General features: G+C 60.2%; 55 protein-coding genes (1 of these 55 running past the window's edge). 20 read left to right on the top strand and 35 right to left on the bottom strand.

Going from position 1 to position 56,039, the window contains the following annotated elements; translation table 11 throughout:
• Nucleotides 1-260: 260 nt before the first annotated feature.
• Both AC6CWS_RS03865 and AC6CWS_RS03870 read left to right on the top strand, forming a co-directional pair.
• On the top strand, nt 261-458 hold the full coding sequence (locus tag AC6CWS_RS03865; protein ID WP_074442666.1) for a DUF2574 family protein: 198 nt from the start codon (nt 261-263) through the stop codon (nt 456-458).
• A 322-nt stretch (nt 459-780) separates the two neighbouring features.
• The gene (locus tag AC6CWS_RS03870) at nt 781-1,098 is read left to right on the top strand and encodes a hypothetical protein (protein ID WP_004204117.1); all 318 of its coding nucleotides are present in this window, start codon (nt 781-783) and stop codon (nt 1,096-1,098) included.
• A 41-nt stretch (nt 1,099-1,139) separates the two neighbouring features.
• On the opposite strand, the gene AC6CWS_RS03875 is transcribed toward AC6CWS_RS03870, so the two are convergent.
• The 4 genes from AC6CWS_RS03875 to trpS form a co-directional block, all read right to left on the bottom strand.
• Entirely contained in the window at nt 1,140-2,264 is a 1,125-nt protein-coding gene (locus AC6CWS_RS03875; protein ID WP_065883216.1) for an ABC transporter permease, read from the bottom strand.
• On the bottom strand, nt 2,264-5,008 hold the full coding sequence (gene rbbA / locus AC6CWS_RS03880; RefSeq protein ID WP_065883218.1) for a ribosome-associated ATPase/putative transporter RbbA: 2,745 nt from the start codon (nt 5,006-5,008) through the stop codon (nt 2,264-2,266). Before rbbA ends, AC6CWS_RS03875 begins: the two co-directional genes overlap by 1 nt.
• Entirely contained in the window at nt 5,005-6,072 is a 1,068-nt protein-coding gene (locus AC6CWS_RS03885) for an HlyD family secretion protein (protein WP_065883219.1), read from the bottom strand. Before AC6CWS_RS03885 ends, rbbA begins: the two co-directional genes overlap by 4 nt.
• Before the next feature lie 305 nt (nt 6,073-6,377).
• The gene (gene trpS / locus AC6CWS_RS03890; RefSeq protein WP_065883220.1) at nt 6,378-7,385 is read right to left on the bottom strand and encodes a tryptophan--tRNA ligase; all 1,008 of its coding nucleotides are present in this window, start codon (nt 7,383-7,385) and stop codon (nt 6,378-6,380) included.
• 500 nt (nt 7,386-7,885) lie between these two features.
• On the opposite strand from trpS, the gene AC6CWS_RS03895 reads away from it, so the two are divergent.
• The 4 genes from AC6CWS_RS03895 to AC6CWS_RS03910 are packed head-to-tail and all read left to right on the top strand — an operon-like array spanning nt 7,886 to nt 12,321.
• Entirely contained in the window at nt 7,886-8,869 is a 984-nt protein-coding gene (locus AC6CWS_RS03895; protein WP_023291822.1) for an autoinducer 2 ABC transporter substrate-binding protein, read from the top strand.
• A 50-nt stretch (nt 8,870-8,919) separates the two neighbouring features.
• A complete protein-coding gene (locus AC6CWS_RS03900) occupies nt 8,920-10,404 on the top strand; it encodes a sugar ABC transporter ATP-binding protein (RefSeq protein WP_049014154.1) in 1,485 nt (494 codons plus the stop codon).
• Nucleotides 10,397-11,368, top strand: coding sequence for an ABC transporter permease (locus tag AC6CWS_RS03905; protein WP_065883221.1), 972 nt, complete (start codon nt 10,397-10,399; stop codon nt 11,366-11,368). The genes AC6CWS_RS03900 and AC6CWS_RS03905 overlap by 8 nt, the downstream gene beginning before the upstream one ends.
• Nucleotides 11,365-12,321, top strand: coding sequence for an ABC transporter permease (locus tag AC6CWS_RS03910; RefSeq protein WP_023291825.1), 957 nt, complete (start codon nt 11,365-11,367; stop codon nt 12,319-12,321). Before AC6CWS_RS03905 ends, AC6CWS_RS03910 begins: the two co-directional genes overlap by 4 nt.
• 41 nt (nt 12,322-12,362) lie before the next feature.
• On the opposite strand, the gene AC6CWS_RS03915 is transcribed toward AC6CWS_RS03910, so the two are convergent.
• Nucleotides 12,363-13,145: an NAD(P)H-dependent oxidoreductase gene (locus tag AC6CWS_RS03915; protein WP_065883223.1), complete on the bottom strand. Its 783-nt coding sequence runs from the start codon at nt 13,143-13,145 to the stop codon at nt 12,363-12,365.
• Between the two features lie 86 nt (nt 13,146-13,231).
• Between AC6CWS_RS03915 and AC6CWS_RS03920 the strand changes: the two genes are divergently transcribed.
• Both AC6CWS_RS03920 and fosA read left to right on the top strand, forming a co-directional pair.
• Complete coding sequence (locus tag AC6CWS_RS03920) at nt 13,232-14,140, top strand: LysR family transcriptional regulator (protein WP_065883226.1); 909 nt, start codon at nt 13,232-13,234, stop codon at nt 14,138-14,140.
• Nucleotides 14,134-14,553, top strand: coding sequence for a FosA5 family fosfomycin resistance glutathione transferase (fosA, locus tag AC6CWS_RS03925; RefSeq protein ID WP_065883228.1), 420 nt, complete (start codon nt 14,134-14,136; stop codon nt 14,551-14,553). Before AC6CWS_RS03920 ends, fosA begins: the two co-directional genes overlap by 7 nt.
• A gap of 71 nt (nt 14,554-14,624) precedes the next feature.
• On the opposite strand, the gene AC6CWS_RS03930 is transcribed toward fosA, so the two are convergent.
• The gene (locus AC6CWS_RS03930; RefSeq protein ID WP_023291829.1) at nt 14,625-16,037 is read right to left on the bottom strand and encodes an aminotransferase-like domain-containing protein; all 1,413 of its coding nucleotides are present in this window, start codon (nt 16,035-16,037) and stop codon (nt 14,625-14,627) included.
• Between the two features lie 176 nt (nt 16,038-16,213).
• Here AC6CWS_RS03930 and AC6CWS_RS03935 point away from each other — a divergent pair, with 176 nt between their 5' ends.
• The 4 genes from AC6CWS_RS03935 to AC6CWS_RS03950 all read left to right on the top strand — a co-directional run bounded on the left by AC6CWS_RS03935 (nt 16,214) and on the right by AC6CWS_RS03950 (nt 19,135).
• Entirely contained in the window at nt 16,214-16,378 is a 165-nt protein-coding gene (locus tag AC6CWS_RS03935; protein WP_044525273.1) for a DUF1127 domain-containing protein, read from the top strand.
• Nucleotides 16,379-16,542: 164 nt separating this feature from the next.
• Complete coding sequence (locus tag AC6CWS_RS03940) at nt 16,543-17,007, top strand: MarR family winged helix-turn-helix transcriptional regulator (RefSeq protein ID WP_023291830.1); 465 nt, start codon at nt 16,543-16,545, stop codon at nt 17,005-17,007.
• A gap of 6 nt (nt 17,008-17,013) precedes the next feature.
• Nucleotides 17,014-18,081 (top strand): HlyD family secretion protein, encoded by a 1,068-nt coding sequence (locus tag AC6CWS_RS03945; protein ID WP_004204152.1) that lies wholly within the window; start codon nt 17,014-17,016, stop codon nt 18,079-18,081.
• Complete coding sequence (locus tag AC6CWS_RS03950; protein WP_064158455.1) at nt 18,071-19,135, top strand: DUF2955 domain-containing protein; 1,065 nt, start codon at nt 18,071-18,073, stop codon at nt 19,133-19,135. Before AC6CWS_RS03945 ends, AC6CWS_RS03950 begins: the two co-directional genes overlap by 11 nt.
• Here the strand turns inward: AC6CWS_RS03950 and AC6CWS_RS03955 are convergent.
• The 8 genes from AC6CWS_RS03955 to AC6CWS_RS03990 form a co-directional block, all read right to left on the bottom strand.
• Nucleotides 19,132-19,386 carry a putative Se/S carrier protein gene (locus AC6CWS_RS03955; protein WP_023291833.1) on the bottom strand — a complete coding sequence of 85 codons (255 nt, stop codon included), beginning with the start codon at nt 19,384-19,386 and terminating at the stop codon, nt 19,132-19,134. The two genes, AC6CWS_RS03950 and AC6CWS_RS03955, sit on opposite strands and share 4 nt — an antisense overlap.
• Nucleotides 19,383-20,150 (bottom strand): putative 2-hydroxyacyl-CoA dehydratase activator YjiL, encoded by a 768-nt coding sequence (yjiL, locus tag AC6CWS_RS03960; RefSeq protein ID WP_023291834.1) that lies wholly within the window; start codon nt 20,148-20,150, stop codon nt 19,383-19,385. The genes AC6CWS_RS03955 and yjiL overlap by 4 nt, the downstream gene beginning before the upstream one ends.
• Nucleotides 20,151-20,159: 9 nt before the next feature.
• The gene (locus AC6CWS_RS03965; RefSeq protein ID WP_065883230.1) at nt 20,160-21,311 is read right to left on the bottom strand and encodes a double-cubane-cluster-containing anaerobic reductase; all 1,152 of its coding nucleotides are present in this window, start codon (nt 21,309-21,311) and stop codon (nt 20,160-20,162) included.
• A 97-nt stretch (nt 21,312-21,408) separates the two neighbouring features.
• Entirely contained in the window at nt 21,409-21,648 is a 240-nt protein-coding gene (locus AC6CWS_RS03970; protein WP_004204157.1) for a DUF2164 domain-containing protein, read from the bottom strand.
• 25 nt (nt 21,649-21,673) lie between these two features.
• A complete protein-coding gene (gene mdtM / locus AC6CWS_RS03975; RefSeq protein ID WP_065883232.1) occupies nt 21,674-22,921 on the bottom strand; it encodes a multidrug efflux MFS transporter MdtM in 1,248 nt (415 codons plus the stop codon).
• Between the two features lie 53 nt (nt 22,922-22,974).
• Entirely contained in the window at nt 22,975-24,267 is a 1,293-nt protein-coding gene (locus AC6CWS_RS03980; RefSeq protein WP_023291837.1) for a DUF445 domain-containing protein, read from the bottom strand.
• Complete coding sequence (locus AC6CWS_RS03985) at nt 24,260-24,922, bottom strand: LysE family translocator (RefSeq protein ID WP_023291838.1); 663 nt, start codon at nt 24,920-24,922, stop codon at nt 24,260-24,262. Before AC6CWS_RS03985 ends, AC6CWS_RS03980 begins: the two co-directional genes overlap by 8 nt.
• Before the next feature lie 47 nt (nt 24,923-24,969).
• The gene (locus AC6CWS_RS03990) at nt 24,970-25,785 is read right to left on the bottom strand and encodes an AraC family transcriptional regulator (protein WP_065883234.1); all 816 of its coding nucleotides are present in this window, start codon (nt 25,783-25,785) and stop codon (nt 24,970-24,972) included.
• A 215-nt stretch (nt 25,786-26,000) separates the two neighbouring features.
• Here AC6CWS_RS03990 and AC6CWS_RS03995 point away from each other — a divergent pair, with 215 nt between their 5' ends.
• Nucleotides 26,001-26,903, top strand: coding sequence for an Rpn family recombination-promoting nuclease/putative transposase (locus tag AC6CWS_RS03995; protein WP_044525279.1), 903 nt, complete (start codon nt 26,001-26,003; stop codon nt 26,901-26,903).
• 159 nt (nt 26,904-27,062) lie between these two features.
• Nucleotides 27,063-28,433, top strand: coding sequence for an NAD-dependent succinate-semialdehyde dehydrogenase (locus tag AC6CWS_RS04000; RefSeq protein ID WP_044525280.1), 1,371 nt, complete (start codon nt 27,063-27,065; stop codon nt 28,431-28,433).
• Nucleotides 28,434-28,482: 49 nt separating this feature from the next.
• Here AC6CWS_RS04000 and AC6CWS_RS04005 read toward each other — a convergent pair whose 3' ends face one another.
• From AC6CWS_RS04005 to AC6CWS_RS04080, 16 genes are all read right to left on the bottom strand, one after another.
• On the bottom strand, nt 28,483-28,803 hold the full coding sequence (locus tag AC6CWS_RS04005; RefSeq protein WP_023291842.1) for a hypothetical protein: 321 nt from the start codon (nt 28,801-28,803) through the stop codon (nt 28,483-28,485).
• Nucleotides 28,803-29,348 (bottom strand): YfaZ family outer membrane protein, encoded by a 546-nt coding sequence (locus AC6CWS_RS04010; RefSeq protein WP_023291843.1) that lies wholly within the window; start codon nt 29,346-29,348, stop codon nt 28,803-28,805. The genes AC6CWS_RS04005 and AC6CWS_RS04010 overlap by 1 nt, the downstream gene beginning before the upstream one ends.
• A 392-nt stretch (nt 29,349-29,740) precedes the next feature.
• The gene (gene yjiA / locus AC6CWS_RS04015) at nt 29,741-30,697 is read right to left on the bottom strand and encodes a GTPase (RefSeq protein WP_023291844.1); all 957 of its coding nucleotides are present in this window, start codon (nt 30,695-30,697) and stop codon (nt 29,741-29,743) included.
• An 11-nt stretch (nt 30,698-30,708) separates the two neighbouring features.
• Nucleotides 30,709-30,912 (bottom strand): YbdD/YjiX family protein, encoded by a 204-nt coding sequence (locus tag AC6CWS_RS04020; RefSeq protein WP_002887451.1) that lies wholly within the window; start codon nt 30,910-30,912, stop codon nt 30,709-30,711.
• 110 nt (nt 30,913-31,022) lie between these two features.
• Nucleotides 31,023-33,173 carry a pyruvate/proton symporter BtsT gene (btsT, locus tag AC6CWS_RS04025; RefSeq protein WP_044525281.1) on the bottom strand — a complete coding sequence of 717 codons (2,151 nt, stop codon included), beginning with the start codon at nt 33,171-33,173 and terminating at the stop codon, nt 31,023-31,025.
• A gap of 295 nt (nt 33,174-33,468) precedes the next feature.
• Nucleotides 33,469-33,981 (bottom strand): 4-hydroxyphenylacetate 3-monooxygenase reductase subunit, encoded by a 513-nt coding sequence (locus AC6CWS_RS04030; RefSeq protein ID WP_498256387.1) that lies wholly within the window; start codon nt 33,979-33,981, stop codon nt 33,469-33,471.
• 19 nt (nt 33,982-34,000) lie between these two features.
• Nucleotides 34,001-35,563: a 4-hydroxyphenylacetate 3-monooxygenase, oxygenase component gene (gene hpaB / locus AC6CWS_RS04035; protein ID WP_285197560.1), complete on the bottom strand. Its 1,563-nt coding sequence runs from the start codon at nt 35,561-35,563 to the stop codon at nt 34,001-34,003.
• Nucleotides 35,564-35,786: 223 nt separating this feature from the next.
• Nucleotides 35,787-36,677 carry a 4-hydroxyphenylacetate catabolism regulatory protein HpaA gene (gene hpaA, locus AC6CWS_RS04040; protein WP_023291847.1) on the bottom strand — a complete coding sequence of 297 codons (891 nt, stop codon included), beginning with the start codon at nt 36,675-36,677 and terminating at the stop codon, nt 35,787-35,789.
• Between the two features lie 9 nt (nt 36,678-36,686).
• Entirely contained in the window at nt 36,687-38,045 is a 1,359-nt protein-coding gene (gene hpaX / locus AC6CWS_RS04045) for a 4-hydroxyphenylacetate permease (protein ID WP_023291848.1), read from the bottom strand.
• Between the two features lie 21 nt (nt 38,046-38,066).
• Entirely contained in the window at nt 38,067-38,864 is a 798-nt protein-coding gene (gene hpaI, locus AC6CWS_RS04050; protein WP_044525283.1) for a 4-hydroxy-2-oxoheptanedioate aldolase, read from the bottom strand.
• A gap of 10 nt (nt 38,865-38,874) precedes the next feature.
• Nucleotides 38,875-39,678 (bottom strand): 2-oxo-hept-4-ene-1,7-dioate hydratase, encoded by an 804-nt coding sequence (gene hpaH, locus AC6CWS_RS04055; protein ID WP_065883236.1) that lies wholly within the window; start codon nt 39,676-39,678, stop codon nt 38,875-38,877.
• Between the two features lie 107 nt (nt 39,679-39,785).
• A complete protein-coding gene (locus tag AC6CWS_RS04060) occupies nt 39,786-40,166 on the bottom strand; it encodes a 5-carboxymethyl-2-hydroxymuconate Delta-isomerase (protein WP_064158449.1) in 381 nt (126 codons plus the stop codon).
• Nucleotides 40,167-40,175: 9 nt separating this feature from the next.
• Nucleotides 40,176-41,033, bottom strand: a complete 858-nt coding sequence (gene hpaD / locus AC6CWS_RS04065; RefSeq protein ID WP_065883238.1) for a 3,4-dihydroxyphenylacetate 2,3-dioxygenase — start codon at nt 41,031-41,033, stop codon at nt 40,176-40,178.
• A 1-nt stretch (nt 41,034) separates the two neighbouring features.
• Complete coding sequence (gene hpaE / locus AC6CWS_RS04070) at nt 41,035-42,501, bottom strand: 5-carboxymethyl-2-hydroxymuconate semialdehyde dehydrogenase (RefSeq protein WP_023291851.1); 1,467 nt, start codon at nt 42,499-42,501, stop codon at nt 41,035-41,037.
• Complete coding sequence (locus tag AC6CWS_RS04075; protein ID WP_044525284.1) at nt 42,498-43,262, bottom strand: fumarylacetoacetate hydrolase family protein; 765 nt, start codon at nt 43,260-43,262, stop codon at nt 42,498-42,500. Before AC6CWS_RS04075 ends, hpaE begins: the two co-directional genes overlap by 4 nt.
• Nucleotides 43,259-43,891, bottom strand: a complete 633-nt coding sequence (locus AC6CWS_RS04080; RefSeq protein ID WP_065883240.1) for a fumarylacetoacetate hydrolase family protein — start codon at nt 43,889-43,891, stop codon at nt 43,259-43,261. Before AC6CWS_RS04080 ends, AC6CWS_RS04075 begins: the two co-directional genes overlap by 4 nt.
• A gap of 286 nt (nt 43,892-44,177) precedes the next feature.
• On the opposite strand from AC6CWS_RS04080, the gene hpaR reads away from it, so the two are divergent.
• Entirely contained in the window at nt 44,178-44,618 is a 441-nt protein-coding gene (gene hpaR, locus AC6CWS_RS04085; RefSeq protein WP_002887503.1) for a homoprotocatechuate degradation operon regulator HpaR, read from the top strand.
• A 3-nt stretch (nt 44,619-44,621) separates the two neighbouring features.
• Here the strand turns inward: hpaR and AC6CWS_RS04090 are convergent, their stop codons facing one another.
• The 4 genes from AC6CWS_RS04090 to AC6CWS_RS04105 are packed head-to-tail and all read right to left on the bottom strand — an operon-like array spanning nt 44,622 to nt 48,178.
• The gene (locus tag AC6CWS_RS04090) at nt 44,622-45,884 is read right to left on the bottom strand and encodes an FAD-dependent oxidoreductase (RefSeq protein ID WP_074442667.1); all 1,263 of its coding nucleotides are present in this window, start codon (nt 45,882-45,884) and stop codon (nt 44,622-44,624) included.
• Entirely contained in the window at nt 45,865-46,128 is a 264-nt protein-coding gene (locus AC6CWS_RS04095; RefSeq protein WP_032455020.1) for a (2Fe-2S)-binding protein, read from the bottom strand. The genes AC6CWS_RS04090 and AC6CWS_RS04095 overlap by 20 nt, the downstream gene beginning before the upstream one ends.
• A complete protein-coding gene (locus AC6CWS_RS04100; RefSeq protein WP_065883243.1) occupies nt 46,125-47,234 on the bottom strand; it encodes an NAD(P)/FAD-dependent oxidoreductase in 1,110 nt (369 codons plus the stop codon). Before AC6CWS_RS04100 ends, AC6CWS_RS04095 begins: the two co-directional genes overlap by 4 nt.
• Nucleotides 47,231-48,178, bottom strand: coding sequence for a 4-hydroxyproline epimerase (locus AC6CWS_RS04105; RefSeq protein ID WP_065883245.1), 948 nt, complete (start codon nt 48,176-48,178; stop codon nt 47,231-47,233). Before AC6CWS_RS04105 ends, AC6CWS_RS04100 begins: the two co-directional genes overlap by 4 nt.
• A gap of 310 nt (nt 48,179-48,488) precedes the next feature.
• On the opposite strand from AC6CWS_RS04105, the gene AC6CWS_RS04110 reads away from it, so the two are divergent.
• From AC6CWS_RS04110 to AC6CWS_RS04130, 5 genes are all read left to right on the top strand, one after another.
• On the top strand, nt 48,489-49,313 hold the full coding sequence (locus tag AC6CWS_RS04110) for an AraC family transcriptional regulator (protein WP_065883247.1): 825 nt from the start codon (nt 48,489-48,491) through the stop codon (nt 49,311-49,313).
• 151 nt (nt 49,314-49,464) lie between these two features.
• The gene (locus tag AC6CWS_RS04115; RefSeq protein WP_065883249.1) at nt 49,465-50,385 is read left to right on the top strand and encodes a dihydrodipicolinate synthase family protein; all 921 of its coding nucleotides are present in this window, start codon (nt 49,465-49,467) and stop codon (nt 50,383-50,385) included.
• A gap of 14 nt (nt 50,386-50,399) precedes the next feature.
• Nucleotides 50,400-52,004 (top strand): aldehyde dehydrogenase (NADP(+)), encoded by a 1,605-nt coding sequence (locus tag AC6CWS_RS04120; protein ID WP_065883252.1) that lies wholly within the window; start codon nt 50,400-50,402, stop codon nt 52,002-52,004.
• 15 nt (nt 52,005-52,019) lie between these two features.
• Entirely contained in the window at nt 52,020-53,621 is a 1,602-nt protein-coding gene (locus AC6CWS_RS04125; RefSeq protein WP_080901656.1) for an APC family permease, read from the top strand.
• Nucleotides 53,622-53,632: 11 nt separating this feature from the next.
• The gene (locus AC6CWS_RS04130; RefSeq protein ID WP_032454766.1) at nt 53,633-54,649 is read left to right on the top strand and encodes an Ldh family oxidoreductase; all 1,017 of its coding nucleotides are present in this window, start codon (nt 53,633-53,635) and stop codon (nt 54,647-54,649) included.
• A gap of 207 nt (nt 54,650-54,856) precedes the next feature.
• On the opposite strand, the gene AC6CWS_RS04135 is transcribed toward AC6CWS_RS04130, so the two are convergent.
• Nucleotides 54,857-56,039, bottom strand: partial view of an amino acid deaminase gene (locus AC6CWS_RS04135; protein ID WP_065883256.1) — the 3' portion only. 38 nt of this gene lie beyond the right edge of the window; only the last 1,183 of its 1,221 coding nucleotides appear in the window; the start codon falls outside the window, past its right edge — the gene reads right to left on this strand; the stop codon is at nt 54,857-54,859.

The raw sequence follows: 56,039 nt of genomic DNA on the forward strand, positions 1-56,039 counted from the left end.
GAACTGCCAGGCATCAAATAAAGCAGAAAGCTCAGTCGAAAGACTGAGCTTTTTGTTTTTGCGTTTAAAAAGAACCCCGTCCCGAAAGGTGCGGGGTTTTTTGCTGTGTGGGGTACGCCTCCCCCGGTGGCGCTGCGCTTACCGGGGCTACGGATCCGACATGGGGCTACGCCCCTCCTGTGGCGCGGACAAGATAGGTCGCACCGACTCAGGGAAAAATATCGCCTGAAGTCCTGCTACTGCTTCGCTAACCCGTCAACCTGACGCTCTCCGGGCGGGTGGTGTCAGAAACCTGCAACACGGGTATGGTGAATAAACAACCTCTGCAACGCTGCGGAAAAAATACCTATCTTTTTGCCTCGCAAAATACTGAGAATTACGCGCGTGGTGTGGTCGATCGTATCGTGAATTTATCCAATGATACGAGTCGAAAAATAATTATCTGTAGCAACGATTAAATATCTCTCTCTATTTCCGCGCTATTATCTTGTGCTCTGTGAAATAATAGCGATGCTTCTTCTTTAGGGATATTAACGCGTTAGCGAAATTACGAAATTATTTCCGCCGCTGAGGACTTCACTCCCCATTTATTGCAACAATGGGTATGCATCTTGCCGGTTTTTGGGCTTGATCCGCTATATCATTAACACTTTGTTAACTTGATCTGGTTTATATGACAGCAAATTTGATATACAAAGAGGGATGATTGCCTGTATGGATGCTGTCCGACGTACCTTGCGCTATCTGCACTGGTTATCGGCTGGCAATATGAGAATAGAAATGAAAATCCTGCTTAACTGGTCGCCGTTGCGCCGGCTCTTCACCTACCTTCAGGAGCGCTTTACCTTTCTGGTGCTGCTCTGCTGGCCAGCGATAATCTGGCTGTTCTGCCGGGTCGGCGTGTGGCTGACGGATAACCTGTATGAACTGCTGGGGAAATCACCCGCCCAGTCCTTCACTGTCTATCTGCAGCCGTTTATGACCCCCGGCACGCTGCTGCGCATCTCCATCAGCTGGGTGGTGCTGCTGTTCATTCTCTTCAGCATGGCGATGGCCTTCACCTGGGGTCTTCGCCACTTTATGAATCGCCACAAATAAACCATTCGGGCCGCCGGGAGTCGACGGCCCTTCTTAAGCCCTTACGCCATCTGACCAATCGTTTTGCGAAAACGCAGCAGGGCGATAGTAAAGAACACCGCTCCGATAGCCAGCAAGGTTAAGAACTGCGGCCAGACGATACTGAAGCTGGCGCCGCGGTAGAGAATCGCCTGCGCCAGACTGACGAAGTGGGTGGTCGGCATGGTCAACATGATATCCTGAACCAGCTGCGGCATACTTTCCCGCGGCGTGGAGCCGCCAGAGAGCATCTGCAGCGGCAGCAGCACCAGGATCATCAGCAGCCCCAGCTGCGGCATCGAGCGGGCGAGGGTGCCCATAAAAATGCCGATCGAGGTGGTGGCGAACAGGCTGAGCGCCACCCCCAGCATAAACAGAGGAATCGACCCCTCAATGGGCACCTGCAAAATCCCCTGAACCATCAGCAGCAGCGACAGCCCGGAGACCACCAGCACCACCAGCCCCATCGACCAGATCTTGGCCATCATGATCTCAAACGGCGTAACCGGCATCACCAGCAGGTGCTCGATGGTACCGTGCTCGCGCTCGCGGATCAGCGCCGAGCCGGTGAGGACAATAGCCAGCATGGTGATGTTGTTGATGATCGCCATCACCGCGCCAAAGCGCTCCTGTTCCAGATTAGGGTTAAAGCGCATTCTTACCGCCAGCTCTACCGGCAGCACCGTGTTCTCCCGGTAGCGGGCAATGAAGCTGTTTACTTCGCCGCTGATAATATTCTGGATATAGCCGTTGCCGGTAAAAGCCTGGCTCATGCGTGTGGCGTCGACGTTGACCTGCACTTCCGGCTGGCGGCCGGCCAGTACATCGCGCTGGAAATTTGGCGGAATATTGATGGCGAAAGTGTAGCGCCCGGCATCCAGGCCGGCGTCCATCTCATCGGCGGTGATCAGCTCCGGTTCGAGAAACCAGGGGCGGTAGAAAGCGTTAATGATGCGTGAAGAGAGCTGCGACTTATCCATATCGGCAACCGCAATTGGCGCCAGGTGCAGCGAGCCGGGCATCACCGTAGCTGAGGAGTACACCGACACGGTAAACGCAAACACGATCAGCGCCAGCATCGCTTTATCACCCAGCAGGCTGCGCAGCTCTTTAACGCCGAGGTTATAAATATTGCGTAATCCGCGCATCATCCCTCCTGTTTCTTCAGCAGCAACACGCTCAGCCCGAGCACCAGCGGCACCGCAATCAGTAGGGGAATAAAGGAGCCCCACAAATCGCTGAGATTCAGCGCCTTGGAGAAGGTGCCGCGGGCGATAGTCAGGAAGTGGCTGGTCGGGTAGATTTGTCCAATCCAGCGCCCGGGGCCTTCCAGCGACGCCACCGGATCGATCATCCCGGAGAACTGGGTCGCCGGGATGAGCGTAATGATGGCGGTGCCGAAGATGGCGGCGATTTGGCTCTTCATAAAGGTTGAGATCAGCAGTCCCAGTCCGGTGGCGATGGTGACATAGAGCAGCGCCGCCAGGCTCAGCGTCAGGAAGCTGCCCTTATGTGATACGCCAAAGACGAAGACCGACAGCGCGCACAGCAAAAAGAAGTTAAACATTCCCAGTACGATGTAAGGCACCTGCTTGCCGAGCAGGAATTCGCTGCGGGTGGTCGGCGTCACGTACAGGTTGATGATCGACCCGAGCTCCTTCTCGCGTACCACGCTCAGGGCGCTGAGCATCGCCGGGATCATCATCAGCAGCAGCGGGATCACCGCCGGGACGATGGCCGGCAGGCTCTTCACGTCCGGATTATAGCGATAGCGGGTCTCAATGGAGATGAGAGAGGTAGCGCGCTGCGGACTGCTCTGCCGGGCAGCCATCTCCTGCAGCCAGGCCAGATGCATGGCCTGCACGTAGCCGCGTACCGTTTCCGCGCGGTTTGGCATTGCGCCATCCACCCAGACACCGATTTGCACCGGCGTGCCGCGGGCGATATCGCGGCCAAAGTTCGGCGGGATCTCTATCGCCACCGCCAGCTCGCCGTCGCGCATCCGCCGGTCGAGCTCATCGTAACTGCGCAGCGGCGCCTGTTCGATAAAGTAGCGTGAGCCAGCGATATTCTGCGACCAGCCCTGACTGCTGAGGGTTTGATCGCGGTCGAGTACCGCAAAGCGCAGATCCTCGACGTCCATGCTGATCCCATAGCCCATGATAAACATCAGGATCACCGTTCCCAGCAGCGCCAGCGTCGAGCGCACCGGATCGCGGCGCAGCTCAAGCGCCTCGCGGCGGCTGTAGCTGAACAGCCGTTGCAGACTGAAGGCCTGGCGCGGGGCCGCGCGTTCTGGATGGGATGCTGCAGCAGGCGCAGGTTCCTCAGGAGCTGCGGCGGTTGGCTGCGCCTCCTGGAGCCAGGCGATAAACGCCTCTTCGAGGCTGGCGGCACCGCGCTGCTCGACCAGCGCCTGCGGCGTATCGCTGGCCAGCACCTTGCCGGCGTGCATCAGCGAGATGCGGTCGCAGCGTTCTGCCTCATTCATAAAGTGGGTGGAGATAAAAATGGTCACCCGATCCTGACGCGCGAGGTCGACCATCAGCTGCCAGAACATATCCCGTGCCACCGGATCGACCCCGGAGGTGGGTTCGTCGAGGATCAGCATTTCCGGGCGATGGATGACCGCCACCGCCAGCGACAGACGCTGACGGATGCCCAGCGGCAGGGCGGTGGGCAGGGCGTCTTCCACTTCGCTGAGCATGAAGCGCTCGCTCATTTCCGCCACCCGCCCGGGGATCTCGCCGTCCGGAATATGAAACAGGCGGGCGTGCAGTTCGAGGTTTTGCCGGACGGTCAGTTCGCTATAGAGCGAGAAAGCCTGCGACATATAGCCCACCCGCTGGCGGGTGGCGATATCTTTCGGGTCGACCGGCTGGCCGAACAGCCAGGCTTCGCCTTCGCTGGCGGGCAGCAGGCCGGTGAGCATCTTCATGGTGGTGGATTTGCCGCAGCCGTTGGAGCCGAGGAAGCCGAAGATTTCACCGCGGGCGATGCGGAAGTTAACGTGGTCGACGGCGACGAAGTCGCCAAAGCGCATGGTCAGCCCACGGGCTTCGATGGCGATCTCTTCCTCGCGGTCGTCGCGCGGTGGGATTACCACTGCCTTATGCGCCTGGCGCTGCGCTTCCGGCAGCAGGGCGATAAACGCCTGCTCCAGCGTCTGACTGCCGGTCTGCGCTTTCAGCTCCGCAGCGGTACCGGTCGCCAGCACCTCGCCGGCGTTCATCGCCACCAGCCAGTCAAAGCGCTCAGCCTCTTCCATGTAGGCGGTAGCCACCAGTACGCTCATCTCCGGCTGGCGCTGACGAATGCTGTCGATAAGCTCCCAGAACTGCGCCCGGGAAAGCGGGTCGACGCCGGTGGTGGGTTCATCGAGGATCAGCAGCTGCGGGTCGTGGATAAGGGCGCAACAGAGCCCCAGCTTTTGCTTCATCCCGCCGGAGAGCTTACCCGCCGGGCGATCGCGAAACGGCGCCAGCCCGGTGCTCTGCAGCAGCTCGTTGATACGAGATTCGCGTTCGGCTTTATCGTGGCCAAACAGGCGGGCGAAGAAGTCGACGTTTTCATACACCGAAAGGGTGTGATAGAGGTTTTTCCCCAGTCCCTGCGGCATCCAGGCAATCTTCGGGCACACCTCGCGGCGGTGATGAACGTCGCGCATATCCCCGCCGAGCACCATCACGTTACCCTGCTCAATGGCCCGCGCCCCGGCGATGAGAGAGAGCAGGCTCGATTTGCCGACGCCGTCCGGGCCAATCAGGCCGACCATGCGCCGCGCCGGGATCACCAGACTGATATCCCGCAGCGCCACGGTGGTGCCAAAGCGCTGGCCAACGTTGTCCAGCCGGGCGACGGGGGGCGAGGTATCCTGTGGCGTCAGTATCATTGCGGCAACCTTACCGTCAGGGCTTCAGGCCAGGACAGCTGGTTATCCAGCCGCACGTAAGCCATGCCGGGCAGACCGGTTTTGACATACTCCAGGTGCTGCGCCAGCAGCTCCGGCGGGATACGCGCTTTGACGCGGAACATCAGTTTGAGACGCTCGTCGCGGGTCTCCACCGTTTTCGGCGTGAACTGGGCGACGCTGGCGACAAAGCTGATATTGGCCGGGATCACCAGATCCGGAGCGGCATCGAGGATCAAGCGCGCTTCGCTGCCGAGCGCCAGCAGACCTGCCTGTTCGGTGGGCAGAAAGAAAGTCATATAGACGTCGGCGAGATCGACCATATTCAGCACCCGGCCACCGGCGGCCAGGACTTCGCCTGGCTCAGCGACGCGATACTGAACGCGGCCGTCGCGGGGGGCTTTCAGCTCGCTATCGTCAATATCGGCGAGGATCCGCCGCTCGGTCGCCTGGGCGGCTTCGACGCGGGTTTGCGCCTGAATAATACTGGTGCGGGCAGCTTCGATGGCGGCGCGGGCGGCAGAGACCTGGGCTTTCGCCGACTCCAGCGCCGCGCGGGCGCTCTCTGCTGCCGCGCGATCGTCATCCAGCTGCTGGGCGGAGACGGCGCCGCGCTGGGAGAGAGTGTGCGAGCGGACGTGACGTTTCGCCGTGGAGTCGAGCTCCGCCTGACGCTGCTTCACTACCGCTTCGCTGGCGCGCATTTCACTTTGCCGCTGATCGAGCAAGGCTCTGGCGGCCAGGACCGCGCTTTCCGCTTCCTTGATTTGCGCGGCGGCTTCAAGACGCTGCTCGTTCAGTACACGGGTATCCATTCTCGCCAGCACCTCTCCCTGGTGCACGAACTGACCCTCTTTGACCAGAATGGTGTCGATACGCCCGGCGATTTTGCTGGCAATATCCACCTCGGTGGCTTCGATTCGTCCGTTGCTACTGGCAAAACCCTCCGGGAGGCCCGGCGGGCGCAGCAGCCACCATGCTGCGGCGGCGAGTACCACCAGTAAGCCGACAAAATACCCTGTCCAACGTTTCTTTATTTTGTCCATACGCGACTCGCTTGATTCCCTGTGCGAAGTGATACGCGTGTCTTCTCCGGCGGGCGGAGCGTCCTCCTTGCGAAGGACGAATGAGTGGGGAAGGGCCGCTGACGCAGCGCTCTACCGCGTCGATGCGCAGCCGAACGCTGTACTACTTATGTGGTCATCATCAGCGATCCTGGCCTTAATGAAACACGCATAGTGAGAGCTACCGTTAACGTGATAGTAACATTCGCGGCGGTGTTGTCCACACTAAAGGCAGGGTCTTGTCGACGCGTTAACAAAATATCCACTACCGGAAACCTTTCATCACCTCAGAACAGGACCGGCAGCCCCAGACCTCGTTTCACTTCATGCAGCGTCTGCTGCGTCAACTGGTGGGCGCGCTCGCTGCCCTGACGCAACAATTCCAGCAGCATCCCTTTATCCTGAATAAAGGTGGCCCGCCGTTCGCGGATCGGCGCCAGGAGCGCCTGCAGGCAGGTTTCCAGTTCATTCTTACACTGGCGATCCCCCAGCCCGCCGCGCTGATAGTGGGCTTTCATCTCAGCCACCCGCGCCTTATCGCTATGGAAAGCGTCGAGATAGGTGAACACCACGTTGCCGTCGACATGGCCCGGATCGCTGACTCTCAGGTGCGTTGGGTCGGTATACATCGCGCTGACCGCGCGGTGGATCTCCTCTTCACTGGCCGATAACGTCAGCGTATTGCCCAGCGATTTCGACATTTTGGCGTTGCCGTCGACGCCCGGCAGGCGGCTCACTTCGCTGAGGAGCGCCTTGCAGTGACGCAGCACTGGCGCGCCGGTGAGGCTATTCATCTTATGGACGATCTCGTTGGTCTGCTCAATCATCGGTAGCTGATCGTCGCCCACTGGCACCAGCTCGGCCTTGAAGGCGGTGATATCTGCCGCCTGGCTAATCGGATAGGCAAGAAAGCCCACCGGCAGCGAACGGGCGAATCCTTTCTGGGCAATCTCATTCTTGACCGTCGGATTACGTTCCACGCGGGCGACGGTGACGATATTCATATACAGCGCGCTGAGCTCCGCCAGCGCCGGCAGGGCGGACTGCAGGCAAATAGTGGTGAGCCTGGGGTCAATGCCGACGGCCAGATAATCGGCCATCACTTCGAGGATATGGTGGCTAACTTTTTGCGGATTGCTGCCGTTGTCAGTGAGCCCTTGCAGGTCGGCGATCAGGATAAACTGCTGGTGGTCGTGCTGCAGCGCGACGCGCTGGCGCAGCGAGCCGACGTAATGGCCAAGATGTAGCTGGCCGGTGGGGCGGTCGCCGGTGAGAATGGTTTGCGGGTGGTTCATCAGGAACTCCTTATCAGACTGTTCAGCCGAAAGACGTCCTGAAAACACCAAAGCCGCCTTCCGGCGGCTTTGAAAATGGAAACGTATATCGTGCCGCCTGTTATGCAGGCAGCCACCAACGGCGGGGATAGGTCACGATCGCGTTTCTGTTCATCTTTTTATCCTGCCACGGAATAGGCCAAGAGCGCAATCAAAAACCATATGATTTTTCTGGTATTATTTTTTTGTTGTTTTGCGGTAAATGACCAGACGGGAAAATAGGTTTTCTCATAGACCTGATAATTATTATGGAACAATAAAGTATGTTGCAGGCTTTTTGTGAAAAAGCTCACGTCACAGGATTATAGTATTATTATCCATATTTATAGCTGGATATTACCTGTCTGCTGTTACATCTTGTGTTTATTCTCTTCTAAATTATTAACATTATTACTATTTATATCTTTTTTCCATTTTGCGTCATACCCCTGTCTGACTACAACGTATTGAGGCTAATTATTATGCATAAACGTCTGGTCGTTAATATTTTTTCATCCTTGCTGTTGGGGGCTGCGCTTATTTCCGCGCCGGTATATGCGGCGGAAAAAACGGTAGTCAATATTTCAAAAGTAGATGGCATGCCATGGTTTAACCGGATGGGTGAAGGGGTAGTCCAGGCTGGGAAAGAGTTTAACCTCAACGCCTCTCAGGTTGGGCCGTCCAGCACCGACGCGCCGCAGCAGGTGAAAATTATTGAGGACCTGATTGCACGTAAAGTGGATGCCATCACTATCGTGCCTAACGATGCCAACGTGCTGGAGCCGGTATTCAAAAAAGCCCGTGACGCCGGCATCGTCGTGCTGACCAACGAATCGCCCGGGCAGCCGAGCGCCAACTGGGATGTGGAGATCATCGATAACGAGAAGTTCGCCGCTGAATATGTGGAGCATATGGCCAAGCGGATGGGTGGCAAAGGCGGCTACGTTATCTATGTAGGTAGTCTTACGGTACCGCAGCACAACCTGTGGGCCGATCTGCTGGTGAAATACCAAAAAGAGCATTATCCGGACATGCATGAAGTCACCCGCCGCATGCCGGTAGCGGAAAGTGTTGATGATTCCCGCCGTACCACGCTCGATCTAATGAAAACTTATCCGGATTTGAAAGCGGTGGTCTCTTTTGGTTCGAATGGTCCGATTGGCGCGGGGCGCGCGGTGAAAGAGAAGCGTGCGAAAAACAAAGTTGCGGTCTACGGGATGATGATCCCATCGCAGGCGGCCTCCCTCATTAAGAGTGGTGATATTACAGAAGGCATTACCTACGATCCGGCGACAGCCGGCTATGCCCTCGCGGCCGTCGCCAGCACCCTGCTGAACGGCAAATCCATTGAGCCAGGATTTGAACTGAAAGAGCTCGGTAAAGCGGATGTCGATAGCGACAAGCATATTATCCGCTTCCATAAAGTGCTGCTGGTAAATAAAGACAATATTGATTCGCTCTACTAATCCATCTTCCGGGGCGCCTGGCGCCCCGGCTTAACCTGCCAGGGGATGTTATGGAACCTTTCCTTTCCCTTCGTCACGTCAGCAAAACCTTCCACGCCAACCGCGCGCTCAATGATATCAGCATCGATTTTATGCCCGGGGAAGTACACTGCCTGGCCGGGCAGAACGGTTGCGGGAAGTCGACGTTGATCAAAATTATCTCCGGCGTCTATCGCCCGGATGAGGGCGCGGCGATGGAGCTGGGCGGCAAGACGTGGCCCAGACTGACGCCTGCGGCCTCTGTCGCCCATGGGATCCAGGTGATTTATCAGGATCTGTCGCTGTTTCCCAATCTCAGCGTGTGGGAGAACATTGCCATCAACCACTATCACCGCGGCGTGCTGGTAAAGCGCAGCGAACTGCGGCGCAGTGCGGAGCAGGCGATGCGGAGTATTAACGTCTCGCTGCCGCTTGATGCCACCGTTGAGTCGCTCTCCATCGCCCGCTGCCAGCTGGTGGCGATCTGCCGCGCGCTGGCGCAGGACGCCCGGCTTATCATTATGGATGAACCCACGGCCTCATTGACCCATCAGGAAGTGGAGGGGCTACTGAATGTCGTGCGCCAGCTACGTGAGAGGGGGATCTGCATCGTCTTCGTTAGCCACCGTCTGGAAGAGGTCATGGCCGTATCGGATCGCATCAGCGTGCTGAAGGATGGCAATCTGGTCGGCACCTTACCGGCGGCAGAGGTGACTACTCGGCGACTCGGTTTTCTGATGACGGGCCAGGAGTTTGATTATCAGGTGCGCGACCTGTGGCAAGGGAAGGGCAGCACGCCGGTACTGGAAGTGCGCAATCTCAGCCGCAAGGGGGAATATCACAACGTCTCTCTGAAGGTCGAAGCCGGAGAAGTGGTGTCGATAGTCGGCCTGCTGGGTGCGGGGCGAACAGAGTTGTGCCTGAGCCTTTTCGGCATGACCCGCCCCGACAGCGGCGAGATCCTGATAAATGGCCAACCGGTGCGGTTGCGTAGCAATCAGGACGCTATCCGCCACGGTATCGGCTATGTCTCTGAGGACCGTATGTCACGCGGCCTGGTGATGAGTCAGTCGATTGAAAATAACATCATCAGCACGGTGTTTCATAAAGTGAAAGGCACTTGCGGACTATTGAGTGACAGTAAAGCTCAGCAACTGGTCGCGAGAATGGTCAACGCGTTGACCATTAAAGCGCCGGATACGCATTTGCCGGTGAATACCCTCTCCGGCGGCAATGCCCAACGCGTCTCTATCGCCAAATGGCTGGCGATCGCCCCTAAGCTGCTGATCCTTGATAGCCCGACGGTGGGGGTGGATATCGCAAACAAAGCCGGGATCTATCATATCATCAGCGATTTGGCTGCCCATGGCATCGCCGTGCTGATGATTTGTGACGAGATCGAAGAGGCGTGGTACCAGAGTCATCGCATCCTGGTGATGAAGCAGGGCGAATTGACACATAGCTTCCTGCCGGACAGCAGTAACCAACAGCAGATAGCGGAGGTGGTTAATGGCTAATCTGTTGAAACAACATGAATTCTGGTTAGGTATGTTTATTATCGCGCTGTGCCTGATGCTGGGCTGGCGCAGTGAGGAATTTTTCACTTTCGGTAATATTTACGACCTCGCTAATAACTACGCGATGCTGACTATCCTCGCCTGTGGCCTGTTCGTGGTGCTGATCGCCGGCGGGATTGATATCTCCTTCCCGGCCATGACCATTATCGCCCAGTACGGTATGGTAGTGATGCTGCAAAAAGTGGGCGGCAACTTCGCGGTGGCCTTTGTGCTTGCCGGCGGTATCGGCGTGCTACTGGGGCTGGTTAACGCGCTGTTGGTCAATCGTCTGCGGGTCCCCTCGATCATTATCACCATTTCCACGCTCAATATTTTCTACGGTTTGCTGCTGTGGTTAAGCAAAGGTGTCTGGCTCTATGACTTCCCCCCGTGGTTTGAAAAGGGGATCATGCTGTTCAAATACACCGCTGCCGATGGTTACGATTACGGCCTGGGGCTGCCGCTGCTGACGATGATAGCGGTGGTGTTGTTGACCGCGTTTATCATGAATTTCACCACCGTTGGCCGCAAGATCTATGCCATGGGCGGCAACCGGGAATCCGCCAGCCGCGTCGGCTTCAGTGTGCTCCGCCTGCAGTTGTTCGTTTATGGCTATATGGGGCTGATGTCGGGGGCCGCAGGTGTCGTGCAGGCATGGACAGTGATGACTGTCGCGCCGGATTCATTGCTGGGCTATGAGCTGACGGTGCTGGCCGCGGTGGTGCTGGGCGGTACCAGCCTGATTGGCGGGCGCGGAACCCTCACCGGTACGCTGCTGGGGGTGATTTTACTGGCGGTGATGCAGAACGGCCTGAACCTGCTGGGGGTCTCCTCCTACTGGCAGACCCTGATTACCGGGGCGATCATCGTCGTCAGTATCAGCGTAACGGCCTGGAGCCAGCATCAGAACCGGAGCTTGTTATGAAAAAATCATGGCGCAATAACGTTGAGTTTTACCTGATCGGCCTGCTGCTGCTGACGGTTATCGCCTTTAGCATTGCCATGCCAAACATCTTCTGGTCTGTCACTAATTTCCAGTCGATTGCCTCGCAAATGCCGGTGTTGGGGATCCTGGCGCTGGCGATGGCAATGACCATGCTTTGCGGCGGCATTAATCTGTCAATTATCGCGACCGCCAACGCCTGCTCGCTGGTGATGGCCTGGGTAGCGACAAGCTATCCACCGGGTGCCGCCACTGCGCTGGCGACGCTGCTGGCCGGCGGAGGGGCGGCGATGATCATTGGCCTGTGCAACGGGATACTGATCGCCGGGATCCGTGTTTCGCCGATCCTGGCGACCCTCGGTATGATGACCCTGCTCAAAGGGATAAATATTTTGATCACCGGCGGCAGCGCCATCGCTAACTATCCTCAGTGGGTGCTGTGGCTGAATCATGCCCAGTGGTTTGGTATTCCGCTACCAATGTGGCTTTTTGCGGTGGTGGCGATCGGGCTGTGGGTGCTGCTGGAGAAAAGCCCGCTGGGTCGAGCGATCATGTTGATCGGATCCAACGAGCGGGCGACCCATTATTCCGGGATCAATACCCGACGGGTGTTGATGTGGGTATATGTCATCTCGGCCCTGCTCTGCGCTGTGGCCGCGTTTCTGATGATGTCGAAGCTGAACTCAGCCAAAGCGTCTTATGGAGAATCGTATCTGTTGGTGTCGATCCTCGCGGCGGTGCTTGGCGGCGTGAATCCGGATGGCGGCAGCGGGCGCATCGTCGGGATGGTGCTAGCGCTGTTCCTGCTGCAGATCATTGAGAGTGGGTTCAATATCCTCGGTATCAGCCCCTATCTGACGATGGCGCTGTGGGGTGTATTGCTGCTGTGCTTTATCCAGGCGCGAGGCATGCTGGGGCTGGAGAGAGTCGGATAAACTACCCATCCTCGGTGGCGAAGACGGGCAGCGTTTGTCTGCTACTTGCTACGCAGATGCACCGCCAGGCCGCTTTGCCCCGGCGCCAGCTCCGGGCGCAGCGTCAGCGATGGGATCAGATAGTCGCCATGATTTTGCCGGCGAAATGGAATGGGCTCCGTTTGCCACAGCGTGTCCAGCCGCCCGGCCAGGGTGGCGCACTGGTTGGCGAACTGCGCGGCATCGGTTTTGTCCGTGCGGTAGAACACCAGCGGCGGAAGCACCTCGAAGCCGGGATAGAACAGCATACCGTGCTGAATGGGGAACAGGATGTCGTCGATGGGGCCATTGATCCCGCGCGGTGAATAGTGTTCCGCCCAGCCGCCGGCGGTGACGATCAGCATTGCCCGCTTGCCGACGAAGGTGCCTTCCCCATAGCGATCGCCCCAGTGGCGGTCGCTGTGCTCGCCGACGCCATAGGCAAAGCCCCAGGCGTATACCCGGTCGATCCAGCCTTTCATGATCGCCGGCATCGAGAACCACCACAGCGGGAACTGAAAAATCACCGTATCGGCCCACAGCAGCTTTTCCTGCTCGGCTGCGATATCCGCGCTTTGAGTTCCTTGCGAAAAGGCCTGTTTTGAATCAAGGGTCGGACGCCAGAACTCGCCGACCGGCGGCGCGCCGCTGTCGTCGGCGTCATACCCGGCCTTCCAGCGCATGGCGTAGAGATCGGACACCTGGACTTCATGACCGGCCTGCTGCAGATGACGGATGGCGAAATCTTTGAGTCCGCCATTGAGGGAGCGCGGTTCCGGATGGGCGTAAATCAGCAGTACTTTCATAACATCACCTCTGAAGTGGGAAGATCTGCAGAGTAGGAAAGCTGGCGCTATAGTAGAAATTAATTACTTCAATCCCAGGTATAGCTGTGATTAATTTACATCGTCTGGATCTCAATCTGCTGCGCACGCTCGACGTGCTGCTCAGTGAAAACAACGTCACCCGGGCGGCGCAGCGGCTGAATCTGTCGCAGCCGTCGGTGAGTATTCAGCTCGCCAGGTTACGGGAGATGTTTGCCGACCCGCTGCTGATGCCGGGCCCGCGCGGTATGCAGCCCACCGCCCGCGCCGATGAGCTTCGCCAGCCGCTGCGCGCCGCGTTAGCCGCGCTGGAGCAGGCGGTGGCGCCGGTCAGCCCTTTTGATCCGGCGACGGCGGCGGAGACCTGGCGGGTGGCGGCGACGGACTATATGGCCTCGGCGATCCTCCTGCCGATGCTGGGCAGGCTACGCCTGGCCTCTCCCGGCAGTCGGCTGGCGGTATTTGAGCTCCAGCCGGCGCGTCTGGAGCAGCAGGCGGCCAGCGATGAAGTGGATCTCTGCTTCCATACCCGCGAGGGCGCGCCGCCGGGGCTGCATCAACGCCTGCTGTTTCGCGAGCGCTACGTGCTGGCGGGCCGGGCCGGGCATCCGGCGCTGCGGCAAGGGTTGAGTCTGGAAACGTTCTGTCAGCTGGAGCAAGCGATCGTCTCCCCGGACGGGGGCGGCTTCAGCGCGGCGACCGATACCGCGCTGGCGAACCTTGGCCTGACGCGGCGGGTTGTCCTCTCCGTGCCACATTTCCTGTTTATGCTGGAGACCCTGCGCAACAGCGATTTGGTGGCGATGCTGCCGGAGCGGCTGGTGCGCGGGCAGAGCGGGCTGGCGGTCGTCGAGCCGCCGCTGGTGGTCGCCGGCTTTGAGATGCTGATGCTGTGGCACGAGCGCTGGCACCGCGACCCGGCGCATCAATGGCTGCGCCAGTTCATTGTGAATTCACTGGAGGAACAGACATGCTGAGCGGACTGAATCACCTGACCCTGGCGGTCAGCCAGCTGGCGCCGAGCGTGGCGTTTTATCAGCAGCTGCTGGGTATGACGCTGCACGCCCGCTGGGAGAGCGGCGCCTATCTCTCCTGCGGCGATCTGTGGCTATGCCTGTCGCTGGATCCGCAGCGGCGCATCACCCCGCCGGAGGAGAGCGATTACACCCATTATGCGTTTAGCATCAGCGAAGCCGATTTCGCCTGCTTCGCCGCCCGCCTGGAGGTTGCCGGCGTGGCGGCGTGGAAGCTAAACCGCAGCGAAGGCGCCTCGCACTATTTCCTCGATCCCGATGGCCACAAGCTGGAGCTGCACGTCGGCAGCCTCGCCCAGCGTCTGGCCGCCTGCCGTGAACAGCCGTATAAGGGAATGGTGTTTTTTGACCAGTGAAGCGCTTTGCTGACGCGGGATCATCCGTCCCCCCGGTAAGCGCAGCGCCACCGGGGAGAACAGGTTACACTTCACTCCATCGCCACCTTCACCGCTTCTCCCAGCTTCACCATCACCGCTTTATGTTTCTCGGTCGGCGGCAGGGCGCAGTTGATCCTGACGCAGTTGCGATACTTGCCCGCCGCGGAAAACAGCGACCCCGGCGCGACCTGGATCTTCAGCCGGCACAGCTGTTTGGCGACGCAGACCATATCCACCTGCTCCGGGAGCTCCACCCACAGCATAAAACCGCCCTTCGGCCGGGTGACGCAGATCCCGCACGGGAAAAACTCCCGCAGCCAGCAGGTGTAGATCTCCATATTGCGCTGATAGATCTGCCGCATCCGCCGCACGTGACGGTGGTAGTGGCCTTCGCGAATAAAGTTACAGGCCGCCAGCTGAGTGGAGGGGACGTTGGTGCCGCTGGCGGCATACTTCATCTGTAGCAGCTTGTCGTAGTAGCGACCGGGGGCGATCCAGCCGATGCGCAGGCCGGGGGCGATGGTTTTGGTAAAGGAGCTGCAGAGCATCACCCGGCCGTCGATATCCCAGGAGTGAATGGTGCGCGGGCGCGGGTACTCGGTGGCCAGCTCGCCGTAGATATCATCCTCGAAAATAACGATATCGTGGCGCTGGGCCAGGTTCAGCACTGCGCGCTTGCGAGCGTCCGGCATGATAAAGCCCAGCGGGTTGTTGCAGTTCGGCACCAGGATCACCCCTTTGATCGGCCACTGATCCAGCGCCAGCTCCAGGGCCTCGATGCTGATCCCGGTTTCCGGATCGGTGGGGATCTCAATCGTCTTTAATCCCAGTCCGCGCAGCATCTGCATGGTGCCGTAGTAGCAGGGGGATTCCACGGCGATGATGTCCCCAGGCTGGCACACCGACAGCAGGGCCAGCGACAGCGCGCTGTGGCAGCCGCTGGTGAGCACCAGATCGTCGGCAGTCACCACCGATCCGCCGTCGAGCATCAGGCGGGCGATCTGCTCCCGCAGCTCGCGGCGCCCGGCCAGTTCGTCATAGTTCAACACCTCAGTGAGGTTGTGCTGGATCGCCCGGCTCAGTTCGCGCCAGATGGGCTTCAGGCTTGGCTGCGTCACGTCCGGCGAGCCGCCGCCGAAGGGGATGATCGTTTTATCGTAGCGGGCGTCGAGCATGGTCAGCACCTGATCCCACTGGGTGATCTCCACCGGGCGCTGCACCGGGCGCGACATCGGCGGCACCGGCGGCTGGGCCTTGCGGGGGGCGACGAAATAGCCCGATCGCGGCTGCGGCACAATCATCTGCTGCTGCTCTAGCAGCTGATAGGCCTGCTGGACGGTGCTGATGCTGACGCCGTGCTCCTGGCTCAGGCTGCGCACCGACGGCAGTTTTTCGCCGTGGCGATACAGGCCCTGTTCAATGCGTTCGGCCAGCAGCGTCGCGAGATGTTGATAGCGGGTCATGTGTATCCTTAATTGCCGCCATACAGATGGAATAACCAGTACAGATGGCCGTAAAAAGTGGGGTCTGCTGTACGTTTTAGCTAATCTGTATGTTAAAGAAAAGTGTTTTGTGAATCTGTATTCCTTACCCCCAAATCCGTGAAGATAAAGCCTCTGGCAAGGTGAGGAGGTAGAGGATGGAATTTCACGAGAACAGGGCAAGACAGCCATTTATCGGTTTCGTACTGCTGGCGCGATTTGTCAAAAAATGGTGGCTTCGGGAGCAAACGCGCAGAGCTTTGCAGAAAATGAGCGACGAACAGCTGAAAGATATCGGCCTGCGTCGGGATCAGATCAATTAAAAAGTGCGGTTTTTTTCAGACATCATTTCTTCTTTGCCCCGGTAAGCGCTGGCGACGCCGGGGAAACATTCACGAAATTTATCAATTGATGCGACGCGACCTTCCGTTTCTTGATACTTACCCTGATAAGTATTATTTTCTTCTCAACAATGAGAGGAAAAGCTGTGACTGAAGACGAACTGTTTGCCCGCCGCCCGCTGGGGATGCGGATGGCCATGGTGGTGCGCCAGTGGCGCGCGATTATTGACTCCGCTATCACCGATACGGGACTCACCCAGTCCAGCTGGACGGTGCTGATGCAGCTGCATCAGCTGGGAGACAACGTCTCGGTCAGCGAACTGGCGGAGGTGCAGGGGATTGAACTGCCGCCGCTGACGCGCACCCTCTCATTACTGGAAAAGCAGGGCTATCTGTTGCGTTCCACATCGCCATATGACAAACGCATTCGCCTGCTGACGCTGACCGCCGAGGGGCGGGCTATTCTGGAAAAACTGAGCCGCGTGATCGAGACCTATCAGGAGCGCGTAACCCAGACCATCCCGGAGGCCGACCTCGCCACCTTCAGCGCCACGTTAAATCAAATCGCCTGCCGTTTGCGGACTATCCGCGAAGAAGATAACAAGATCTAACACACTATGATGACGCCTGAACAAAAATTTGCCCGCTGGGTACGGGTGAGTATTGCCGCTTTTCTGGGAATATTCGCCTGGTTTATCGTTGCCGATATCTGGATCCCGCTGACGCCGGACTCCACCGTCATGCGCGTGGTGACCCCGGTTTCGTCGCGGGTCTCCGGCTATGTCTCGCACGTCTACGTGCATAACAATAGCCAGGTGAAAAAGGGCGACCTGCTGTATGAGCTCGACCCAACGCCATTCATTAATAAAGTTGAAGCGGCACAGATCGCCCTTGAACAGGCGAAGCTGAGCAACCAGCAGCTGGACGCGCAAATCGCCGCCGCCCGCGCCAACCTGCGCACCGCGCAGTACACCGCCCGTAACGATAAGGTCACGCTCGATCGCTATCAGCGCCTGAGCACCATGCAGAACGTCTCGCAGTCCGATCTCGACAAGGTGCGGACCACCTGGCAGACCAGCGAGCAGTCGGTCTCGGCGCTGAACGCGCAGATCCAGAACCTGCTGATCCAGCGCGGCGAGCGCGACGATAAGCGCAACGTCACCCTGCAGAAATACCGCAACGCGCTGGAGGAGGCGCAGCTGAACCTGGCCTGGACCAAAGTGCGTGCGGAAACTGACGGCATGGTCAGCAACCTGCAGCTTAACCCGGGGATCTACGCCACCGCGGCGACGGCCGTGCTGGCGCTGGTCAACAACAATACCGATATCGTCGCTGACTTCCGTGAGAAGAGCCTGCGCCACACCGCGGTAAACACCGATGCGGCGGTGGTCTTTGACGCCCTGCCGGGGGAAGTCTTCCCGGCGCATGTCACCAGCAGCGATGCCGGGATTCTGGCGGGGCAGGAGGCGGTTAACGGTCAGCTGTCGCAGCCGGAACAGTCCACCCGCTGGGTGCGCGACGCCCAGCGAATGCGCATTCACGTCGCGCTGGATCAGCCGCTGGCGAAACCGCTGCCGACCGGCGCCCGCGCCACGGTGCAGCTGTACAATAGCGAGGGACCTTTCGCCCGTACCTTCGCCGGCCTGCAGATCCATCTGGTGAGCTGGTTGCACTATGTCTATTAATACCCTGGCGCACGTCTTTACCCCGCACGGCAATATCGTCTACACGGCGAATGATTTTCGCCAGACGGTGCGTATCGCCGTGGCCGGGACCATTGCGCTCAGCATCTCCACCTTCTACGACGTGCAGTACGGCGTATTTTTTGTGGTGTATCCGCTGATGCTGATGTCGCTGGTGCCGGTGTTCAACCGCCACGTCGCCCGCCAGTTTGTGTTCAGCGCGGCGGTGAACTGCGTCGAAATGGTATTGATCGTTGGTTATCTGTCGCAATGGCCGGTGATCATGACGCTGGTGGTGTTCGCCCTGTACGTGATGCGTTTTCGCTTTATGAGCCAGGGGCCGCTGTTTCTGCTGGGGTCGATGGGGGTGGTGTGTCAGAGTACGATGCTCAACTTTATGAGCTACCCGACCAGTAACTGGCACACCCTGATGTTCTCCAACATGGAAGCGTGCGTGCTGGCGGTGGCGCTAAGCGCGCTGCTGCATTACCTGATCCCGGACGTCGAGCCGCGCAAGCCGCCGCCGCGCATTGAAAAAGACGCCGCCCGCATCCGCCACGAGTCGCTGCTCTCCGGCACGGTGGCGACGATCATCTTCGTGGTGTTTCAGATCTGCGATCTCAGCGACTCGCTGTCAGCGCTGATGGCCGGGATCCTGATCCTGTTCCCGATGCACTATCGCGGGGCGGTGATCAGCTCGATCTGGCGCGTGGCGGGGGTGGTGCTGGCCTGTCTCTATATTCTGGTGGTGCAGTTGATTATCTATGACTTCAGCAACCACATGGTCCTGATGATGCCGCTGATTGGCCTCGGGCTGGCCTTCAGCGCCCGTCTGCACGTGATGGAGAAAGTGGGCGCCGGGGTGGGCTTCGCCAGCATCACCACCATCGGTATTATGTTTGGCCAGAATCTGCATCCCTATCAGGATCTGGTATTCAGCGATCTGTACCGCATCACCTCGGTAACGGTCTCACTGGTGGTGACGCTGACCCTGGTCTTTCTGATGCACCGCCTGCTGAACTGCTTCGCGGCGACGCGCTTTGTGGTAAGCGATTAACCTGCCGATGGGAAGGTGGCGAGACAGCGCCACGCTTCCCCGTCCTGCAGATACAACGCCGCCGTCAGCTCCGGCAGGATCCAGCTTCGCGCATCGGCTTCCGTCCCCTCCAGCAGGATGCACAGCCCGCAGCCGCTGCGCAGCTGGCGGGGAATATCTTTGACCTCGAAGGTCATTCCCGCCGCCTGCAGGGCTTTGCGCGTGCGCACCACTCCCACCGTGGAATGAAATAGAAAGAGAAAGGTTGTCATCCGCGCCTCCGCTGACGCTGGCCGATCAGCGCCGCGCCGATCGCCCCGGCATACTGGGCGTCGGGATGGGTTGTCACCGCCATGCCGACATGGCTTTCCAGCATGCGGGCAAAGGCGGCGCAGTGGCTGACGCCGCCGGTAAACAGCAGCGGTCCCTGCGCCGATAAGCGGCCGATAAAGTTCGCGCTGCGCCGGGCCATGGCGTTAATCACCCCCGCCAGAATCGCCTCCGGCGCGACCCCGGCCGACCGCAGGCTGATGACTTCCGATTCGGCGAATACCGTACACATGCTGGTGATGGCGTGCGGTTCCACGCCGTCGGTAATGACGTCCAGCTGTTCGACGCTGGCGCCGAGGGTTCGTGAAATGACCTCCAGAAAACGGCCGGTACCGGCGGCGCATTTGTCATTCATCAGAAAGTCGCTGAGATTGCCCCCGGCATCCAGCTGGATAACCTTGCTGTCCTGGCCGCCGATATCAATCACCGTGCGGGTGTCCGGCGCCAGCAGGCGGGCGCCGAGGCCATGACAGGAAATCTCCGTCACCTGTTTATCGGCAAAATCCACCAGCTGGCGGCCATAGCCGGTGAGGGTTAAAAAGGGCGTTTCCGCGAGGCCAGCGCGCAGCGTCTCCCAGGCCTCATGGATGGCGTCGGCAGGGCGAAAGGGGGTCGGGCAGAGGAAACGGCGCGTAATCACCCCGTCCGCCAGCAGGATGCCTTTCGTGGCGGTGGAGCCGGAATCAATACCAACCGTGTAGATCACGCGTGCTCCTTACAGCATTTCGATAAAGGCGGCGACGCGGGTGCTGAGCTGGCCGAGGTCCGCTGTCGAATAGTCGGTTTCAATCGCCATATAAGGAAGGTCGTGCTGCTGGCGCAGATGGCGTTTAATGGCCAGCGATTCCACGGCATAGGTATGGCAGGCCTGCAGGATGACGTCGATTACCCCGTCGGCCTGGTACTCCTCCACCATCTGGCTCAGCAGCTGCAGGCGCTGATCGTTAGGGGAAATACAGGAGCAGCCGATGGCGAGATATTTATCGGTTAAGGCGTCGTAGACGTCGCCCTCTTCCGCCACGCAGCGCTCGGTAGCCTTCGCGCCGGTGCAGTTTTCATAGCCCACCACCCAGCCGCCGTTTTCTTCGATGGCGCGAACCACTTTCTCCGCCGCCCCGCCGATCGGGCAGCCGGTGATCAGAATGCGCGGGCGTGAGGCCAGTCGTTTACCCTGCCGCCACTCCTGACGGATGCGCTCCGCCATGGTGTTGAGCTCGTCAATCAGCGCGGTTTTGTCGAAGCGGAAGGTGGCGCCATACACCACTTTCAGGATGTCGCCGCCGCTGAGAGCCGGCGGATTGAGCTGCCCGAGACGATAAAAGTGGGCCAGCGCCCGGCGTTCGCGGTTTTTCAGCACGATGGCCTCGCGCAGCGCCGCCTCGCTAATCGGCGCGCCAAACTGCGCCTCAATCACCTGCTGCAGGCGCAGGATCTCCGCTTTCCACAGGGCGCGGGAGGCCGCGTCGCTGGCGCTGTTCGGCAGCTGCATGACGTGGACCGCCTTGAACTCGGCCATGTACTCGTACATTTTCTTTTTGCCGTCGCAGGTGGTTTCCCCAACCACCAGGTCAGAGAAATAGAAGTAGGGGCATTTATCGGTTTTGCCGAAGCCGTAGCTGCTTTTGATTAACGGACAGAGGTTGCGCGGCAGATCTTTTTCCGCTTCCTCGATGGTTTCATCGGAGGTGGAGCACAGCGAGACCACCACGGCCCCCGCCGCCATGGCGATCTCCTGAGGCATAAAGGTGCAGTAGGTGCCCACCAGCGGCACGTTCTGCTCTTTAAGATCCATGACGGTGAGAAAGCCCTTCTGGCGAGCTTCCGAGAACTGGTCAAAAATGGCGGGTAGATCGGTGATAAGCGACATGGTTTTCCTTCCCCGTACACGGGAGATGCTGAAAGAATCGCCATTATAACCCTTTTGTTTGTATGCTTTTATTGATCTCCTGCGTCTGCGCGCGGCGTTAATAGACCTTCTTTAAATCCATCTCTTCCTGGATCCGCTCGCTCCATGCCAGGTGGGTGCGGATGGCCTCTTCGATACCGGCGTTGTAAAACAGCGGCCCCAGCTCCTGGGCGATAAAGTCGACAAAAAATTCAGCGTCAAACTGCTCCAGTTCGAGGTTAAACGTCTCTTCGCAGTACTTGCTGAGCCTGTCGCGCAGCAGGTCGCGCTGCGCCGGGCTGAGTTCAATCTCACTCATGATAGGGCTTTCTCCGTAAAAGGGGTCACGACTGCCGGGCTTCAATGACCGCTTGCGCACACTGATGCTGGTGGCGTAACAGTCCGGCGAGGCAGCAGGCGGCGGCGAGCCCCGCGACCACCGCCAACAGGTGGAAGGGTAGTCTCCCGCCATGGAACCACAGCCAGCGAGCGCCTTCAATCGATAAGGCGCTGACGCTGAGGATCACGATATTCAGCGAGGCGGAGACCGTGCCTTTCGGCAGGTCGTTGGAAAAGAGGGTAAAGCGGAACAGCGTCGGGAAAATCAGCCCGATGCCGAAGGCGTAGAAGCAGGTGCCGAGCACCGACCACAGCCAGACGTGCGGCCAGGCCAGATTCCCGACGATCAGGATGGCCAGGCCGAGCATCTGTACCGGCACCGCGCTCAGCACAAAGCGCGGACGGGTGGGATCTTTTACCCAGCGCGCCACCGACAGGTTGGCAATGATGACCGCGCTGAAGACCGGCACCTGGCTCCAGGCGAACTCGCTGGTGGTCAGCCCGCCGGCGTCCATTAAAATCACCGGCGATACCGCCACCCAGCTCATCAGCGGAATATAGCTCAGCGACAGCGTGGCGGCGCCGAGCAAAAAGATGCGGTTGCGAAAGACGTTGCGAAAATCGCGCAGCACGCCCAGGGGGCTGAACGGCACATCGCCGCGGCGCACCGTCTCCGGCATGGTCAACAGCAGCCCCAGCCAGGCCACCAGCCCCATGGCGGCGATAATGCCGAACAGCGCTTTCCAGTGGATAAAATGCATCAGCGCCGCGCCGGAGAGCGGGCCGACGATCGGCGCCACCAGCACGACGGAGGTGATCACCGCCATCAGCCTGATCGACCTTTTTTCCTCAAAGGCTTCCTGTACGGTGACGTAGCCGACGGTGGCGATAAAGCAGATGCTGGTGCCCTGCACGAAGCGGGCGATCAGGAACTGGGTCATGGAGGTGGTGAACAGCGTCGCCAGGCAGGCGAGGGTGAAAATCAGCGCGCCGGTGAGCAGTACCGGACGCCGTCCGATCCGGTCAGAGAGCGGCCCCAGCAGCCACTGCAGCGCCATGCCGCCGGCCATATACAGGCTCACCGAGGCTGGAGCCAGCGCCACATCGGCGTTGAAATCCCGCACCACGTGCAGGATCCCCGGCTGGATCAGGTCGGTGGTGAGATAGGCGGAAAAATCATACAGAATGAGCGCCGCCGGGAAGAACAGCGCGGCGGCGTGCCGGGTTAGCCAGCGGGTCATCCGGTGCATCATCTCGCCCTCCCTGTGGAATATTTTTCAGCGCTATTGTTCAGATAGTATCATTGCTAACCAATATGCAGATGCAGCAGCGACGGGATCTGCGAGAGCAGCCACAACAACAGGCCGATGGTTCCCCCGACCAGGGTGCCGTTGATGCGGATGAACTGCAGATCTTTACCGATATTAAGCTCGATCTGCCGCGACATATCGCGGGCGTCCCAGCTCTTCACCGTGTCGCTGATATGCCGAGTGAGGAAGGCGGCGAACTCCGGCGCCACCCGGTGCGCCGCCTGCTCCAGGTGTTCGTTAAGCGATTCGCGCAGCGCATCGTCGCGGAGTAAGGTTTCACCGAACCACTGGCCAGCCTCGGCGATGCGCTGCTTGATACGCGAGTCGTCGCTGCTGATATCGTTTTTTACCCAACCGCGCAGGTCGCCCCACACTTCGCCAAGATAGCGGTTGAAGGTCTCATCATTTTTCAGCCAGGCTTTGATGTTATCGGCCTTCTGCGCCAGTTCCGGGTCGGATTTCAGGTTATCGATTAGCTTTTGCGTCGCGCGGTCAAAGGTCTGGCGGATCTGGTGGGTGCGATCGTGAGTGACCTCGTCCAGCAGGGTATTCACGGCGTCGGTGACCATCTCGGCGCTGTGCTCGCCGAGCCACTCGGTGGGTAATAGCCTGGCCTTCAGCGGGTGTTCGGTCTCCAGCCAGCGCACGATGCCGCGGGCGATAAAGGCGCGGGAGCTGTCGCGCTGCAGCAGGGCGATCAGCTGATTTATCAGCGAATCCAGCAGCTTTTGATGGCGGTTGTCGCGGGTCAGCCCCTCCAGCATCATGGCGCTGGTCTGCGTCAGGTCGACCTTATCGATCGCCTTATGCACCGCGCGCCGCAGCAGGCGCTGAATGCGGGCGTCATCGGTCAGTTCGAGAAAACCGCTCATCACCTGCAGCAGGTGCTGGCCGACCCGCCGGGCGTTCTCCGGCTGGCTGAACCAGTTGCCGAGCATCAGAGCTGGTTGATAGCGGCGGATCAGCGCCACCAGCGACGGGGTATCGAGGAACTTCTCTTCCACAAAGCGGCCGAGGTTGTCGGCGATGCGATCTTTGTTGCGCGGGATAATCGCGGTATGGCGGGCGACAAAGGGCAGCGGAATACGACGAAACAGGGCCACCACCGCAAACCAGTCGGCCAGCGCCCCGACCATCGCCGCTTCGGAAATGGCCTTCAGCGCGCTGACCCATGGCGTCGGCGGCAGCAGCAGGGTGGTGATAAATAGCGCGGCGGCGATCAGCAGCAGCGACAGCGCCAGCAGTTTGGCGCGTTTCAGTTCAGCGAGTTTTTCCATAAACTTAAGCATATAACCTGACGGCGAGGTCGTGCAAAAATCGCCAGATAATCCACAGACCGAACATCATCAGAATCGCCCCCGCCGCCCGCTCGACCCGCCAGACGATGGCGCTCAGGCGGTGCTGTACCTGCGGCAGCGCAATCGCGCTCACCAGCAGTAAATCCCAGAAGAACACCACGCTGACCATCCACAGGCCACTTACCGTTTGCTGCAGCAAGGTAACCGCCGGCCCCAGCAGGGAGGTCATCAGCGCCAGATAAAACAGCGCGTTCTTCGGGTTGAGCAGCGATGACCCCAGCCCCAGCAGCAGCTGCTTGCCGAACCCCGGACACGATGCGCGAACGCTCTCCACCGCCAGCGCCGCGGGACGGCTGCGAATCAGCAGGCTGCCAATCCACAGTAAATAGCCTGCGCCCAACAGCTCGATGAGCAAAAACAGCAGCGGCGCCTGGCGCAGAAGCCCCCAGCCAACGATGGCCAGGACAATATACAGCGCATTCCCGGCGGCGATGCCGAGACACAGTCCGAGGCTGCCGCGGATCCGGTAGCGTACAGCGTAACCGACCAGCAGAAAAAAATCGGGGCCCGGGCTGAGCAGAGCGACAAAGTGGGACAGGGCTAACGCCGGAAAGGCGGCGGGGAAGAGAGTCGATAAGGTATTCATAGTGGCCTCGATAATGGTGCTGAGGCCACCCTACGCCAGGTGGAAAATTACTTATTGTCGGAAATTGATCGGCTTTGCGCATACTGCCGCGGCGTGGCGGCGGTATAACTGACGAAGGTTTTATGGAAATGGCTCTGATCGGCAAAGCCGGCCTGATAGCCGACGTCGGCAATAGGGTCCCCGGCACGTAAGCGCGTTTTCGCATATTCAATGCGCGCCATATTGATCAAACTGGCGGGCGTCAGGCCGGTATCCTGTTTCACGGCGCGGATAACGGTCTCTTTACGTAGCGCGCTGTCGTGGGCCAGCTTATCCAGTGATGGCGGCGCCGGCAGATCTGTCGCCAGGCGCTGAAACAGCAGGGCGCTGGCGTGATGTGGCGCCTGCGGCGCGGCGGCGCACAGCGGCAGCGCGTGCAGGAGCTGCGCCAGCCGGGCGGGCAGTTGCTCAATGCGGCCGCGGCTCATCAGGGCGACAATCTGCTGGAAGCAGGCAAAGAGAGGGCTGTCGCGCAGCAGCGGCTGCGGCGAGGTGATACTGGCGCCAGGGGGAATATCTGGACGCTGCGCATGGCACCATGCCGCCTCCAGGTACAGCATATGATAGCTGCGCGGCCGGTCACGCAGCGGATTACAGCTATGCGGCGCGTGCGGCGGGATCACGATCAGATCCCCGGGCTGCAGGAGATATTCCTGACCATTGCACAGGCAGCGCGTTTCACCGTCGATAATCGCCCCCACCGAGAGCTGCGGGTGGCTGTGGCGCTTATAGGCCTGACGGCTGCGCCAGGTGCTGCGCAGCTCCAGCCACGGCAGGCGATCGTCTCGCCAGAAGGTTTGGGGAATATCTCGGGTATGGTTCACCGCATCGACCTTTGCTGAGGGGATAAATCGTTTATAGCATGCTGCGCCGAGGCTGTCGCCCGCCGGGATTTGCGTACCGCGTCGAAAAAGGATGTCACGCTTGCAGTCCGGGGAAATATGTTTTCGTCGCGGAATGTAAAATCCCGGTTTCCGGGGTGTCAGCGACATTCATGGGAGGTAGAGTCCCTGCAGGATAAGCAGGCAGGGATGAGCCGATGGCAAAGGGCACCACCTCGACGCCGCATGATGCGGTGTTTAAACAGTTTCTCACTCAGGCCGACATCGCGCGTGATTTCCTGGCGATCCATCTACCGCCTGCGCTGCGTCAGCGCTGCGACCTCGATACCTTACAGCTGGAGTCGGCAAGCTTTATCGAGGAGAGCCTGCGGGCCTGGTACTCCGATGTGCTGTGGTCACTCAAAACCGCGTCTGGCAAGGGATACATTTATGTGGTTATCGAACATCAGAGCTCACCGGACGTGCAAATGGCTTTTCGCCTGATGCGCTACGCCATCGCCGCGATGCAGCGCCATCTGGATAACGGTCATACCAGACTGCCGCTGGTGGTGCCGATGCTGTTCTATCACGGAGCGACCACGCCATACCCGTGGTCGCTCAGCTGGCTGGACTGCTTTGCCGATCCACAGCTGGCGAGGGAGCTTTATGCCTCGCCCTTTCCGCTGGTGGATATCACGGTGATCCCCGACGATGAGATCGTTCGTCACCGGCGGGTGGCATTACTCGAGCTGATACAGAAGCATATTCGCCAGCGCGATTTAATGGCGATTGTTGAGCAGCTGACGACGATTTTACTTAGCGGTGACGCTAATGACAGGCAGATAAAAACGCTGTTTAATTATCTACTGCAGACTGGCAACGCGCGTCGCTTTGGCCGGTTTATCCAGGAAGTGGCGCAACGGGTTCCTCAGCACAGGGAGAGATTGATGACCATCGCCGAACGATTACAGGAAGTGTGGCGCAGAAAAGGCAAGCGTGAAGGACAGCATGCCGAGGCGCTGCGCATTGCCCAGAGGATGCTGGCCGACGGCATTGCCCGCGAGACGGTGGTGAAAATCACCGGCCTGACCGCCGACGAGATCGCCGCGCTGGCGCATTGATAACGCCGGGACGGCCTGACGGTCGCCCCGGTTAGCCACCGTTATGGAATATTCCGGATATACCTAACTTTACCCGCATCGCCAGCCATCTCGACTACCCTTAATATCCTTAACGGCATTTTTGACTGCCTTAATAGCGATAACAAGGAGACATGCGATATGGCCTATCAGACGGTGAATCCTGCGAACAATCAGCTTATTAAAACGTACCCGGCGCACAGCGATGCGGACGTGGAGGCGGCGCTGCGGCAGGCGGATGCGCTCTATCATTCTGCCTGGGCGAAAGGCGATATTGAACCGCGTCTGGCGGTGCTGCATAAGCTGGCGGATCTGATCGACAGCCGGGCGGAAGATCTGGCGAAAATCGCCAGCGAGGAGATGGGGAAACTCATTAAGCAGAGCCGCGGCGAAGTAAAACTTTGCGCGCAAATCGCCCGCTATTACGCCGATAACGCCAAATCGATGCTGGCGCCGGTGAAATACCCCACCGAACTCGGCGACGCCTGGGTTGAACACCATCCCATCGGCGTATTAGTGGCGGTGGAACCGTGGAACTTCCCCTATTACCAGCTGATGCGCGTCCTGGCGCCAAACCTGGCGGCCGGGAACCCGGTTATCGCCAAACACGCCAGCATTGTGCCGCACTGCGCGGAGACCTTTGCTCATCTGGTGCGCGAGGCCGGCGCACCGGAAGGGGCGTGGACCAATCTGTTTATCTCCCAGGATCAGGTGGCGAAGATTATCGCCGACGATCGTGTGCAGGGCGCGGCGCTGACCGGGTCGGAAAAAGCTGGCAGCGTGGTGGCGGCGCAGGCGGCGAAGCATATTAAAAAATCGACCCTGGAACTCGGCGGCAACGATGTGTTTGTGGTGCTCGACGATGCCGACCTCGATCGCGCGGTGAAAATCGGCGTCCAGGCGCGGCTGAACAACGCCGGCCAGGTGTGTACTGCCGCCAAGCGGTTTATCCTGCATGAGAACATCGCTGAGTCGTTTCTGACGAAATTTAGCGAGGCGTTTCGCCAGGTAAAAATAGGCGATCCGCTGGATGAAAGCACCACGCTGGGGCCGCTCTCCTCTAAAGATGCGCTGGAAACCTTAAGCAAGCAGGTTGACGAGGCGGTCAAAAACGGCGCCACGCTGCATCTGGGCGGCAAGCCCGTGGAGCGAGACGGCAACTTCTTTGAACCCACTATCCTGACCGGTATCACCCGCGACAACCCGGCGTACTTCGAAGAGTTCTTTGGCCCGGTGGCGCAGATCTACGTGGTGAAAAACGATGAGGAGGCGATTGCGCTTGCCAACGATTCTCACTATGGCCTGGGCGGCGCGGTGTTCAGTCAGGATATCGAACGCGCTAAACGGATGGCATCTGCCATTGAAACCGGGATGGTCTATATCAACTGGCTGACCGATACCGCGCCTGAACTGCCGTTTGGCGGCGTGAAGCGTTCCGGTTATGGCCGGGAGCTCTCCGATCTCGGCATCAAAGAGTTTGTGAACCAAAAGCTGGTGGTGGTTCGCCGCTAAGCCCGACCATAAAAAAACCTGCCATCCGGCAGGTTTTTTTATAATAGATTTATTGCACTTCGACTTTATCCCAGCCGCTTTTGAACATACAGCTGTCGACTAAGGTCTCCCGCTGATATTCATTCGCGTCTTCTACCGTATAACTTGTTTCAACATCCTGTTTCTTATGCTTTTTGTCGGTTTTTTCTGAACTGGACCCGGTCACCACGTTATCCGGAGGGAGATCGACCAGGGCCTGCGCTTCACATTCGGTGAGCTTTTTATGCATGTCGGCATCGCTTAAACCCGGCTTCACCCAGGTATACTGAGTGCAGCCGGTGAGCAGCAACGCCAGGCTCAGCGCAGAGAGCGCGGCGAGACGTGATTTCATCAGAAGGTAATCCCGCCGCCCACGTAGGCGCCATCAATCAGGGTGTGGTTTGGGCGGCCCTCTTTGCCGTCAACGCTCACGTGACGGTAACCGACCTTCAGGGTCAGTGGACCAACCGGGGACCAGCTCACGCCGCCGTTCGCCTCAACATAGTTTTTCACGCTGTTGTTCAGGCCGTCGGGCGCGACATACCCTTCGCCAAACACGTGGATGCTGTCGGTCAGGGCCACGTTCACCCCGCCGCCGACCGGAAACGCGACGCCGTTATCGCCTTTTTTCGGCCCGAGGTAGATAGCTTTCGCGCCAGCGTTGAGCATCACCGGGCCAACTTCCAGATTGTAACCCGCGCCAACGCCGCCGGTCTGGCTACCATCATCGGTATTCTTCAGCCAGTGGCTTTCGGCATACAGGCCGGAAGAGGATTTACCCATTTCCATATTCAGGTTGGTAAAATTCTTACCTTGTTCAACGGTAAACCCCATTGCCATGGCGGAACCAGAGACCGCGGTCAGGGCAGCAACAATCAGGATGTTAAGCTTTTTCATGGTTTGCTCCTCGTCATTAAATTTGTCTGAGGGCACCTTAACAATCGATGTTTACCTCTGCAAATGTGACTTACGTCGATTTTTTATGCTGTGTTTGTCAGGGAAGTGTTTTGAAAATGTTGTCATGACGTTGGGTTATGGCGAGGTCAATCATCAAATTTGGTCTGTTTAGCCACAGTTTAATGGGTGGGCTAAACAGAAACTGAACAGGGCGGGCATTAATTATTAAGCATCCTATTCATTGAATTTCTTATTATTTCCAAAAGTGTTTCTGCTGTTACTTATAAAAACGTTGATTTACATTTTTCGACGCGATGACGACGTTTTATCCCTGTCTTTGACGATGTACGGGGAGAGAAGGGGGCCTGCGCCTTAGCGCGCAGGCGGGCAAATTAGCGTCGTAGCCCGGCAAATGCCGCGCGAATCTCCTCTTCCGGCAACTGAATGCCGATAAACACCAGCGTGCTGTGCGGCGTTTCATCGCCCCACGGGCGATCCCAGTCGGCGCTGTAGAGGCGCTGCACGCCCTGGAACAGCAGGCGATTTGGCTCGCCGTCGATCCACAGCATCCCTTTATAGCGCATCAATTGCTCGGCGAAGGAGAGCAGCAGATTTTCCATTACACGCGACACTTCGCTGATATCCACCGGGTAATCCATCTCAACCACGATTGATGACACGTCGTTTTGCTTCTCTGCCATAAAGTGGAAACGCGGTTTGCTGTTTACGACGTTCTCTTCCAGCATAAAGCCGCTGGTGTTAAACAACTGGCTAAGATCGATATCGCCGTGAATGACGGTATAAATCGGCGCCCGGGCATTAATGCGCGCCAGCCGTTCGCGCAATTTTTCGGTGTCGCCGGCAACATCAGTTTTGGTCAGCAAAATGCGGTCTGCGTAGCCTACCTGCGACTGGGCGATGGTGAACTGATCCATCTGCTGGTCGGCATGGACCGCATCCACCAGGGCGATCACGCCATCCAGCAGATAGCGCTCGCAAAGCACCTCGTGGGAGAAAAAGGTCTGGATAATCGGCCCCGGGTCGGCCATGCCGGTGCATTCAATCACCAGCCGGTCGAACTCGATTTCACCGCGGTCGCGGCTGTCGAGCAGATCGAGCAGGGCGTCTTCCAGTTCGTTGGAGCGCGTACAGCAGATGCAGCCGTTGGTCAGGGTTTTAATCTGCGTGGCGCGGTCGCCGATCAGCTGATCGTCAACGGCGACTTCGCCAAATTCATTTTCAATCACGGCGATTTTAAAGCCGTGCTGTTCGTTGAGAATATGGCGCAACAGGGTGGTTTTACCTGCGCCGAGAAAACCGGTGAGTAGGGTGACTGCAATCGGTGCCATTATTGCCTCCATTAACAGCAGCGGACGCCGCCTTTGCCGTCGCCGCCGTAGCGGGCCTGCTGGCGTTCGCGGAAGAATTCTTCATAAGTCATGTACGGCTGATCCGGATGGTTGGTTTGCATATGGGTGACGTAGTTGTCGTAATCCGGAATGCCAATCAGCATTTTCGCCGCCTGACCGAGATATTTTTTTGCCTGACCTAAGTTACCAAACATTGTAAGTTCCAGATAACGAATAAAGCCGGATGGCGGCTAGCGCCTTCTCCGGCCTACGTTGATGCGCTTTTTTGTAGGCCGGATAAGCGTAGCGCCATCCGGCATCGGGGTTAATGATGTGACGAGGTCTTCACGCCGCCTTCCGGTACCGGCACGTACGGGGTCTCTTTGTCGGTACGCACTTTATTGTTGCGGACAGTGAGCCAGGTTTTGATGCCGTAGAAGATGATGCTGTACACCACCACCAGGAACAGGATGCTCAGGCCGGCGTTGGTGTAGTTGTTGACCACGATATGGTTCATGTTGGCAATCTGCTGTGCGGTCAGTTCGCCGCCGGAAGCGATCTTCTCTTTATACTGCTGAGCCATAAAGAAGAAGCCTTCCATCTGCGGGTTGGTGCTGAACAGCTTCAGGCCCAACGCCCAGGTGGTGCACAGCAGCAGCCACGCAGCCGGGATCACGGTGACCCAGATATATTTGGTGCGCTGCATTTTGACCAGCACCACGGTGCCAAGCACCAGCGCCACCGCGGCCAGCATCTGGTTAGAGATACCGAACAGCGGCCACAGGCTCTTCACGCCGCCCAGCGGGTCGACCACGCCCTGATACAGCAGGTAGCCCCACAGCCCGACGCAGCCGGCGGTACCGATAATCCCGGCGACCAGCGAGTCGGTTTTTTTCAGGAACGGCACGAAGTTACCCAGCAGATCCTGCAGCATAAAGCGGCCTGCGCGGGTCCCCGCATCCAGCGCGGTGAGGATAAACAGCGCTTCAAACAGGATACCGAAGTGGTACCAGAAGCCCATATCCGCCATCGGGATGATTTTGTGGAACACATGAGCGATACCCACGGCCAGCGTCGGCGCGCCGCCTGCGCGGTTCAGTACGGAAGGTTCGCCGATATCTTTCGCGGTTTGCAGGATTTGCTCAGGTGAGATCACGAAGCCCCAGGAGCTGACGGTCGCTGCCGCGTGAGCGGTGACATCCCTCAGCTGGGCGGCAATCAGCGCCGCGTTTTCACCGCCCATTTCGTGCAGGTTCGGCATGGTGATGCCCAGACCCGCCGGCGGGGTGTTCATCGCGAAGTAGAGGCCCGGTTCGATAATCGATGCCGCTACCAGCGCCATCACCGCCACGAAGGACTCCATCAGCATTGCGCCGTAGCCGATAAAGCGGGCGTCGGTTTCGTTGGCCAGCAGCTTCGGCGTGGTGCCGGAGGCGATCAGGGCGTGGAAGCCGGAGACCGCGCCGCAGGCAATAGTGATAAACAGGAACGGGAACAGGGCGCCTTTCCACAGCGGACCGGTACCGTCAATGTACTGGGTCACCGCCGGCATTTTCAGGTCCGGGTTAAGGATCACGATACCCAGCGCCAGGCCAACGATGACGCCGATTTTCAGGAAGGTCGCCAGGTAGTCGCGCGGCGCCAGAATCAGCCATACCGGCAGCAGAGCCGAGATAAACGCGTAGCCAATCAGGGTAAAGGTGATGGTGGTGTCTTTAAAGGTCAGCGCCGGGCCCCAGTACGGGTCGTGGGCAATCACGCCGCCGAAGTAAATAGACGCCACCAGCAGGACGATACCGATGACCGATACTTCGCCTACGCGGCCCGGGCGCAGGAAGCGCATGTAGATCCCCATGAACAGGGCAATTGGCACCGTCGAGCAGACGGTGAAGACGCCCCACGGGCTTTCCGCCAGCGCTTTCACCACGATCAGCGCCAGCACCGCGAGGATGATGATCATTATCAGGAAGCAGCCGAACAGCGCGATGGAGCCCGGTACGGGACCCATCTCCTGTTTGATCATCTCGCCCAGCGAGGCGCCGTTACGCCGTGAGGAGATAAACAGCACCATAAAGTCCTGTACCGCGCCTGCCAGCACGACGCCCGCCAGCAGCCACAGGGTGCCCGGCAGGTAGCCCATCTGCGCGGCGAGCACCGGGCCCACCAGTGGACCGGCGCCGGCAATCGCGGCAAAGTGGTGGCCAAACAGCACGTAGCGGTTGGTCGGCACATAGTTCAGGCCATCGTTATTAATGACCGCTGGCGTGGAGCGCGTCGGGTCAAGCTTCATCACCTTCTGCGCGATATACAGGCTGTAATACCGGTAGGCGACGAGATACACGGAAACCGACGCCACCACGATCCACAGGGCACTGACGTGCTCACCGCGGCGCAGGGCGACGACTGAGAGGCAAAATGCCCCGATGATCCCGAGAATCACCCAGGGTATGTGCTTGAATAGTTTTTTGGTATCCATAGTAAAACCTGGCGTTAATGAGATGAATAATTGGCCGAAGCCGTCTGGTTTTAAGTAAGGGTTGATAGAGGTATTGATTAGCTAGGCTGTCTCCGATCTTGCCAGACCGGCGCGCGCGTAAAGATGAGTAAATGGGTGAGTGGTTATATAGGAGGTTAAGCGGTTACTGGAAGGGGTAAGCGGTTGGCTACGAAGTGAACAGGGCGGGATTATGTGATTGTGATCACAGGAGATTGTGGCCTGAGACGCTGTGGGTTAACGCTCCTCCCCAACCGGGGAGGAGCAGACAAGGCGATTACACTGCGACTTCCATTTCCATCATTACCGGGTGGAAGCGGCGCTTAAAGTAGATCAGCCCGTGGCCCTGCTGGCTCAGGGTTATATTCCTGATTTCTACCAGATAGACCAGGTGGGTGCCGATGGTTTGTACCTGGCTAATCTCCCCTTCGAGACTGGCCAGCGACCCCTTCAGCACCGGCTGCCCGAGCGCGCCCTGCTGCCAGCCGCTGAGGGCAAAACGCTCTTCCATCGTCACCCCGGTCATCCCGGCGAAATGACGGGCAATGATTTCCTGTTCATGGTTCAGCACGTTGATGCACAACTTGCCGTTGCCCTGAAACACCGGGTTCATCGCGCTGTTGGCGTTGATACACACCATCACCGAGGGCGGCGTATCCGTCACCGAGCACACCGCCGTGGCAGTAATCCCGCAGCGGCCGGCTTCGCCTGCGGTGGTGACCACGTTAACCGCCGCCGACAGGCTGGCCATGGCATCGCGAAAACGCAGGCGTTGTTCATCTAATTGCATTATGACCTCCCGCTGCGAATTACTTCAGCAGCTTATCCAACATGTTGATATCAGCGTTATTGTGCAGATGCGGCACCGTCCAGCCGTTCTGGTCGTACTCGGACAGGCAGCGGTCGACCATCGCCATCATCTTGTCCATATTGCCGGAGCTCTGCGCCTGGCGCAGACACTGCAGGCGAATCTCATCCTGGCTACCGGAGTAGTTGATTTCATACAGCTCGTGGCGGCCGCCGAATTCGCTGCCGATGGCGTCCCACATCAGTTTGAGGATCTTGATACGTTCAACGTGATCCATACCGTTGGAGCCGCGCACGTACTTCGCCAGATACTGGTCAATCTGCGGATTGTTCAGATCGCGGGCGCTGGACGGCAGATAAATCAGGCCGCTGGTGACGTTGCGCTCGATGATGTTCTTGATCTTGGCGTAGGCCATCGGGGCCATCACGCGATAGGTCTGCAGCGCGGCGTGATCCGGCAGCCATGCGCCGTTGACCCACGGCGTCGCTTCCGAGCACATGGAATCGCTCAGCGCCCAGAACATGTTGCGCCATGCCACCACTTCGCCGAGGTCGGCCTGCACGCCGCGGAACTCGAGGGTGCCGGTACATTCCAGCGAGCGCTTCAGCAGGGCGGTGATAAAGTCCAGTTTTACCGCCAGACGTACGCAGGCCTGCAGCGGGTACATGCGGGCGAACCCCCCTTCCATGGTCCAGCGGCGGCAGCGGTCGAAGTCGCGATAAATCAGCACGTTCTCCCATGGGATCAGCACCTTATCCATTACCAGAATCGCGTCGTTCTCGTCGAAACGGCTGGAGAGCGGATAGTCGTACGGGGAGCCGGTCGCGCCGGCGACCATCTCATAGGAGGCGCGGGAGATCAGCTTGACGCCTTCGGCGTCCATCGGCGCGACGAACATCAGCGCGAAGTCCGGGTTTTCGCCCATCACCTGCGCGGAGCCGAAGCCGATCATGTTGTAGTGGGTCAGCGCCGAGTTGGTGGCCACCACTTTCGCGCCGCTGACGATGATCCCGGCATCGGTCTCTTTTTCCAGCTTGATGTAGACGTCCTTCACTTCATCGGCCGGCTTGTGGCGGTCGATCGGCGGGTTGACGATCGCATGGTTAAAGTACAGGCCGGTTTCCTGAATGCGGGTGTACCAGTTGCGGGCGTTCTGCTCGAACTGGCCGTAAAACGCTGGGTTGGCGCCCAGCGCGCAGCCGAAGGCGGCTTTATAGTCCGGGGTGCGGCCCATCCAGCCGTAGCTTAAGCGCGACCACTCGGCGATGGCGTCGCGCTGCTGGCGCAGATCGTCGGCGCTTTTCGCCACGCGGAAGAATTTGTGGGTGTAGCCGCCGCTGCCGGTATCGGTGCCCCAGCACAGGGAATCCTGCATCTCCGGTTTGTGCAGCGCATCGTACAGTTGAGCGACGGAGGCCGCGGCGTTACGGAAGGCCGGGTGGGTGGTGACATCCTTCACGCGCTCGCCATAGATATAAATTTCGCGGCCATCCTGCAGGTTTTTTAAATACTCTTCGCCAGTTAACGGGCGTTTCGCGTCGGCGCGGAAATCTTCAGGTTTCATAGGGGCCTCTTCAGTATTTATCGGAAAATGATGTTAAATATATGTTTTGTTTTTGTTGTTCAATTGAAGCGGTTATTGCGCTTGTCGTGAAGGGACGTTTGCGACAACGACGGGTACTTTTCAGGCGGGAGTGAATTTTGTGATCTCTGCAGCGTTTGCCGGCTGGCGCGGCGCTGAACCGACCTGTGGACCATCGCCCGGCAGGCGCAGCGCCAGCGGGGAATTACGATACCGGTACTTTTTGCGCCCGGTAGCTGCTGGGCGAGCAGCCGACCTGGCGGCTAAAAAAGCGCGCAAAATAAGCGGGGTCTTTAAACCCCAGCTGCCAGGCTATCTCATTGACGGCGCTATCGGAGAACAGCAGCAGGCGCTTCGCCTCGCGCAGCTGGCGGTCGAATATCAGCCGTTTGGGCGAACGGTTGGCAAAGCGGCGACAGATATCGGTCAGCCGCGATTCGGTCAGGTGCAGCTCCCTGGCGTAATCCGGTACCGTCCAGTGCTGATGGTAGTGGCTGTCGATCATCTGGTTAAAGCGCTGGAAAAGCTTCAGCTCGCCGCGCATGCCGCTGGCGGCGTGATCGTCGAGCTTTGCGTTACGCAATAGCAGGGTAAAGACCGCCTGCGCCAGCAGCGCCAGGGTGTGCTCGCGCCCCGGCAACTGGGCAGTGGATTCCCGGCGGATCAGCTGCCAGTAGTGGGCCAGCGCGGCCAGCTCGTCGGGTTTATCCGCCAGCGACAGGCAGATCCCCGGCAGGCCGAAGGTCTCCCGCGTGCCGGGATAGAGCACCTCCAGCAGCGGCCAGATGAGTTCTTCGTGCACCGTCAGCACATGGCCATCGCTATCGGACTCGGTAATAAAGGCGTGCGGCACCGAGGGCGGCGTTAACACAAACAATGGCGCCTGCACCGAATAGCGATGGTCATCAAGCTGCAGCTCAATCTGCCCGGTATCAAGATAGTGCATTTGGAAATAGCGGTCATGGCGATGCGCCTGCATGTCGCGGCCAAAAAAGGCCGCCATGCGGGAAAACGACTGATAGTGCACCTCCTCGGTGCCCAGGCTCTCGTCGTAATCTTTATTGATATCGATATTGGCGATGGAATGCTGGCACATACCCGCTCCTTAGTGGCCTTTCTGCGCCGCTAAGCCCGGCGCGGCGGCGGCGTCCTCACGCTGGCTCATTGGAATGCGGGTGAGCACCAGCGCGCCGACAATCAGCAGCCCGGCGACAAACCACAGCCCGGAGCTAAAGCTGCCGGTGGTATCGCGCAAAATGCCGATCAACAGCGGGCTGACGGCAGAGCCGACGTTGCCGATGGCGTTGATCACCGCCAGCGCCACCGCGCGCGACTGCAGGCTGATCACCCGATCCGGGGTGGTCCAGAAAATGGCCATCGCGGTAAAGGATCCCACCGAAGCCATAATAATGCCGATCAGCTGGATCAGGCTGTGGTGAGTTGCCGAAGCCAGCAGCCAACCCGCCGCGGCGAACAGGTAGGGCAGGATGGTATGCATCTTGCGCTCTTTGCGCCGGTCGGAGCGGCGGCTCCACCAGATCATGCCGAAAATAGTGCAGAACTGCGGGATCGCCGCCAGCAGGCCAATCATGATGTTGCTACTGCCGGTGTTGAAGCTCTGCAGGATCTGCGGCGTCCAGATATTTATGGCGCTCAGGGTATTGGTCAGGCAGAAGTAGGCCAGGGTATACATCAGCACCGCTGGCGTCAGGACTTCGCGCAGCGTGGAACGCGGCGAAGCCGGAACGACCGCCGCATTTTCCCGTTCACGATCGATCATCGCCTTCAGCGCCTGTTTTTCTTCGCTATCGAGCCAGTTGGCTTTATCCGGCGTGTCGTTGAGGAAGAACCAGGTGACGACGCCGAGCACCACCGACGGCAGGCCTTCCAGCAGAAACAGCCACTGCCAGCCCTTCAGGTTCCACAGGCCGTCGAGCGCCAGAATATAGCCGGAAAGTATCGAGCCGAGCATCATGGTCACCGGCATGGCGATCATAAACAGGGCGTTGGCGCGGGCGCGATGGTAGGCCGGGAACCACCAGGTCAGATAGACGAGGATCCCCGGTAGAAAACCAGCCTCGGCGATGCCGACCAGCATGCGCAGGATGTACAGCGTATGCGGGCTGGTGGCGAACATGGTGCAGGTCGAGGCGATCCCCCAGACCACCATAATTCCGGCGATCCAACGGCGCGCGCCGACTTTCGCCAGCATGATATTGCTGGGGATCCCGCACAGTACGTAGGTGACGTAGAACAGCGTCGCCGCCAGGCCGAACATGGTGGAGGTCAGACCGAGGTCTTTGCCCATCGTCAGGCCGGCGAAGCCGATATTAATGCGGTCCAAAAATGAGAAAACAAAGAGAACAAACAGGAAGGTAATCAGGCGGCGGAACAGCTTTTTGATCACCCGGTTTTCTACTTCAACGGCTTTATTATCATTGTGTTGCAGGGTAGAGGTAGTCATGTTGCGCTCCACATTATCCGTTCAATAGACGGATTTATTGTTATCGGTTGTGGTCGTTGCGGTGTGGGTAAAACGGGCCGCCAGCGCTTCTGCGCCGCGCGCCAGCAGGGTGGTATCGACGCCGACGGCGACGAACAGCGCGCCCAGTTCGAGATAGCGCTTCGCCAGCGCTTCATTGGCCATCAGGATCCCCGGCGCCTTACCGGCCTGACGGATTTGCTGGATGGCCTGTTCAATGGCAGCCTGCACTTCCGGGTGCTGCGGATTGCCGCCATGGCCCATATCGGCGCTGAGGTCCGCCGGGCCGATAAACACGCCGTCCACCCCGTCGACATCGAGGATCTGCGGCAGATTTTTCAGCGCTTCGCGGGTTTCAATCTGTACCAGGACGCACATCGCGTCGTTGGCCTGGTGAAGATAATCCGGCACCCGGTTCCAGCGCGAGGCGCGGGCCAGCGCGCTGCCGACGCCGCGAATGCCGGCGGGCGGGTAGCGGGTGGCTCTGACCGCCAGCCGCGCTTCATCGGCGTTCTGCACCATGGGCACCAGCAGGGTTTGCGCGCCGATATCCAGCAGCTGTTTGATCTGCACCGGGTCGTTCCACGACGGGCGGACCACCGGCTGGCTGGGGTAGGGGGCGATGGCCTGAAGCTGGGTCAGCACCGTTTGCACATTGTTAGGCGCGTGTTCGCCGTCGATCAACAGCCAGTCGAAGCCGGCCCCGGCCAGCAGTTCTGCGCTGTAGCTACTGCACAGCCCCAGCCACAGGCCGATTTGCGGGCGCCCGGCCTTGAGCGCCGCTTTAAAAGCGTTGTTCATGTTGCTCTCCTCAGACAAAGCGGCAGCTGATGGCGCCCATGGTGCCGTAATCAACGTGGAAGGTATCGCCCTTGCGCGCCGGGACCGGACGGGTGAAGGAGCCGCCGAGGATGATTTGCCCGGCTTCGAGCTGGACATCGTACGGCGCCAGTTTGTTGGCCAGCCAGGCCACGCCGTTGGCCGGGTGATTGAGCACCCCCGCGGCGACGCCGGTCTCCTCAATCACGCCGTTGCGATACAGCAGGGCGGAGATCCAGCGCAGATCCAGCTCGTCGGGCTTGATCGGGCGGCCGCCGAGGATCACCCCGGCGTTGGCGGCGTTATCGGAAATGGTGTCGAACACTTTACGCGGGCGCTGGGTTTCCGGGTCGATGTTGTGGCAGCGGGCGTCAATCAGCTCCAGCGCCGGGATCACGTAGTCGGTGGCGTTGTAGACATCAAACAGAGTGCAGTTCGGGCCGCGCAGCGGTTTGGCCAGCACGAACGCCAGCTCGACTTCGATACGCGGAACGATAAAGCGGTCGGTGGGGATATCGCTGCCGTCGTGGAAGAACATATCGTCAAGCAGTGCGCCGTAGTCCGGCTCGCTGATCTGCGAGCTGGCCTGCATGGCTTTCGAGGTCAGGCCGATCTTGTGGCCTTTGAGTACGCGGCCTTCGGCGATCTTCATCTCGACCCACTCGCGCTGTACGGCGTAGGCGTCCTCAATGGTGATCGACGGATAATCCAGCGAGATCGCGCGGATCTGTTCACGCTGTTTTTCGGCCTGATTCAGCCGCTGGGCAATCAGGGTTCGGGTCTGTTTATTGAGCATAGTGATTCCTGTGGCATTGTATTGCCGGATGGCGCTTCGCTTATCCGGCCTACAATTCATGGCCGCTGTAGGCCCGGTAAGCGCAGCGCCACCGGGCAATTTGCACGTTATTTAAATAAGGCGTGCACGTTGTTCTGTTTGTAGTTCAGCGTCGGATCGAGCTCTTCCATGGCGAACGACAGCGCCAGGTAGCGGCTCTCCATCAGCGCCGCGAAGTGGGATTTGATCAGCGCGAACAGCATATCTCCCACGTCCTGACGGCTCTCCAGGCTGCGCCCGGAGCCGATCTTCAGCGTCATATGGACAAAGGCGTAATCCTGCCTGCCGTCGGCCATCTGCCAGGTATCCAGCCAGTGGGCACGGCTGCGGATCCCGCCGATCGGAAAGATGCCGGTAGCGGCCAGCGCCTCGTTGACTTTGGCGAACAGCCCAGGCAGATCGGCCTGCTCGCGGATGTTGTCGGTACATTCGGCGATAAAATGCGGCATGGGGCCTCCTTACGCCTGCGCCGGCAGCGGGAACACGGCGTTAACCTGGCCGGTGCCGGAGCTGGCGAACAGCTCGGTGATAAACTCCACCTTGCCGTCGTATTTATCCCAGCCCAGCAGGCCAAGCAGCATCACCGTGTCGTGCATGTTGCCTTCGCCGTAGCAGTAGTTGGCGTACTCCGGCAGCATGGTGCAGAACTCTTTAAATTTGCCCTCGCGCCACAGCTTCACCACCCGCTCATCCATCTGATGATCGAACTCGCGGGTGTAGCTGTTCATCCCCTCTTCGGCGCGCTGATCGTCGATAAAGCGGTGCGACAGCGAGCCGCTGGCCAGCACCGCTACGGTGCCGTCATATTTCTCAATGGCTTTGAGGATCGCTTCGCCCAGCCTGCGGCTGTCGGCAAAGTCGTGAACGGTACAGAAGGCGGAAATGGACACCACCTTGAAGTGCTTATCGCTGTTCATGTAGCGCATCGGCACCAGGGTGCCGTACTCCAGCTTCAGGCTTGGAATATTGTGCGCTTTGGCGCGCACCCCGAGCTTCACCGCCTCGTCGGCGATGAGCTGACCCAGCTCCGGGTTGCCGTCATAGTCGTAGGTCATGTCGCGAATAAAGTGCGGCAGTTCGTTACTGGTGTAGACGCCCTGGAAATGGTCGGCGCAGTTGATGTGGTAGGCGCTGTTGACCAGCCAGTGGGTATCGAACACGATGATGGTATCGACGCCCATTTCCCGGCAGCGCTTGCCAATTTCTTTATGCCCGTCGATAGCGCCCTGGCGGCAGCCGTGGTTTTTCCCCGGCAGCTCAGACAGGTACATCGACGGCACGTGAGTGATTTTTGCTGCTAACGCTAACTTACCCATATCAGACTCCCCATTTCGGGATCGGATGGTCGCCCATCGAGATGCAGACGTTTTTCATTTCGGCGAACACTTCAAAGCTGTACTCGCCGCCTTCGCGGCCGGTGCCGGAGGCCTTCACGCCGCCGAACGGCTGACGCAGGTCGCGGACGTTCTGGGTGTTGACGAACACCATCCCGGCTTCAATACCGCGCGCCAGACGCAGCACTTTGCTGACGTCCTGGGTCCAGATATACGACGCCAGGCCGTATTCCACATCGTTCGCCAGGCGCAGCCCTTCCGCCTCGTCTTTGAACGGCAGCAGGCAGGCGACCGGGCCAAAAATCTCTTCCTGCGCGACGCGCATGCGGTTGTCGACATCCGCCAGCACCGTCGGGCGCAGGAAATTGCCGGCTTTCAGATGCGCCGGCAGGTCGGACGGTTTATCCGCGCCGCCGGCCAGCAGGGTCGCCCCTTCTTCAATGCCGAGGCGGATATAGCCGGAGACTTTCTCCCAATGTTGCTGGCTAATCAGCGCGCCGACCTGGGTGTTCGGGTCGGTTGGATCGCCGACGCGCAGGCGGTTAGCGCGCTCGGCGAAGCGTTTAACGAACTCGGGGTAGATGCTCTGCTGAATGAAAATGCGCGAGCCGGCGGTGCAGCGTTCGCCGTTGATCGAGAAGATGGTGAACAGCGCGGCGTCGAGGGCGCGCTCAATATCGGCGTCTTCGAAAATCAGCACCGGCGATTTGCCGCCCAGCTCCATTGAGTACTTTTTCAGCCCGGCATTTTTCATGATGTTGCGCCCGGTGGCGGTACCGCCGGTAAACGATACCGCGCGCACGTCATGGTGGCGTACCAGCGCATCGCCCGCCGTCGCGCCGTAGCCCTGCACCACGTTCAGTACCCCCGCCGGAATACCCGCTTCCAGCGCCAGTTCGCCCAGACGGTCGGCGGTCAGCGGCGACAGCTCGGACATCTTCAGCACCGCGGTATTCCCCAAGGCCAGGCACGGCGCCACCTTCCAGGTGGCGGTCATAAACGGCACGTTCCACGGCGACACCAGCGCGCAGACGCCCACCGGCTGCACCAGGGTGTAGTTCAGCATCTTGTCGTCGACCGGATAGGTCTTACCGTTCATCTGCTGGCACACTTCGGCGAAAAACTCGAAATTGTGGGAGGCGCGCGGGATCAGCACGTTTTTGGTCTGGTGGATAGGCAGACCGGTATCGGCGGTTTCCATCGCCGCGATCTCCGGGACGTTCTGATCGATCAGATCCCCGAGGCGGCGCATCAGACGCGCGCGCTCTTTCATCGGCAGGTTAGCCCACTTTGGGAAGGCCTCTTTCGCCGCCGCTACCGCCTGATGGACTTCGGCTTCACCGCCGGCGGCGACTTCCGCCAGCACTTCGCCGGTGGCCGGGTTGGTGGTATGAAAATAGTCTGCGCCGGCAACGTTTTTACCGTTGATCCAATGGTTAATCTTTTTCATGACAGTGTCTCCTCATACGCTTGCTGGCTGATGATATGGTTGACCAGGCGGCCCACGCCCTCGACTTCAACGATCACCTCGTCGCCTGGCACCACGTCGGACAGCCCTTTCGGCGTGCCGGTGGCGATCATGTCGCCCGGTTGCAGGGTCATAAATTCGCTTAAGTAAGCGATGAGAAACGGGATGCTGAAGATCAGATCGGCGGTGGTGCCCTGCTGGCGCAGCTCGCCGTTGACCCAGGTGCGCAGGGCCAGATTATGCGGATCCGGGATCGCCTCTTTGCCGACGATCCACGGGCCGATCGGCGTCAGGGTGTCGCGGCTTTTCACCCGCAGGTTTGGCCGGTAGTAGTTTTCCAGATAGTCGCGGATCGCGTAGTCGTTGCAGACGGTATAGCCGGCGACATAGTCCATGGCCTCGGCTTCGCTGACGCGGCGGGCGGTTTTACCGATCACCACCACCAGTTCAGCTTCGTAGTGCATGTATTCCACGTTATCCGGGCGTACCGACTGCTGCTGGTGGCCAGTAAAGGTGTTTGGCGCTTTGATAAACACCAGCGGCTCGGTTGGCGGCTTAAACGCCAGCTCGCTGGCGTGGTCGGCGTAGTTCAGCCCCAGCGCGAACAGCGTGCCGTCGGCGGGCGGCAGCCAGCGGAATTCACCTTCTTTCAATACCGTGCCATCGTCCAGGCGCACCTGGTCGCGTTCATCGACCACCGCATCGCGTACCTGTCCCTGCCATTCAATACGTGCCTGTTTCATGCCAGCTCTCCTTCTGCGACAACCGGGTTTTCCAGCGCCGGGAAGCCCTCGGCGAGAATGCGTACGCGATCGCCGGGACGCAGCGTAACGCGGGAGTGGGGCGTACCGATGAGGATCGCGTCGCCGGGATTGAGGGTGGCGAACTCGCTCAAGGCGCTCAGCAGCTGCGCGGCGTTACGCTGCAGATCGCCGGTATGCCAGCTGTCCGCTTCGCGGCCGTTGATTTCGGTGATGATGGTCAGGTTATCGACGTTGCGCACCGGCGACAGCGCGCCGACGGGGCAGAAACCATCGCGGCACTTGGCCTTGATCGCCGGGCGATAAAAACTCTCTTCCGGCAGGCTGACGTCGTTCGCCAGCGCGTAGCCGGCGATATAGTTCGCTGCCTCTTCCGCCGCCACCTTGCGCGCGGTTTTGCCGACAATCAGCGCCACGGTGGCGCCGCTTTGCACGGTTTCGCCCTGCGGATGGGGGATCGCCTCGCCATCGCCAATCACGGTATTGCGCGGCTTGATAAACCAGACCGCGGTTTTCGGCAGCGTTTTGTAGGGGGCCTGTTGAAACGCCTCGCGCCAGGCGTCGAGCTGGCTGCGATGATTGAGCGCAACGGCGAAGATGGTACCTTTCATTCACCACTCCTCTGGGACTGATTTCGGTTCAAAGGGATTTCGTTAATATATTAATGATCATCTTTTATGCTTTGCGATGAGGTTTAGCAACTGGAAGTGAATGTTTTGTGATCGGATTAACACAATATTTACACTTCAATAACTTATTCGTTATTAATCAAATGGTTGAATATTTTTATGGGAAAGGCTGGTACTTTTCAGGTGCAGAAACCGGTTGTACATGGCAGGATTAAAGCTAATTATTAAGTTGTTAATAAGTTTTAGATGAGGCCGTTGAGGGGATACTATGCATGATTCATTAACCATTGCCTTGTTGCAGGCGCGTGAAGCGGCGATGGCCTACTTTCGACCGATCGTCAAACGACACAATCTCACCGAACAGCAGTGGCGGATCGTGCGTATCCTCGCCGAACGTCCGTCGATGGACTTTCACGATCTGGCTTTTCGCGCCTGTATTCTGCGCCCCAGTCTGACCGGGATTTTGACGCGCATGGAGCGGGATGGACTGGTGCTGCGGCTGAAGCCGGTTAACGATCAGCGCAAGCTGTACGTCTCGCTGACGCCTGCCGGAACCGCGCTGTACGAAAGCGCCCAGGCGGAGGTGGAAGAAACCTATCGCCTGCTGGAGGCTCAGTTCACTACGGAAAAGCTGCAGCAACTGACCTCGCTGCTGGAGGAGTTTATTGCGCTTGGCGTCCCTGCCGGGCGCGGTGATGAAGAAGAGTAGCGGTTACGGCTCGGCGCTCAGCCTGGCGAGGGCAATAAGCGTTTCCGCACGGGCGGGAGACAGCGGCTCTCTCGGCTGCGGCAGCGGCCAGCCATATAGCCAGCGGGCGCTGGCGGCGCAGGTGCGCCCCTGACAGGCGCCCATTCCGCAGCGCTGGGTAAGCTTGGCCTGTAGCCAGTCGTCGGCGGCTGCCACATCGCCGCAGCGCACATCTTCGCAACGGCACAGCAGGCTCTCCGGCGTCGCCGCGTTTTTCAACGACTCCGCCAGCCGGAAGGTGCGGTTGATGGCCGTGGCGAAGCGCTGCCAGCGGGCGCGACGGGCAAATAACGCCTGGGCCTGCTGGCTGGCCCCGGCGGCGGCATACCCGGCGATTTCGCCCTCCGCCAGCGCCAGCTCGCTCCCGCCGAAACCGGTGCACTCCCCGGCGGCGTAAATATCCGCGAGGCTGGTCTGCTGCCAGCGGTTAACCTGGATCGCCTCCTGCGCCGTGGCGCAACCGAACAGCAGCCCCGTCTCGATATTGGGCACCAGCCCGTAGCCGATAGCCAGCCGATCGCAGGCGACAGTCCGCTCGACGCCGCGCTGGCGCAGCGTCACGGCTTCCAGCCGCGTTGTACCGTGAGCGCGGATCGCCTGGGCGCCGCTAAGATAGCCTTTCGGGGCCAGCGTCGCTAACTGGCGCAGCTTCTGCGGCCAGCGCCACAGCCCGCTGGCGAAGCGCAGCAGCGCCGGGAGCGGTGCTTGCTCAACGATATTCGTTACCTGACCTCCGGCCTTGTTCACCGTATCCGCCACCGCCAGCAGCAGCGGGCCACTGCCGGCAATCACTACTTTTTCGCCTTTCAGCGACAGGCCATGTTTGATCTGCGCCTGCAGGCCGCCCGCGCTGGTCACGCCGGGTAAGGTCCAGCCGGGAAAGGGCAGCGACAGCTCGCGCGCGCCGCAGCAGAGGATCAGTTTCTGCCAGTAAACCACGCCACCGCCGTCGGCGGTTTCAAACAGCACGCTGCGCGCGGAGGGGCGGGCAATCAGCCGCGCGCCGTTCACCACCCGGATGACGGCAGACGCGGCGATGGCGTCGCGGTAGCGCCGGGCCAGGGCGGGCAGCGTCGCCTGCGGGCCGGCGCGCCAGATTTGCCCTCCGGGGGCGGGGTTATCGTCGAGAATAATGACCTGTTTATCGCAGGCGGCGGCAGCGAGGGCTGCCGCCATGCCGGCGGGGCCGGCGCCGAGGATTAAAATGTCACAGCGCAGCGTGTACATAGCGGCTCCTTTCTATTTGCATGCCGGCCCGGCACAGGGTCTGGCAGGCCAGCACCCGCCGGCCGTCGACGGTGATCCGGCACTCCTGGCAGACCCCCATGCCGCAAAACGGCGCGCGGGGGTCGCCATTAACCGCTTGGCGGGTGGTGGGATCGCCGGTCAACGCCAGCGCTGCCGCCACGCTGATACCTTCCGGCACCGTCAGCGCTTCGCCATCGACAGTGATATTGAGCGTGCTATTCATGCGATCGCCTCCTGATGGTACAGACGGGCCGGGAGCCAGGCCTCAGGCGCCAGCGGGCAGCGTTCGCCGAGGATCTGCGCCGCCAGCAGCTCAGCCGTCGCCGGGGCGGTGGTGACCCCCAGTCCTTCATGGCCCAGCGCCAGCCATACACCGCGGCGCGTGGGGTGCGGGCCGATCAGCGGATTGCCATCCTGCGAGGCGGCGCGCAGGCCGCTCCAGCAGCGGATGATATTCAGCGTCGCCAGCGCCGGCACAAAATGGCGGGCGCGGTCGAGCATCTGCCCCAGCAAGGGGAGATCCAGCTGGCGCTCGCGATTATCGAACTGGCGCGAAGAGCCAATCAGCAGCTGGCCAGTGGGCCGCGGCTGCAGGTTAAACGCTACCGAGGTACCGCCGCCGTGGGCGCTGGCGCCGTAGCCCAGCTCAACCAGCTGGTGATGCACCCGCGGCCCGTAGCGATCGGTAATTGCCAGCTGACCCTTCCTGGGCCGCAGCCAGTTTTCCGCCAATAGCGTATTGGCCTCCAGGCCGCAGGCCACCACGATGGCCCGCGCCTGTAGCCGTTTGCCGCTGGCGAGCAGCACCTGCGGTTCGGTAATCGCCTGCGCGCTGTCGTGCAGGCAGGTGAGATGGTCTCCGGCATCGGCCATCAGCCAGCGGGCGACGTTTGGCGCGTAGACGATGCTGTCGCCGGGTACCCATAGCCCGCCGGCCAGCCCGCTGCGCAGCAGCGGCTCGCGCCCGGCGATCTGCTGTGGGGTCTGCAGTTCGCTGTGGATCTGATAGCCAGCCAGCCGCCGCTGTTTTTCACCCGCGACGGCCACCTCTTCTTCGCTTTCCGCCAGCCACAGCGTGCCGCAGCCGCGCCAGGCGCAAGTGGCGGGCATCCGCGGGGTGATGGCGCGCCAGCGCGCCAGCGACCACGCCGACAGCGCCAGTTCGGCGGGGTCGTCATCCATGCACACCAGATGGCCCATACCCGCCGCCGTGGCGCCGGGTTGACCGTCATCGATAAGCGTCACTTTCTGCCCCCGCTTCGCCAGCTGCCACGCGCAGGCGGCGCCGATGATCCCGGCGCCGATCACGATGACATCGCACGGCTTCACGGCGCGATCCCCCAGCAGAAGGGATCGTCCGGGTTGAGGATCAACTGGTTATCGCCGCACACCCAGGCTTCGCCGCGGATCGTTGGAATGATGCCTGCGGCGGCGCGCTGGTAGCTGGCGGTAAACTGGCTGCCGATGATGCTGGCCTGGCGCCAGATCGCTCCCGGCTGGAGTTTGCCATCCTGCGCCAGGCAGGCCAGCTTGGCGCTGGTGCCGGTGCCGCACGGCGAACGATCCCAGGCCTTTCCTGGACAGAGTACGAAGCTACGGCTGTCGGCGGCATCGTCATCGGCGAACAGCTCGATATGGTCGATAACGCCGCCGTCGTCGCCGCGGATCCCCGCGGCCTCCAGCCCCTCGCGCACCGCCCAGGCGTAGTCGGTGAGCTGTGGAATGTGCGCCGGGGTAATGGCGAACGGGTGATCGTTAATCAGGAAAAACCAGTTGCCGCCCCAGGCAATATCGCCGATGACGGGACCCCGCGCGGTCTCCACGCGGACCTGCTTTTTCCAGCGGCGGGCCGGGACGTTTTGCACCGATACGCTGCCATCGTCGTGCAACGTGGCGCTTACGTCGCCGACCGGGGTTTCAATCAGATGAACGCCTGGCTGGATACGGCCAAGCCACGCCAGCGAGGCGATAAGCCCGATGGTGCCGTGGCCGCACATATTCAGAAAACCGGCGTTGTTGAAGAAAATGACGCCAGCGGTGGCCGCCGCCGAGACCGGTTTGCAAAGCAGCGCGCCGACCAGCACATCGCTGCCGCGCGGTTCGAGAATCACCGCCTGACGCCAGCGATCGAAGTCACGGGCGAAACGGTCGCGACGCTCCGCCATGCCGCCGCCGCCGAGGTCGGGGAAGCCGTCAACGATCAGGCGGGTGGGTTCGCCGCCGGTGTGTGAATCAATGGCTCTCAGCGTAATAGGGGGGCGTGGCGCGGTCATTCTGCTCTCCGGAAGTTAACAATATGTTTCATCATGCTGGCGCAACCCGTGACGGGCGGCTTGAACGCTTTCGGCAGAGATAATGACGAAATCGGCATAATAGCGCCGGGGGGATGTTCATTTGGTGCATAATTATTTCTTATTAATCATTCTGTTAATGGCGTGGTAAACCGAAAGTGGCGATTGTGCCAGTGGATAAACCAGGGGAAGGCGTAAAGCGGATCCAGGATCGCAAAACCGGCGGTTGCCGCTTGAGGTGTTAACAGGAAGTGAATAAATATCCTTCGGTCACTTACCATGAGGAAGCCCTATGATCGGTGTGTCTGAAGCGGCGCCGCCGCGCGCTGTTAATCAACCGGAGCTGGCGGTCGATGAGCTGAGCCAGATCTGCGAAGGGCTGGCGCGCCAGCGGCCGGAGAATATGGCGGCGCTGCTCAATGCCCTGGCGCTGATCGCCCCCCTGCTCAATGCCATCCCCAACGTGGTCTTTTTTATCAAAGACAGCGAAGCGCGTTATCTGCTGGCGAATCTGACGCTGGCCCGCCGCTGCGGTTTCAAAACCGTCTCCTCGCTGCTGGGGAAAACCTCCGCCGACGTCTTTCCTTCCGCGCTGGGTCAGGGTTACACCGAACAGGATCTTCGGGTATTGCGGGAGGGCGTGACCCTGCGCGACCAGCTGGAAATGCATCTCTACAATGGCCGGGAACGCGGCTGGTGCCTGACGCAGAAGCTGGCGCTGCGCGATGTCAGCGGACAGGTGATCGGCATGGCCGGGATCTCTCACGATCTGCAGGAGGCCCACGCCCGCCATCCGGCGTGGCAGCGGCTGGCGATCGTCGACGATCATATCCGCCGCCACTATTACCGGCCGATCGCCATGGAAGAGCTGACCGCCTTGAGCGGGATGTCGATTGCGCAGATCGAGCGCTACTGCAAACGGATCTTCCATCTCACGCCGCGGCAGATGATCCACAAAGTGCGTCTGGAAAAAGCCACCGAATTGCTGGCCGGCGACACGCCGATTACCGATATCGCCTTGCAGTGCGGCTATACCGATCACAGCGCCTTCAGCCGCCAGTTCAAAGCGATGACCGGCTCGACGCCGCGCGATTTTCGCCTGACGCTGCAGGGATAACGGCTGGCTCACACTTTTGTCGACTGTGCTAATTTCGTCATCGGATTAAGGGAAAACCGACAAGCCGCCGGTTCCGCGACGCGTCAATCTGTCAGTGAATATTCACCAATCATTCACCTCGACTTAACAAAATGACGACAAGGAACCGAGCATGAGCAATAAAGCGATTCACTGGAGCGGCGTATTCCCGGCGGTTAGCACGCAGTTTCGTAGCGATTACTCCCTCGATTTAGACGCCACCCACGCGGTGATGAAAAACCTAGTCAAAGATGGCGTTTCCGGGCTGGTGGTGTGCGGCAGCGTAGGGGAGAACACCTCCCTGAGCTCCGATGAAAAATTGCAGATTATCGAAGTGGCGAAGGATGCCGCCGGCGGCAAAATTCCGGTGATCGCCGGGGTGGCCGAGTTCACCACCGCCTTTGCCCAGAAGATGGCGAAAGAGGCGGAGCGCGTCGGCGTCGACGGGATCATGGTGATGCCGGCGCTGGTCTACTCCTCAAAACCGCATGAAACCGCCGCTCACTTCCGCAGCGTGGCCACCGCCACCGACCTGCCGATCATGGTCTACAACAACCCGCCGATTTACAAAAACGACGTGACGCCGGACATTCTCGCCACCCTGACCGATTGCGACAACATCGTCTGCTTTAAAGACTCCTCCGGCGATACCCGCCGCTTTATCGACCTGCGTAACACCGTTGGCGACCGCTTCGTGCTGTTTGCCGGGCTGGATGACGTGGTGGTGGAAAGCATCGCCGTCGGCGCGGAAGGGTGGATCTCCGGAATGTCCAACGCCTTCCCGCGCGAAGGGGAAACGTTATTCCGTCTCGCCCGCCAACAGCGTTACGAAGAAGCGATGGCGCTGTACCGCTGGTTCATGCCGCTGCTGCATCTCGATGCACGTCCGGATTTGGTGCAGTGCATCAAACTGTGCGAAGAGCTACTCGGACGCGGCAGCGCTGTGACCCGTCCGCCGCGTCTGGCGCTGGAAGGCGAAACGCGCCAGCAGGTGGTGGCGATCGTGGAACAGGCGCTGGCGACTCGTCCTGCCCTGCCGGACGTTGGCCTCTGAGCACAGGAGTCAGTATGAATGCATCTCAAACCACGGCGGGACGGCAGTTTATCGCCGGACGCCGCGTTGCCAGCGGCGAAGCGACGCTATTGAGCCTGCGGGCGGTGGATGGCGAGGCCACCGGCCATCGCTTTTATACGGCTTCCCACGCGGAGGCCGCCCAGGCCGCGGAGGCGGCGCAGCAGGCGTTTGCCATTTATTCACAGACCGCGCCGCAGCAGCGGGCGCACTTTCTCTGCGCCATTGCCGATGAACTGGACGCGCTGGGGGAGGCGTTTTTTGCTATCGCCGAACAGGAGACCGCGCTGCCGCTGGCGCGGCTGCAGGGCGAGCGGGCGCGAACCAGCGGCCAGTTGCGGATGTTTGCTGGCGTGATCCTGCGCGGGGATACCTTCGCCGCCCGTATTGATACCGCCTTAGCCGACCGTCAGCCGCTGCCGCGCCCGGACCTGCGTCAATATCAGCAGGCGTTAGGGCCGGTGGCGGTGTTTGGCGCCAGCAACTTTCCGTTGGCCTTTTCCACCGCAGGCGGCGATACCGCCTCGGCGCTGGCGGCTGGCTGCCCGGTGGTGGTGAAGGCCCATGCGGGCCATATGGCCACCGCCGAGCTGACCGCTGACGCGATCGTCCGGGCGGTCGCGCGGTGTGGGTTACCCGGCGGCGTATTCAATATGATTTTCGGGACGGATATCGGCGCCGAATTAGTCCGCCATCCAGCGATTCAGGCCGTTGGCTTTACCGGCTCGCTGGCCGGCGGTAAGGCGCTATATCAGCTGGCGCAGCAGCGCCCACAGCCAATCCCGCTGTTTGCTGAAATGTCGGCGATTAACCCGCTGATTATTCTGCCGCAGGCGCTGCAGACGCGGGCCGAGGCGCTGGCGAACGAGCTGGTGGCGTCATTTACCCTCGGCGGCGGCCAGTTCTGTACCCGTCCGGGGCTGATTCTGGCGCTGCGCGGCGCCGGACTGGAACGCTTTAAGTCGGCGCTGTGCGCGGCGGTAGCGGGCTGCGCGCCGCAGGTGTTGCTCAATGCGCCGACCCTTCAGCACTACCGCCAGGGCGTGGCGGCGCTGGCGGCGCATCCGCGTATCGAGAGGCTGGCGAGCGGCCTCGCCGCCGGCGCCGGGGAGGCGCAAACCCAGCTGTGGCAGGCTCAGGTCGAGGATCTGCTGGCGCAGGATACGCTGCTGCAGACCGAAGTTTTCGGCCCGCTATCGTTGCTGGTGGAAGTGGACGACGCGGCCCAGCTGCAGGCGGTGGTGAAAGCGCTGCAAGGACAGCTCACCGCGACGCTGCACGCGGAGGCGGACGACGGCCCGCTGGCGGCGAGTCTGCTACCGCTGCTGTGTGAGAAGGCCGGACGGGTGCTGTTTAACGGTTATCCCACCGGCGTGGAAGTGTGCGATGCGATGGTCCACGGCGGCCCATGGCCGGCGACGACCGATGCGCGCGGGACGTCGGTCGGCAGTCGGGCGATTGAGCGTTTTCTGCGCCCGGTCTGCCTGCAGAATGCGCCGGCCGCCCTGTTACCGCCGGCGCTGCAGGATGCGAACCCTTTAAACCTGCTGCGCCTGGTCAACGGCCAGTGGACCCGGGAAGCGATTTCCTCCTCTCATTGACGCAAGGGCATCACCATGACCATTCACACTACGCATAACAGTCAAACCCGCGTTGCGGAGTCGGGTAAGTTTAAAAAACAGCTGACCCTGACCGACCTCACCTTTATCGGCCTGGGGGCGATCTTCGGCTCCGGATGGTTATTCGCCGCCAGCCATGTGGCATCCATTGCCGGTCCGGCCGGTATCGCGTCGTGGGTGATCGGCGGCTTTGCGGTGCTACTGCTGGGGATTGTCTACTGCGAGCTGGGGGCGGCGCTGCCGCGCGCCGGCGGCATTATTCGTTACCCGGTCTTTTCCCACGGCGAGCTGATGGGTTATCTGCTGGGGTTCATCACCCTGATCGCCTTCTCCAGCCTGATCTCGATAGAAATTGTCGCCGCCCGGCAATATGCCGCGGCCTGGTTTCCGGCGCTGACCCAGCCGGGCTCCAGCTCGCCGACGCTGCTGGGGTGGGGGGTGCAGTTCCTGCTGCTCTGTTTCTTCTTCGCGCTGAACTACTACAGCGTCAAGACCTTCGCCCGCTCGAACAACTTCATCAGCGTGCTCAAGTTTCTGGTGCCGCTGCTGGTGGTGGTCACGCTGTTCGCCTTCTTTAAACCTGAGAACCTGCATGCTCAGGGCATTGCGCCGTTTGGTATGTCCGGGGTGGAAGCGGCGATCAGCGCCGGGGGAATTATCTTCGCCTATCTGGGACTGACGCCGATTATCTCGGTGGCCAGCGAAGTACAAAAGCCACAGCGGACTATCCCTATCGCGTTGATTTTATCAGTGGTGCTGTCGACGATTATCTACGTGCTGCTGCAGTTGGCGTTCCTTGGCAGTATTCCCACCGAGATGCTGAACGGCGGTTGGGCCGAAGTGAGCAAACAGTTCTCGCTGCCGTATCGCGATATCGCCATTACCCTCGGCATGGGCTGGCTGGCCTTTATGGTGATAAGCGATGCGATCATCTCCCCGAGCGGCACCGGCAATATCTATATGAACGCGACGCCGCGGGTGATCTACGGCTGGGCGAAGGCGGGTACTTTCTTTAAAGCCTTTACCCATATTGATAAAGCGTCCGGTATTCCGCGCCCGGCGCTGTGGCTGACCTTTGGGCTGTCGATTTTCTGGACGCTGCCGTTCCCCTCCTGGGAACAGCTGATAAGCGTGGTGTCGGCGGCCCTGGTGCTGAGCTACGCCATCGCCCCGGTGACCGCCGCCGGGCTGCGCCGCAACGCCCCGGATCTGCCGCGGCCGTTCCGCGTGCGCGCCTTCGGCATCATCGGCCCGGTGTCGTTTATGGTCTCGGCGCTGATCGTCTACTGGTCCGGCTGGAATACGCTCTCGTGGCTGCTGGGGCTGCAGATCGTGATGTTTGTGGCGTATGTGATGTGCAAAGGCAAGGTGCCGGAACATACCGTGAGCCTGGCGCAGCAGGTGAAGTCTTCGCTGTGGCTGATCGCTTTTTATGCGTTGATTATCCTCTTTTCCTGGCTGGGCAGCTTCGGCGGGCTTAATGTTATTGGTCCCCCCTGGGATACGGTGCTGGTGGCGGCGATGTCGCTGGGGATTTATTACTGGGGCGCGCGCAGCTGTCTGCCGCAGGCTAATTTTAGCGGAGACGAAGAAGAGTAAAGGAGAACAGTATGGGGTCGGTAACTCTATCGTTACCAGAAGCTTATGACCTGGCGCTGGCGGTGCTCAGCGCCAATGGATTCAGCGCTGACCACGCGGCGGCCATCGCCCGTAACGTGGCTGCCGGGGAGCGCGACGGCTGCGCTTCCCACGGCCTGTGGCGGCTGTTGGGCATTGTCGATACCTTGCGTAAAGGTAAGGTTTCGCCTGATGCCGAGCCGCAGATCCACGACCAGGCGCCGGCGATTGTGCGGGCGGATGCCGGGGGCGCCTTTTCGCTGCTGGCCTACGAACGCGCGCTGCCGCTGCTGCTGGAGAAAGCGCGGCACAGCGGTATTGCGGCGCTGGCGATTAACCGCTGCGTCCATTTTTCCGCGTTGTTTGCCGATATTGAACCGTTGACTGAGGCAGGGCTGGTGGGGCTGGCCTGTACGCCAAGCCATGCCTGGGTCGCCCCGGCGGGCGGCACCCGTCCGCTGTTCGGCACCAACCCTATCGCCTTTGGCTGGCCGCGGCGGGAGGAGCCGCCGTTTATTGTGGATATGGCGACCAGCGCCGCGGCGCGAGGCGAGATCCAGCTGCATCAGCGCGCCGGCAAAGCGCTACCGGAAGGGTGGGGAATCGACAGCCAGGGGCAGCCGACTACCGATGCCACAGAGGTACTGAACGGCGCGATGTTAACCTTCGGCGGCCATAAGGGCTCGGCGCTGGCGGCAATGGTTGAGCTGCTGGCCGGGCCGCTTATCGGCGATATGACCAGCGCCGAATCGCTGGCGTGGGATAACGGCGCGGGCGGTTTACCCTACGGCGGAGAACTGATTCTGGCGCTGGATCCGCAGCGTTTTCTCGGCGCGCAGGCACAGGAGCAGCTGGCGCGCGCCGAAACGCTGTTCAATGCGATGCAGGATCAGGGCGCGCGGCTGCCGGGCGAGCGGCGTTTCGCCTGCCGCCAGCAGAGTGAGCGGCAGGGGGTCGCCATCAGCCGTTCATTGCATGATGAGATTTGCGCCTTGCGCCAGGGCGGGTAAGGCGCGAATCGCCGTCCCCCGGGACATCCCCCGGCTTGCGCTACGCTTAGCCGGGCTACCGAACGTCGCGGGTTGTGTAGCCCGGGCAAGGCGCGAAGCGCCGCCACCGGGGCATCCCCCGGCTTGCGCTACGCTTAGCCGGGCTACCGAGCGTCGCGGGTTGTGTAGCCCGGGTAAGGCGCGGAGCGCCGTCACCCGGGATGCCTGTCAAAACAGCGTGTCGAGCTCGTCCAGCACGTTGTAGTCGTCATCGACCAGCAGCAACGTCTTCCACTTATCAAAGGTCAGACAGGGGTGCGAGGTGCCGAACAGCAGAATATCGCCGACCTGCACATCGCTGCCCGGCGCCAGGCGCAGCATGCAGTGCTGATCCATGATGCCGATACTGACGATCGACTCCGCGCGCAGCGCTAACTGCTGGCCGTTACGATAATGGGCGATCGGCTGCGGCAGCCCGGCGTCGAAGGCGCAGTCGCGCTTGCCGAAATTCACCACCGCGCGATCCGCCTCAGGCACCGATTGCACCATCGCCATCAGCTCCAGCGCTGATGTAAGATCGCCGGCGAGATCGCAGGCAATCGGATCGCGGGCGATCAGCGCTTGTTGGGCGAGATCGTAGATCCCGCGATCGTGGGTGATATAACAGCCAGGGCGAATGACGATACGGCAGCGGCGCGGTTTTGCCGCCGCCAGCCAGATGTTGCACACCACGTCATACCAGACGGTGCCCGCGCCGGTGAGAATAAATTCGCCGTCAACCAGCGGCTCCATGCGGCAGGCTAGCGCTGCAGCCTGTTGTAATAGCGCTTCCACCTGCGGTTGCGGATCGTCGCCGTGCAGGACCCCTTCATACAATTCCAGACCGCGTAGCCGTAGCCCCGGCAGGTCGCTGACCCGCTGCGCCAATGCCAGCGCGTCATCCACGCTACGACAGCCGCAGCGCCCGCCCGGCACGCCAAGTTCAATCAGCACATCCAGCGTTTGTCCCTGGGCGGCGAAGAACGCGGAGAGGGCGCGCACGTTGGCCTCGCTATCGACACAGCAGATAAAATCCACTGCCCGGTAGTGGGCTTTTAGCTGCGCGACCACCTGCATATTGGCCTTACCGACCAGCTGATTGACCATCAGGACGCGTTGGATGCCGCTGGCCATCGCCGCGCTGGCCTGCCAGGCGCTGCCCACGCCGATCCCCCACGCTCCCGCTCGCTGCTGCGCCTGAAATATCCATGGCGTCATTGTCGTTTTACCATGCGGCGCCAGCGATACGCCGCGGGCATCGGCGTAGCGCTGCATCCATGAAATATTATTTTCCAGCGCCGACTTTTTTAGCAGCGCGGCAGGCAGACAGCCCTCTTCCGCCAGCAGATTAGCCGGCGCGGACATGAGGGCG

It is taken from the genome of Klebsiella sp. M041, assembly GCF_059759695.1.

Coding starts and splice junctions, on each gene's coding strand:
- yjiA (WP_023291844.1), bottom strand. CDS start 30,697: ATGGCACCGATTGCAGTCACCCTACTCACCGGTTTTCTCGGCGCAGGT.
- AC6CWS_RS03970 (WP_004204157.1), bottom strand. CDS start 21,648: ATGAGTGAGATTGAACTCAGCCCGGCGCAGCGCGACCTGCTGCGCGAC.
- AC6CWS_RS03910 (WP_023291825.1), top strand. CDS start 11,365: ATGAAAAAATCATGGCGCAATAACGTTGAGTTTTACCTGATCGGCCTG.
- AC6CWS_RS04130 (WP_032454766.1), top strand. CDS start 53,633: ATGGGGTCGGTAACTCTATCGTTACCAGAAGCTTATGACCTGGCGCTG.
- AC6CWS_RS03955 (WP_023291833.1), bottom strand. CDS start 19,386: ATGACAACCTTTCTCTTTCTATTTCATTCCACGGTGGGAGTGGTGCGC.
- AC6CWS_RS03965 (WP_065883230.1), bottom strand. CDS start 21,311: ATGTCGCTTATCACCGATCTACCCGCCATTTTTGACCAGTTCTCGGAA.
- AC6CWS_RS03915 (WP_065883223.1), bottom strand. CDS start 13,145: ATGAAAGTACTGCTGATTTACGCCCATCCGGAACCGCGCTCCCTCAAT.
- hpaH (WP_065883236.1), bottom strand. CDS start 39,678: ATGCTCAATAAACAGACCCGAACCCTGATTGCCCAGCGGCTGAATCAG.
- AC6CWS_RS03935 (WP_044525273.1), top strand. CDS start 16,214: ATGGAATTTCACGAGAACAGGGCAAGACAGCCATTTATCGGTTTCGTA.
- btsT (WP_044525281.1), bottom strand. CDS start 33,173: ATGGATACCAAAAAACTATTCAAGCACATACCCTGGGTGATTCTCGGG.
- rbbA (WP_065883218.1), bottom strand. CDS start 5,008: ATGATACTGACGCCACAGGATACCTCGCCCCCCGTCGCCCGGCTGGAC.
- AC6CWS_RS03900 (WP_049014154.1), top strand. CDS start 8,920: ATGGAACCTTTCCTTTCCCTTCGTCACGTCAGCAAAACCTTCCACGCC.
- hpaE (WP_023291851.1), bottom strand. CDS start 42,501: ATGAAAAAGATTAACCATTGGATCAACGGTAAAAACGTTGCCGGCGCA.
- hpaR (WP_002887503.1), top strand. CDS start 44,178: ATGCATGATTCATTAACCATTGCCTTGTTGCAGGCGCGTGAAGCGGCG.
- AC6CWS_RS04110 (WP_065883247.1), top strand. CDS start 48,489: ATGATCGGTGTGTCTGAAGCGGCGCCGCCGCGCGCTGTTAATCAACCG.
- AC6CWS_RS04115 (WP_065883249.1), top strand. CDS start 49,465: ATGAGCAATAAAGCGATTCACTGGAGCGGCGTATTCCCGGCGGTTAGC.
- AC6CWS_RS04090 (WP_074442667.1), bottom strand. CDS start 45,884: ATGTACACGCTGCGCTGTGACATTTTAATCCTCGGCGCCGGCCCCGCC.
- AC6CWS_RS04000 (WP_044525280.1), top strand. CDS start 27,063: ATGGCCTATCAGACGGTGAATCCTGCGAACAATCAGCTTATTAAAACG.
- AC6CWS_RS03895 (WP_023291822.1), top strand. CDS start 7,886: ATGCATAAACGTCTGGTCGTTAATATTTTTTCATCCTTGCTGTTGGGG.
- AC6CWS_RS03930 (WP_023291829.1), bottom strand. CDS start 16,037: ATGACCCGCTATCAACATCTCGCGACGCTGCTGGCCGAACGCATTGAA.
- hpaI (WP_044525283.1), bottom strand. CDS start 38,864: ATGAACAACGCTTTTAAAGCGGCGCTCAAGGCCGGGCGCCCGCAAATC.
- hpaX (WP_023291848.1), bottom strand. CDS start 38,045: ATGACTACCTCTACCCTGCAACACAATGATAATAAAGCCGTTGAAGTA.
- AC6CWS_RS03885 (WP_065883219.1), bottom strand. CDS start 6,072: ATGGACAAAATAAAGAAACGTTGGACAGGGTATTTTGTCGGCTTACTG.
- AC6CWS_RS04010 (WP_023291843.1), bottom strand. CDS start 29,348: ATGAAAAAGCTTAACATCCTGATTGTTGCTGCCCTGACCGCGGTCTCT.
- AC6CWS_RS04125 (WP_080901656.1), top strand. CDS start 52,020: ATGACCATTCACACTACGCATAACAGTCAAACCCGCGTTGCGGAGTCG.
- hpaD (WP_065883238.1), bottom strand. CDS start 41,033: ATGGGTAAGTTAGCGTTAGCAGCAAAAATCACTCACGTGCCGTCGATG.
- AC6CWS_RS03870 (WP_004204117.1), top strand. CDS start 781: ATGAAAATCCTGCTTAACTGGTCGCCGTTGCGCCGGCTCTTCACCTAC.
- AC6CWS_RS03950 (WP_064158455.1), top strand. CDS start 18,071: ATGTCTATTAATACCCTGGCGCACGTCTTTACCCCGCACGGCAATATC.
- mdtM (WP_065883232.1), bottom strand. CDS start 22,921: ATGATGCACCGGATGACCCGCTGGCTAACCCGGCACGCCGCCGCGCTG.
- AC6CWS_RS03980 (WP_023291837.1), bottom strand. CDS start 24,267: ATGCTTAAGTTTATGGAAAAACTCGCTGAACTGAAACGCGCCAAACTG.
- AC6CWS_RS04105 (WP_065883245.1), bottom strand. CDS start 48,178: ATGACCGCGCCACGCCCCCCTATTACGCTGAGAGCCATTGATTCACAC.
- trpS (WP_065883220.1), bottom strand. CDS start 7,385: ATGAACCACCCGCAAACCATTCTCACCGGCGACCGCCCCACCGGCCAG.
- AC6CWS_RS04020 (WP_002887451.1), bottom strand. CDS start 30,912: ATGTTTGGTAACTTAGGTCAGGCAAAAAAATATCTCGGTCAGGCGGCG.
- hpaB (WP_285197560.1), bottom strand. CDS start 35,563: ATGAAACCTGAAGATTTCCGCGCCGACGCGAAACGCCCGTTAACTGGC.
- AC6CWS_RS03985 (WP_023291838.1), bottom strand. CDS start 24,922: ATGAATACCTTATCGACTCTCTTCCCCGCCGCCTTTCCGGCGTTAGCC.
- AC6CWS_RS03945 (WP_004204152.1), top strand. CDS start 17,014: ATGATGACGCCTGAACAAAAATTTGCCCGCTGGGTACGGGTGAGTATT.
- fosA (WP_065883228.1), top strand. CDS start 14,134: ATGCTGAGCGGACTGAATCACCTGACCCTGGCGGTCAGCCAGCTGGCG.
- AC6CWS_RS04005 (WP_023291842.1), bottom strand. CDS start 28,803: ATGAAATCACGTCTCGCCGCGCTCTCTGCGCTGAGCCTGGCGTTGCTG.
- AC6CWS_RS03875 (WP_065883216.1), bottom strand. CDS start 2,264: ATGCGCGGATTACGCAATATTTATAACCTCGGCGTTAAAGAGCTGCGC.
- AC6CWS_RS04030 (WP_498256387.1), bottom strand. CDS start 33,981: ATGCAATTAGATGAACAACGCCTGCGTTTTCGCGATGCCATGGCCAGC.
- AC6CWS_RS03995 (WP_044525279.1), top strand. CDS start 26,001: ATGGCAAAGGGCACCACCTCGACGCCGCATGATGCGGTGTTTAAACAG.
- AC6CWS_RS04060 (WP_064158449.1), bottom strand. CDS start 40,166: ATGCCGCATTTTATCGCCGAATGTACCGACAACATCCGCGAGCAGGCC.
- AC6CWS_RS04120 (WP_065883252.1), top strand. CDS start 50,400: ATGAATGCATCTCAAACCACGGCGGGACGGCAGTTTATCGCCGGACGC.
- AC6CWS_RS04075 (WP_044525284.1), bottom strand. CDS start 43,262: ATGAAACAGGCACGTATTGAATGGCAGGGACAGGTACGCGATGCGGTG.
- AC6CWS_RS03905 (WP_065883221.1), top strand. CDS start 10,397: ATGGCTAATCTGTTGAAACAACATGAATTCTGGTTAGGTATGTTTATT.
- AC6CWS_RS04095 (WP_032455020.1), bottom strand. CDS start 46,128: ATGAATAGCACGCTCAATATCACTGTCGATGGCGAAGCGCTGACGGTG.
- hpaA (WP_023291847.1), bottom strand. CDS start 36,677: ATGTGCCAGCATTCCATCGCCAATATCGATATCAATAAAGATTACGAC.
- AC6CWS_RS04080 (WP_065883240.1), bottom strand. CDS start 43,891: ATGAAAGGTACCATCTTCGCCGTTGCGCTCAATCATCGCAGCCAGCTC.